63 protein-coding genes (2 of these 63 cut by a window edge) are annotated in these 54,339 nt (G+C 66.9%); 48 read left to right on the top strand and 15 right to left on the bottom strand.

The genetic code is table 11. The annotated features are described in order from the left end of the window. Positions 1-523: the final stretch of a glutamine--fructose-6-phosphate transaminase (isomerizing) gene (glmS, locus tag FPP74_RS00835; protein WP_095546804.1), read on the top strand. The gene continues 1,346 nt to the left of window position 1, outside the view; only the last 523 of its 1,869 coding nucleotides appear in the window; its start codon lies off the left edge, out of view; its stop codon occupies positions 521-523. A gap of 9 nt (positions 524-532) precedes the next feature. On the opposite strand, the gene FPP74_RS12505 is transcribed toward glmS, so the two are convergent. Then, a complete protein-coding gene (locus tag FPP74_RS12505) occupies positions 533-802 on the bottom strand; it encodes a hypothetical protein (RefSeq protein WP_369825014.1) in 270 nt (89 codons plus the stop codon). Between the two features lie 24 nt (positions 803-826). Here FPP74_RS12505 and FPP74_RS00825 point away from each other — a divergent pair, with 24 nt between their 5' ends. Continuing rightward, entirely contained in the window at positions 827-2,134 is a 1,308-nt protein-coding gene (locus FPP74_RS00825) for a glycoside hydrolase family 32 protein (RefSeq protein WP_144716817.1), read from the top strand. Between the two features lie 19 nt (positions 2,135-2,153). Continuing rightward, positions 2,154-2,951, top strand: coding sequence for a sulfite exporter TauE/SafE family protein (locus FPP74_RS00820; protein ID WP_144716815.1), 798 nt, complete (start codon positions 2,154-2,156; stop codon positions 2,949-2,951). A gap of 42 nt (positions 2,952-2,993) precedes the next feature. Here FPP74_RS00820 and FPP74_RS00815 read toward each other — a convergent pair whose 3' ends face one another. Further along, entirely contained in the window at positions 2,994-3,809 is an 816-nt protein-coding gene (locus tag FPP74_RS00815) for a formate/nitrite transporter family protein (RefSeq protein ID WP_158221603.1), read from the bottom strand. A 361-nt stretch (positions 3,810-4,170) separates the two neighbouring features. Here FPP74_RS00815 and rplN point away from each other — a divergent pair, with 361 nt between their 5' ends. From rplN to rplE, 3 genes are read left to right on the top strand one after another with little or no spacing between them, the layout of a single operon-like run. Further along, positions 4,171-4,539 carry a 50S ribosomal protein L14 gene (gene rplN, locus FPP74_RS00810; RefSeq protein ID WP_095277925.1) on the top strand — a complete coding sequence of 123 codons (369 nt, stop codon included), beginning with the start codon at positions 4,171-4,173 and terminating at the stop codon, positions 4,537-4,539. A 3-nt stretch (positions 4,540-4,542) separates the two neighbouring features. Beyond that, on the top strand, positions 4,543-4,857 hold the full coding sequence (gene rplX, locus FPP74_RS00805; protein ID WP_095277923.1) for a 50S ribosomal protein L24: 315 nt from the start codon (positions 4,543-4,545) through the stop codon (positions 4,855-4,857). 1 nt (position 4,858) lies between these two features. Continuing rightward, the gene (gene rplE / locus FPP74_RS00800; RefSeq protein ID WP_095277921.1) at positions 4,859-5,437 is read left to right on the top strand and encodes a 50S ribosomal protein L5; all 579 of its coding nucleotides are present in this window, start codon (positions 4,859-4,861) and stop codon (positions 5,435-5,437) included. Between the two features lie 255 nt (positions 5,438-5,692). Here the strand turns inward: rplE and FPP74_RS00795 are convergent, their stop codons facing one another. Genes FPP74_RS00795 through FPP74_RS00775 form a run of 5 tightly spaced genes read right to left on the bottom strand, consistent with a single transcriptional unit; the run spans position 5,693 to position 10,896 of the window. Beyond that, positions 5,693-7,318 (bottom strand): GTPase, encoded by a 1,626-nt coding sequence (locus tag FPP74_RS00795; protein WP_144716813.1) that lies wholly within the window; start codon positions 7,316-7,318, stop codon positions 5,693-5,695. Next, the gene (locus tag FPP74_RS00790) at positions 7,305-9,194 is read right to left on the bottom strand and encodes a GTPase domain-containing protein (RefSeq protein ID WP_254048760.1); all 1,890 of its coding nucleotides are present in this window, start codon (positions 9,192-9,194) and stop codon (positions 7,305-7,307) included. The genes FPP74_RS00795 and FPP74_RS00790 overlap by 14 nt, the downstream gene beginning before the upstream one ends. Positions 9,195-9,252: 58 nt before the next feature. Further along, entirely contained in the window at positions 9,253-9,717 is a 465-nt protein-coding gene (locus FPP74_RS00785) for a carboxymuconolactone decarboxylase family protein (protein WP_186439354.1), read from the bottom strand. A gap of 8 nt (positions 9,718-9,725) precedes the next feature. Continuing rightward, positions 9,726-10,568, bottom strand: a complete 843-nt coding sequence (fdhD, locus tag FPP74_RS00780; protein ID WP_095277915.1) for a formate dehydrogenase accessory sulfurtransferase FdhD — start codon at positions 10,566-10,568, stop codon at positions 9,726-9,728. After that, a complete protein-coding gene (locus FPP74_RS00775) occupies positions 10,555-10,896 on the bottom strand; it encodes a DUF6457 domain-containing protein (RefSeq protein ID WP_186439353.1) in 342 nt (113 codons plus the stop codon). The genes fdhD and FPP74_RS00775 overlap by 14 nt, the downstream gene beginning before the upstream one ends. Before the next feature lie 145 nt (positions 10,897-11,041). Here FPP74_RS00775 and FPP74_RS00770 point away from each other — a divergent pair, with 145 nt between their 5' ends. The 7 genes from FPP74_RS00770 (at position 11,042) to rplO (ending at position 14,751) form a co-directional block, all read left to right on the top strand. Further along, positions 11,042-11,764, top strand: coding sequence for a DUF2786 domain-containing protein (locus FPP74_RS00770; RefSeq protein WP_255456022.1), 723 nt, complete (start codon positions 11,042-11,044; stop codon positions 11,762-11,764). A gap of 302 nt (positions 11,765-12,066) precedes the next feature. Further along, positions 12,067-12,465 (top strand): 30S ribosomal protein S8, encoded by a 399-nt coding sequence (rpsH, locus tag FPP74_RS00765; protein ID WP_095277910.1) that lies wholly within the window; start codon positions 12,067-12,069, stop codon positions 12,463-12,465. A gap of 18 nt (positions 12,466-12,483) precedes the next feature. Next, positions 12,484-13,020, top strand: coding sequence for a 50S ribosomal protein L6 (gene rplF, locus FPP74_RS00760; protein ID WP_095535298.1), 537 nt, complete (start codon positions 12,484-12,486; stop codon positions 13,018-13,020). A gap of 2 nt (positions 13,021-13,022) precedes the next feature. Further along, a complete protein-coding gene (gene rplR, locus FPP74_RS00755) occupies positions 13,023-13,427 on the top strand; it encodes a 50S ribosomal protein L18 (protein ID WP_095277905.1) in 405 nt (134 codons plus the stop codon). Between the two features lie 40 nt (positions 13,428-13,467). After that, positions 13,468-14,103, top strand: coding sequence for a 30S ribosomal protein S5 (gene rpsE / locus FPP74_RS00750; protein ID WP_095547634.1), 636 nt, complete (start codon positions 13,468-13,470; stop codon positions 14,101-14,103). 5 nt (positions 14,104-14,108) lie between these two features. Next, entirely contained in the window at positions 14,109-14,294 is a 186-nt protein-coding gene (gene rpmD / locus FPP74_RS00745) for a 50S ribosomal protein L30 (protein WP_095277900.1), read from the top strand. A 7-nt stretch (positions 14,295-14,301) separates the two neighbouring features. After that, positions 14,302-14,751, top strand: a complete 450-nt coding sequence (gene rplO / locus FPP74_RS00740; protein ID WP_095277898.1) for a 50S ribosomal protein L15 — start codon at positions 14,302-14,304, stop codon at positions 14,749-14,751. 76 nt (positions 14,752-14,827) lie between these two features. Here rplO and FPP74_RS00735 read toward each other — a convergent pair whose 3' ends face one another. The 4 genes from FPP74_RS00735 to FPP74_RS00720 all read right to left on the bottom strand — a co-directional run bounded on the left by FPP74_RS00735 (position 14,828) and on the right by FPP74_RS00720 (position 18,324). Continuing rightward, positions 14,828-15,403: a hypothetical protein gene (locus FPP74_RS00735; RefSeq protein WP_133064715.1), complete on the bottom strand. Its 576-nt coding sequence runs from the start codon at positions 15,401-15,403 to the stop codon at positions 14,828-14,830. Between the two features lie 352 nt (positions 15,404-15,755). Then, the gene (locus FPP74_RS00730) at positions 15,756-16,442 is read right to left on the bottom strand and encodes a methionine ABC transporter permease (protein ID WP_095547633.1); all 687 of its coding nucleotides are present in this window, start codon (positions 16,440-16,442) and stop codon (positions 15,756-15,758) included. Between the two features lie 2 nt (positions 16,443-16,444). After that, entirely contained in the window at positions 16,445-17,491 is a 1,047-nt protein-coding gene (locus FPP74_RS00725; protein ID WP_144716809.1) for a methionine ABC transporter ATP-binding protein, read from the bottom strand. Further along, positions 17,488-18,324, bottom strand: coding sequence for a MetQ/NlpA family ABC transporter substrate-binding protein (locus tag FPP74_RS00720; RefSeq protein ID WP_144716807.1), 837 nt, complete (start codon positions 18,322-18,324; stop codon positions 17,488-17,490). Before FPP74_RS00720 ends, FPP74_RS00725 begins: the two co-directional genes overlap by 4 nt. 372 nt (positions 18,325-18,696) lie before the next feature. Here FPP74_RS00720 and secY point away from each other — a divergent pair, with 372 nt between their 5' ends. The 13 genes from secY to eccB all read left to right on the top strand — a co-directional run bounded on the left by secY (position 18,697) and on the right by eccB (position 30,724). Next, a complete protein-coding gene (gene secY / locus FPP74_RS00715; RefSeq protein ID WP_095277887.1) occupies positions 18,697-20,025 on the top strand; it encodes a preprotein translocase subunit SecY in 1,329 nt (442 codons plus the stop codon). Beyond that, positions 20,025-20,576, top strand: a complete 552-nt coding sequence (locus tag FPP74_RS00710) for an adenylate kinase (RefSeq protein ID WP_095277884.1) — start codon at positions 20,025-20,027, stop codon at positions 20,574-20,576. The genes secY and FPP74_RS00710 overlap by 1 nt, the downstream gene beginning before the upstream one ends. Before the next feature lie 95 nt (positions 20,577-20,671). Continuing rightward, positions 20,672-21,463 carry a type I methionyl aminopeptidase gene (gene map, locus FPP74_RS00705; protein WP_122084698.1) on the top strand — a complete coding sequence of 264 codons (792 nt, stop codon included), beginning with the start codon at positions 20,672-20,674 and terminating at the stop codon, positions 21,461-21,463. Between the two features lie 59 nt (positions 21,464-21,522). Beyond that, a complete protein-coding gene (locus tag FPP74_RS00700; protein ID WP_186439352.1) occupies positions 21,523-22,389 on the top strand; it encodes a L,D-transpeptidase in 867 nt (288 codons plus the stop codon). 183 nt (positions 22,390-22,572) lie between these two features. Further along, entirely contained in the window at positions 22,573-22,791 is a 219-nt protein-coding gene (gene infA, locus FPP74_RS00695; protein ID WP_095277878.1) for a translation initiation factor IF-1, read from the top strand. A gap of 179 nt (positions 22,792-22,970) precedes the next feature. Further along, the gene (gene rpsM, locus FPP74_RS00690; protein WP_038588440.1) at positions 22,971-23,339 is read left to right on the top strand and encodes a 30S ribosomal protein S13; all 369 of its coding nucleotides are present in this window, start codon (positions 22,971-22,973) and stop codon (positions 23,337-23,339) included. 3 nt (positions 23,340-23,342) lie between these two features. Beyond that, complete coding sequence (gene rpsK / locus FPP74_RS00685) at positions 23,343-23,744, top strand: 30S ribosomal protein S11 (RefSeq protein ID WP_095277876.1); 402 nt, start codon at positions 23,343-23,345, stop codon at positions 23,742-23,744. A gap of 27 nt (positions 23,745-23,771) precedes the next feature. Beyond that, complete coding sequence (gene rpsD, locus FPP74_RS00680; protein ID WP_095277872.1) at positions 23,772-24,377, top strand: 30S ribosomal protein S4; 606 nt, start codon at positions 23,772-23,774, stop codon at positions 24,375-24,377. Between the two features lie 114 nt (positions 24,378-24,491). Further along, a complete protein-coding gene (locus FPP74_RS00675; protein WP_095277869.1) occupies positions 24,492-25,505 on the top strand; it encodes a DNA-directed RNA polymerase subunit alpha in 1,014 nt (337 codons plus the stop codon). A 66-nt stretch (positions 25,506-25,571) separates the two neighbouring features. Next, positions 25,572-26,048, top strand: a complete 477-nt coding sequence (gene rplQ / locus FPP74_RS00670) for a 50S ribosomal protein L17 (protein WP_095277866.1) — start codon at positions 25,572-25,574, stop codon at positions 26,046-26,048. A 258-nt stretch (positions 26,049-26,306) separates the two neighbouring features. Further along, on the top strand, positions 26,307-27,158 hold the full coding sequence (truA, locus tag FPP74_RS00665; RefSeq protein WP_255456021.1) for a tRNA pseudouridine(38-40) synthase TruA: 852 nt from the start codon (positions 26,307-26,309) through the stop codon (positions 27,156-27,158). Between the two features lie 50 nt (positions 27,159-27,208). Further along, positions 27,209-29,380, top strand: coding sequence for a DUF6541 family protein (locus FPP74_RS00660; RefSeq protein ID WP_144716805.1), 2,172 nt, complete (start codon positions 27,209-27,211; stop codon positions 29,378-29,380). 57 nt (positions 29,381-29,437) lie between these two features. Then, a complete protein-coding gene (gene eccB / locus FPP74_RS00655) occupies positions 29,438-30,724 on the top strand; it encodes a type VII secretion protein EccB (protein ID WP_144716803.1) in 1,287 nt (428 codons plus the stop codon). 77 nt (positions 30,725-30,801) lie between these two features. Here eccB and mycP read toward each other — a convergent pair whose 3' ends face one another. Beyond that, positions 30,802-31,995, bottom strand: a complete 1,194-nt coding sequence (gene mycP, locus FPP74_RS00650; RefSeq protein ID WP_144716801.1) for a type VII secretion-associated serine protease mycosin — start codon at positions 31,993-31,995, stop codon at positions 30,802-30,804. A 3-nt stretch (positions 31,996-31,998) separates the two neighbouring features. Continuing rightward, positions 31,999-33,318, bottom strand: a complete 1,320-nt coding sequence (eccD, locus tag FPP74_RS00645) for a type VII secretion integral membrane protein EccD (RefSeq protein ID WP_186439351.1) — start codon at positions 33,316-33,318, stop codon at positions 31,999-32,001. A 151-nt stretch (positions 33,319-33,469) separates the two neighbouring features. On the opposite strand from eccD, the gene eccCa reads away from it, so the two are divergent. From eccCa to FPP74_RS00595, 10 genes are all read left to right on the top strand, one after another. Continuing rightward, positions 33,470-37,129, top strand: coding sequence for a type VII secretion protein EccCa (eccCa, locus tag FPP74_RS00640; protein WP_144716797.1), 3,660 nt, complete (start codon positions 33,470-33,472; stop codon positions 37,127-37,129). Beyond that, positions 37,126-38,160 (top strand): type VII secretion-associated protein, encoded by a 1,035-nt coding sequence (locus tag FPP74_RS00635; protein ID WP_144716795.1) that lies wholly within the window; start codon positions 37,126-37,128, stop codon positions 38,158-38,160. Before eccCa ends, FPP74_RS00635 begins: the two co-directional genes overlap by 4 nt. A 113-nt stretch (positions 38,161-38,273) precedes the next feature. Further along, on the top strand, positions 38,274-38,591 hold the full coding sequence (locus FPP74_RS00630) for a WXG100 family type VII secretion target (RefSeq protein ID WP_095277829.1): 318 nt from the start codon (positions 38,274-38,276) through the stop codon (positions 38,589-38,591). Between the two features lie 36 nt (positions 38,592-38,627). Further along, positions 38,628-38,912, top strand: coding sequence for a WXG100 family type VII secretion target (locus tag FPP74_RS00625; RefSeq protein WP_095277827.1), 285 nt, complete (start codon positions 38,628-38,630; stop codon positions 38,910-38,912). Positions 38,913-39,164: 252 nt separating this feature from the next. Continuing rightward, a complete protein-coding gene (rplM, locus tag FPP74_RS00620; protein WP_038588493.1) occupies positions 39,165-39,608 on the top strand; it encodes a 50S ribosomal protein L13 in 444 nt (147 codons plus the stop codon). Next, positions 39,608-40,156 (top strand): 30S ribosomal protein S9, encoded by a 549-nt coding sequence (gene rpsI / locus FPP74_RS00615; RefSeq protein WP_144716793.1) that lies wholly within the window; start codon positions 39,608-39,610, stop codon positions 40,154-40,156. The genes rplM and rpsI overlap by 1 nt, the downstream gene beginning before the upstream one ends. Positions 40,157-40,286: 130 nt before the next feature. Further along, entirely contained in the window at positions 40,287-41,630 is a 1,344-nt protein-coding gene (gene glmM, locus FPP74_RS00610; protein WP_095535312.1) for a phosphoglucosamine mutase, read from the top strand. 166 nt (positions 41,631-41,796) lie between these two features. Beyond that, positions 41,797-42,129, top strand: coding sequence for a hypothetical protein (locus FPP74_RS00605; RefSeq protein WP_144716791.1), 333 nt, complete (start codon positions 41,797-41,799; stop codon positions 42,127-42,129). Beyond that, positions 42,126-43,727, top strand: coding sequence for a hypothetical protein (locus tag FPP74_RS12130; RefSeq protein WP_186439350.1), 1,602 nt, complete (start codon positions 42,126-42,128; stop codon positions 43,725-43,727). Before FPP74_RS00605 ends, FPP74_RS12130 begins: the two co-directional genes overlap by 4 nt. Beyond that, the gene (locus FPP74_RS00595; protein WP_133064017.1) at positions 43,727-44,008 is read left to right on the top strand and encodes a hypothetical protein; all 282 of its coding nucleotides are present in this window, start codon (positions 43,727-43,729) and stop codon (positions 44,006-44,008) included. The genes FPP74_RS12130 and FPP74_RS00595 overlap by 1 nt, the downstream gene beginning before the upstream one ends. Positions 44,009-44,061: 53 nt before the next feature. On the opposite strand, the gene FPP74_RS00590 is transcribed toward FPP74_RS00595, so the two are convergent. Then, complete coding sequence (locus tag FPP74_RS00590) at positions 44,062-44,916, bottom strand: dienelactone hydrolase family protein (RefSeq protein ID WP_095535314.1); 855 nt, start codon at positions 44,914-44,916, stop codon at positions 44,062-44,064. Between the two features lie 105 nt (positions 44,917-45,021). On the opposite strand from FPP74_RS00590, the gene FPP74_RS00585 reads away from it, so the two are divergent. From FPP74_RS00585 to groL, 10 genes are all read left to right on the top strand, one after another. Next, positions 45,022-45,681: a hypothetical protein gene (locus tag FPP74_RS00585; RefSeq protein WP_095277813.1), complete on the top strand. Its 660-nt coding sequence runs from the start codon at positions 45,022-45,024 to the stop codon at positions 45,679-45,681. A gap of 30 nt (positions 45,682-45,711) precedes the next feature. After that, a complete protein-coding gene (gene alr, locus FPP74_RS00580; protein WP_144716790.1) occupies positions 45,712-46,848 on the top strand; it encodes an alanine racemase in 1,137 nt (378 codons plus the stop codon). A gap of 20 nt (positions 46,849-46,868) precedes the next feature. Then, positions 46,869-47,378 carry a tRNA (adenosine(37)-N6)-threonylcarbamoyltransferase complex ATPase subunit type 1 TsaE gene (gene tsaE, locus FPP74_RS00575; RefSeq protein ID WP_244288081.1) on the top strand — a complete coding sequence of 170 codons (510 nt, stop codon included), beginning with the start codon at positions 46,869-46,871 and terminating at the stop codon, positions 47,376-47,378. 10 nt (positions 47,379-47,388) lie between these two features. Continuing rightward, entirely contained in the window at positions 47,389-47,922 is a 534-nt protein-coding gene (locus FPP74_RS00570) for a hypothetical protein (RefSeq protein ID WP_095546778.1), read from the top strand. Beyond that, complete coding sequence (tsaB, locus tag FPP74_RS00565; protein ID WP_144716789.1) at positions 47,922-48,638, top strand: tRNA (adenosine(37)-N6)-threonylcarbamoyltransferase complex dimerization subunit type 1 TsaB; 717 nt, start codon at positions 47,922-47,924, stop codon at positions 48,636-48,638. The genes FPP74_RS00570 and tsaB overlap by 1 nt, the downstream gene beginning before the upstream one ends. 9 nt (positions 48,639-48,647) lie before the next feature. Beyond that, positions 48,648-49,160 (top strand): ribosomal protein S18-alanine N-acetyltransferase, encoded by a 513-nt coding sequence (rimI, locus tag FPP74_RS00560; protein ID WP_144716788.1) that lies wholly within the window; start codon positions 48,648-48,650, stop codon positions 49,158-49,160. Further along, complete coding sequence (gene tsaD, locus FPP74_RS00555; protein ID WP_144716787.1) at positions 49,157-50,209, top strand: tRNA (adenosine(37)-N6)-threonylcarbamoyltransferase complex transferase subunit TsaD; 1,053 nt, start codon at positions 49,157-49,159, stop codon at positions 50,207-50,209. Before rimI ends, tsaD begins: the two co-directional genes overlap by 4 nt. 114 nt (positions 50,210-50,323) lie before the next feature. Then, positions 50,324-50,818: a DUF4380 domain-containing protein gene (locus FPP74_RS00550; RefSeq protein WP_255456020.1), complete on the top strand. Its 495-nt coding sequence runs from the start codon at positions 50,324-50,326 to the stop codon at positions 50,816-50,818. 177 nt (positions 50,819-50,995) lie between these two features. Beyond that, on the top strand, positions 50,996-51,295 hold the full coding sequence (gene groES, locus FPP74_RS00545) for a co-chaperone GroES (RefSeq protein ID WP_038588532.1): 300 nt from the start codon (positions 50,996-50,998) through the stop codon (positions 51,293-51,295). A 21-nt stretch (positions 51,296-51,316) separates the two neighbouring features. After that, entirely contained in the window at positions 51,317-52,942 is a 1,626-nt protein-coding gene (gene groL / locus FPP74_RS00540) for a chaperonin GroEL (protein WP_144716786.1), read from the top strand. Positions 52,943-53,018: 76 nt separating this feature from the next. Here groL and FPP74_RS00535 read toward each other — a convergent pair whose 3' ends face one another. Next, positions 53,019-53,336 (bottom strand): WhiB family transcriptional regulator, encoded by a 318-nt coding sequence (locus FPP74_RS00535; RefSeq protein WP_095546773.1) that lies wholly within the window; start codon positions 53,334-53,336, stop codon positions 53,019-53,021. 386 nt (positions 53,337-53,722) lie between these two features. On the opposite strand from FPP74_RS00535, the gene FPP74_RS00530 reads away from it, so the two are divergent. Together FPP74_RS00530 and FPP74_RS00525 are read left to right on the top strand one after the other, a co-directional pair. Beyond that, positions 53,723-54,310, top strand: coding sequence for a sigma-70 family RNA polymerase sigma factor (locus FPP74_RS00530; protein WP_095555556.1), 588 nt, complete (start codon positions 53,723-53,725; stop codon positions 54,308-54,310). Then, positions 54,294-54,339, top strand: partial view of a hypothetical protein gene (locus FPP74_RS00525; protein WP_144716785.1) — the beginning only. It continues 950 nt past the right edge of the window; 46 of the gene's 996 nt are visible here — the first part of the coding sequence; its start codon is at positions 54,294-54,296; its stop codon lies beyond the right edge, outside the window. The genes FPP74_RS00530 and FPP74_RS00525 overlap by 17 nt, the downstream gene beginning before the upstream one ends.

Below are 54,339 nucleotides of genomic sequence, written 5' to 3'. Positions count from 1 at the left end.
CATGCCGGACAAGCTGCAGAAGGTCCTGGACAACGAGGACCAGGTCAAGCAGCTGGGCAAGGACCTGGCAAACGCCAAGTCGGTGCTGTTCCTGGGGCGCCACGTGGGCTTCCCGGTCGCGCTCGAGGGTGCGCTGAAGCTCAAGGAGGTCGCGTACCTGCACTCGGAGGGCTTCGCCGCCGGCGAGCTCAAGCACGGCCCGATCGCGCTCGTGGAGGAGGGGCAGCCGGTGTTCATCATCGTGCCCTCCAAGCACTCGCGCAATAACCTCCACGCCAAGGTTGTCTCCAACATCCAGGAGGTCCGCGCCCGCGGCGCCGTGACCATCGTGATCGCGGAGGAGGGCGACGAGGACGTCAACCAGTACGCCAACGAGGTCATCCGCATTCCGGAGTCCGCCGGCCTCATGCAGCCGATCCTGTCCACGGTGCCGCTGCAGATCTTCGCCTGCGCCGTTGCGGAGGCCCGCGGCCTGAACGTGGATCAGCCGCGCAACCTGGCCAAGTCTGTGACTGTGGAGTAGCAGCCGAAGCTAGCGCAGCGCACGCCCGCCCTGGAAGGCAAGAACGTCTTCCAGGGCGGGCGTTTCTGCTCCCGTGCGCGAGACGGTGAGCGCACCCGCGTGGGCGGCGAAGGACAAGATGTCCGCCCACTCGTCCTCCCGAAGCGCGAGGAGGCCCTCGCGGCCGAGCGCGCGGGCGACGTTGAACGGGCCGCCACCAAGCGCAGGCTGGAGCGGCCCGAGCGCGTCGGTGGTGGTGGGCACGAGGTCAACGCGGGCTTCGCCACACACGGTAATCATGCCCCTCACCCTAAACTATGCACCATGACGTACCGCCCGAAGTTTCACCTCACCCCGCCCCAGGGCCGCCTCAACGACCCGAACGGGCTCACGCTGATCGGCGACGAGCTCCACGTGTTTTACCAGCACGACCCGGCCTTCCCGCACGGGCAGCGCCGCACCGGCTGGGGCCACGCGGTGACCAGGCTTGGCAGCGGCGAGTTCTACCACCTGCCCGACGCGCTCTACCCGGACTTTCCGTACGACGCGGACGGCTGCTTTTCGGGGTCTTCGGTGGTGCACGACGGGCGCATGCGCCTGTTCTATACCGGAAACCTGGACGCTGACGCCGACGCCGAGCACGAGCACCGCACGAGCCAGAACGTCGTGGATGTGCAGGACGTCCAGGGGCCGCTGGGCGGGACCTACCGGCGGCGCGCCGACAATCCGATCATCAACGGCTTCCCGGAGGGATTCACCTCGGACTTCCGTGACCCCCACGTGACCCAGGCCCCGGACGGCTCGTGGCGGATGCTCATCGGCGCGCGCAGCGAGTCCAACACGGGCGCGGTCGTGGTGTACACCTCCGACGATTTGGAGTCGTGGGAGTACGCCGGCCCCATCGAGTTCGTCGGCTTGGACTACAACACCGCGTCCGCCCACATGTGGGAGTGCCCGAACCTGGTGCGCATGACGGATCAGTCCACCGGCGAGGAGCTCGATGTGCTCGTCTTCTGCCCGCAGTTCGCGGACTCTGACGAGTGCGGCTACGTCGTGGGCCGTCTCGAAGGCCTGCGCTTCGAGGTCATCACGGGCTTTACCCCGCTGGACTACGGCCACCAGTTTTACGCCCCGCAGCTCATCAACTTCGGCCCCGGCGCACTCATGCTGGGCTGGATGGGCCTGCCCGCCCGCGACGACACGCCCACGCTCGCCGCGGAGGGGTGGGTGCACCAGCTCACGCTTCCCCGGGAGCTTTCGCTTATCGACGCCACCGTCCACACCACCCTCCGCCTCCCCCACAACGAAGATGAGATGGTCGTGTGGCGCAGCGAACTCGGTGCCGAGCCGCGCGCGGCCGAGCTCGTCGACGTGGACGGCAACGTCGGCGCGACCATCGCCTGGGCGCCGCACCCGGCCCCGCCCACTGGTGCGGTCCGCGGCACGCTGTCCGTCACCGTCGACGGTTTCATGCGCTGGGCGGACTGCGCCGCAGGTGAGCTGGTGTGCACCGCGGACGGGGCGGCGCTTGAAGTCACCGGCGGTGGCGGGGAGGTAGCGTTCTCCTCGGCTGTGTTCGCACCTGACGCGAACGAGTGGGCCGGCTTCCGGGCCGGAGAATCAGCGATGTAGATCAACAGAGGAGGACGAAATGGAGCCGCTGAGCGCGCTGCTGTTGTTTGTGATGGCGATGATGGCGGGGGCGATCAATTCCGCGGTGGGCTCCGGCTCGCTGCTCACGCTTCCGGTGCTCATGGCGCTGGGGTTGCCGCCCGGGGTGGCGGTGCGCACGAATACGACGGGCATGGTGTTCGCGTCGTTCGGCTCGGTGATGGGCTATCGCAAGGAGATCAAAAAGGAGCTCCCATATCTCGCGCCCATGGTGGTCGTGACCATCCTCGCCTCGGCGACCGGCTCGCTCCTGTTGTTGTCGTCGCCGTCGAGCACGCTGGATTTTCTCGTGCCGGTGCTCATCGTGGTGGCGCTGCTCATGGTGATTTTCCAGCCGAGGCTCACCGCGTGGCTCGGGCAGCGAGCTGCGGCGGGTGCACCGGGGGAGCCGGGCGGTGCTGGTGGCCAGGCGTGGAAGCGTCCCCAGCTGATCGCGCCGATGGGGGCCGCCGCGGTCTACGGGGGCTACTTCACCGCCGCGCAGGGGATTTTGTACATGGCCATTATGTCCGTGGCGACGGGGCGTTCGCTCAAGGACGTCAACCCGGTGAAGAACTTCTTGTCCCTGTTTGTCAACATCACCGCGGCGCTGGTGTACCTCGTTGCGTGGGCGTTCTTCGGGGCGGAGATTGTGTGGCTCGGGGTGCTCATCGTCGCCGCGGGCGGCCTGATTGGCGGCGTGGGCGGATCGCAAATAGCAAAGCGCCTTCCAAACTCCGTACTGCGCGGCATCATCGTCGTGGTGGCGTTGGTGGCGCTTGTGCGGCAGTTTGTGTAGGCGCTTGGGAAAGGGGCGCATCCGCGCCCCGGGGGAGAGTACTTAGACCGTCTTGTGGCCGATTGGGAAGCTGCGCAGCGGGGAGACGCCGCGGTTGAGCCAGGCGTAGACGCCGCCCATGATGAGGCCGCCGCCGACGTAGTTGCCCAGCCAGACGAACAGCCAGTTGGACAGGCCGTTGGCCAGGGTGAAGCCCTCGAAATGCTCCGGGCCGATGCCGTAGCCGGAGAGGGAGAAGATGACGAAGGACGCGATGGAGTGCTCGTACCCCATCGCCGCGAAGGACGGGATGACCAGCACGATGGCGATGAGCTTCGCGCTAAAGTCCTTTCCGGCCTGGACTGCCATGAGGATGCCGATGTTCACCACGGCGTTCGCGAAGATGCCCTCCAGGAAGAGGTGCGCCGGGTCCTTGGCCAGCTTGCCCGCGGTGGCGCCGTAGAGGAAGTTCTCTGCGGTGACGGTGTCGAACGCGGTCGTCTTGGTGATGAAGTACGCGGTGATCAGGACGCCGAGCAGGTTGAACAGCGTGCACACGACGACGGCGAAGAACGCTTTGAACCCGGGGACGCGACCGGTGATGGTGCCGTAGGTGGCGTACATCATATTGCCGGTGGCCAGCTCGGCACCGAGGACGATGATGATGTAGAGGGCGGTTGCGAAGATCGGGGCGAAGACATACTTACCGAAGCCGGGGAGCTGGGCCTCGACCGAGGTCGCTGCGACAGCGGCGAACGCGGTGATGATAGTGAGGAACATGCCAGCGAGCATGGAACGTACGGCGAACTTGGGGAGTTCGTGGGTGAAAAGGTACGCCTTAAAGCCGATTGATTCGGCCAACGTGCTGTCGAAGTTCATAGGTAACACCATACGTGGTTTAAGCTGCGCAATGCTAATTCTGCGCAGGTGATCCTCGCCACCATGCCCCCGTTATTGCCCCCGTTGTGGGCATTGCCACAAACCGGGACGATCGGCGCCGCGACAATGATACCGGATTTGGATTTCGGGCGCATATCGTGCTTTAATACTGCAGTTGTCTCTCGCTGGTCGGGTTGCAAGCGCGTTTCCGAGCTGAAAATCCGAGACCCTTCGACACCAGCTTGCGGCTTAAGGGCCGGGGCGGTGTTCGTCGATAAGCGAAGGCATGCAAGTAAGCACATGACCACGTGCGTACAGGACGGAAATCTGACGCACATCGATCCAGGTCAGGAGACCAACTGTGATTCAGCAAGAATCGCGTCTGAAGGTCGCCGACAACACTGGTGCACGCGAGCTGCTGTGCATCCGCGTTCTTGGCGGTTCTGTTCGACGCTTCGCCGGTATCGGCGACACGATCGTCGCCTCTGTGAAGGAAGCTACCCCGGGTGGCAACGTCAAGGAGGGTGAGGTTGTCAAGGCCGTCATCGTCCGCGCCACCAAGGAGACCCGTCGTCCGGACGGCTCCTACATCTCCTTCGACGAGAACGCTGCCGTTCTGATCAAGAACGACACCGAGCCGCGCGGTACCCGTATCTTCGGCCCCGTTGCTCGCGAGCTGCGCGACAAGAAGTTCATGAAGATTGTTTCTCTCGCACCGGAGGTGATCTAACTTATGAAGATCAAGAAGGGCGATATGGTCCAGGTCATCTCTGGCAAGGACAAGGGCGCGCAGGGCAAGGTCATCGAGGCCTACCCGAAGCGTGACAAGGTCCTCGTCGAGGGCGTGAACCGTGTGAAGAAGCACGTTGCAAACTCGTACAACGAGCGCGGCGCCGAGTCCGGCGGCATCGTCACCCAGGAAGCACCGATCCACGTGTCCAACGTGATGGTTCTGGATTCCGACGGCAACCCGACTCGCGTCGGCTACCGTTTTGACGAGGACGGCAACAAGGTCCGCGTAGCCAAGTCGAACGGGAAGGACATCTAGCATGAGCGAGAACTACACCCCGCGTCTGAAGACCCGTTACCAGGACGAGATCCGCACCCAGCTGAACGAGAAGTTCAGCTACGACAATGTCATGCAGATCCCGGGCCTGACCAAGATTGTTGTCAACATGGGTGTTGGCGACGCCGCGCGTGACTCCAAGGTCATCAACGGCGCACTCGAGGACCTCACTGCGATCACCGGCCAGAAGCCGCAGATTCGTCGCGCGAAGAAGTCCATCGCTAACTTCAAGCTCCGTGAAGGCATGCCGATCGGCGCGAAGGTCACCCTCCGCGGCGACCGCATGTGGGAGTTCCTGGACCGTCTCCTGACGGTCGCGCTTCCGCGTATCCGCGACTTCCGCGGCCTGAACGACAAGCAGTTCGACGGTGCGGGTAACTACACCTTCGGCCTGACCGAGCAGACCATGTTCTACGAGATCGACATTGACAAGATCGATCGCGTCCGCGGCATGGACATCACCGTCGTCACCACCGCGACGAACGACGACGAGGGTCGCGCGCTGCTGACGCACCTCGGCTTCCCGTTCGCCGACAAGGACGGCAAGATGAAGCGCGCATAAGCGCTTGCTTGATCGCTTGACGACGATGCCCCCGGCTTGGAGCCGGGGGCATTTTCGCGTTGGTGGGGTGGCAGCGCATTGGGAGGGCGCCTACTGGGTGTGAGAGATTTCTGACGTTTCCCGGAGGGGCGCTGCGTTTCACCAGGTGGCGCGGTCTAGGCCGTTGGCTGCGCGGGAAATTTTACGCATTCTCGTCATTCGGGGGTGCCCCAAGAGACGCGACAAAGCGCCCGCCGTAGGGAGAGAGCGCGCCGCCTACCCGCGGGCGAGCGACACCCGGTCGGCGAAGCGGGCGTAGTCCTCGCGGATCTGGCCGAGCGGTGCCACCACGGTGTCCTCGCTGGCCACGGCGATCTCTCGCCGCAGCGCCGCCTTCGTGCGCCTGCGCACCCCGGAACCGAGCACCCCGCCGAACACGGCACTGACCAGGCCGATCACCAGCCCGGTGAGCAGCCCCGCCATGATGAGGAGGGTGGGGATGGGCCAGCCCTCGACGTCCGGGACCAGGTCGCCGCCGAGCAGCGGCGTAAGGACGCCGGGGACGAGGGCGACAAGCAAGTACCAGAGGACGCCGACGAGCGCGGCGACGAGCGCGAGCCACTGGATCAAGGTGAGGAGCGACCACGCCTTCGACGGTTGCGCCGGGACGCGCGTGCGGGCGACGGCGCGGTCGAGCTCCGCGGGGAGTTGCTCGGCGACCCCACCGGCCCGATCCGACACGGCGGCGGCCCACTGGGGCGGCAACCCCTGCGACACCGCCTCCGCGTACTCGCGCACGCCCCGGTTGGACACCGCCTTCGAGGCGGCGTCCAGTTCCGGGAGGGAGGAGCGGTGAACGCCGAGCTCGTCGGCGTCGTCACGCACGCCCATCCGTCTGAGCGGGTCCGGCCGGAAGCGGGTGATCCAGGAGGTTAGCAGCCAGCCGGTGCGCTCGTGCAGGCGCTTGCGGTACGCCGCGGCGGCCTTGTCGGCGATGCGGTCGGCGCTCGTCGCCTCGGCGAGCGTGGCGTCCATGTCGCGCTTCGCGTGCTTGTCCGGCCGCGATTGCTTCTCCTGCTTGGCCAGCTGCTTGCCGGAGGCGGCCGGGATGAGGTCCGCGGTGGCGGAGTGGATGTCGGCCTCGATGCGGGCGGACTGCGCCGTGTGGGCGCGGGCGACGCGGGTGATAGCGTCGCGTAAGTTGTCCAGGCAAGCGCCGGTGCGGGTTGAGGTGGGAATGACGGTGGCGTTGGACAGGCCGTCGTCAAGCAAGAGGCCCTTGAAGGAGGCGCTGACGGTGGGGATGTCGCCCTCGGCTAGCAGGTCCGACTTGTTCAGCACCGCGAGCGTGACCGCAGCGTGGTTGGCGTGCGGGCGGATGAACTGCTCGTGAATGACGCTATCGGCGTATTTCTCGGGGTCGGACACCCACACAAGCACGTCAACCTGGCCAGCGAGACGCTCCGCGATCGCGCGGTTGGAGGCCTCGACAGAGTCGAAGTCGGGCAGGTCGAGCAGGATGAGCGGGCCCGCGCCGGAGGCGAACTCGCCGCTGCGGGCGCGGCGGTCTTCCACGCCGAGCCAGTCGAGCAGCTCCTCGGAGCCGGCGGGCTCCCACACCGCGGCGAGCGGGGAGGAGGTCGTCGGGCGGCGCGCGGCGGCCTTGCCAAGGTCCTCGCCGACGATGGCGTTGAACAGCGAGGTCTTGCCCGACCCGGTGGCGCCGAAAAAGCCAACGACGGTGTGCTCGGCGGACAGGGCACGTCGTTCGGCGCCGGCGCGGGCGACCTTTTCGAGGCGCTCGCGCTGCGCGGGGGAGAGGTAGGGGCGGCCGATCTCCGCGGCCTGCCCGAGCGCGTCGAGCCGCTCGCCGAGCGGTGGCTTCGAGCTAAACAGCGCCATCGGTGCCCCCGTCCTGCGCGTCCGGGCGGGTGAATGTGCCGCGCAGCTGGTCAAGGAGGCCGCGCAGCTTCGAGTCGGACTCGCCGGAGCTTTGTTGCTTGTCGACGCCACCCTCACCGCCCGCAACCGCCGGGAGGTTCGCCGGGGCGGGCAGGGCCTCCGGGAAGCGGGCGCTGGCCTGCGCGCGGGCCTGGCCTGCCGCCTCGCGCAGCTGGTCCGCGGTGGCGCCGCGGTGCAGCGGGGCGGTGACGTCGCGGTAGCGGTTGCGCTCGGCCTCCATGAGCGCCTCGAGACGCTCGTTGAGGTCGGCCTTCGCCTCGGCTGCCATGCGGCGCACCGTGTCCTCGCCGAAGATGGTTTCCAGCATCTTCTGTCCCACCACTGCGGAACCGCCGGCGATAGCGACCTCGCCGCCGGTCAGCCCCGCGGTAGAGGCGAACACGACGAGCATCAGCGCGACGGTGAGCACGTTGAGGCCCAGCGACATCGCGCGTGCCCGCTGGCGCTTCTGGCCGGCGGTGTCCTGGATGCGTTCCAGCATGGCCTGCTGCCAGTCGCGGACGAGGCGGGCCGCGTCGTCGGAGACGGTGGCGCTGGCGCGGGCCAGCGAGGGGTCCGCCTGGGCGCGCAGCTCCGGGGCGACCGTGCCGACGTGGGACCAGGAGCGTGCGGCGGCGGTCTCGGCGGCGTCGATAAGCACTGCGTGCAGCCCGGTTTCAATCTCCGTTTCCACCTCGCGCAGCGGGGCGGGTTGGCCCGTGAAGAAGCTGCCCACCTTGTCTACTGCCTGGGAGAACCAGCGCTCGACGCCGCGGAAGACGTCCGAGGTGCCCACGACGTCCTGCCAGCGGTCCATGACCTCGGTGCGCAGGAGCTTGCCGTCGCTGGTCGCCTCGATGACGTGCTGGCTGGCGGCGCGGTACTGCTCTGAAATCGCCTGGTCCAGCTGGTTCGCAAACGCCTCCTGCTGCCCGCGGGCAGCAGTGAGCTTGTCGACGCGCCCGAGCGCCCCCGCCAGCGCACCCGCGACCGTCTTGCCGGCCACGTCGCGGCGGGCTGCGGTGTCGTTGGCCAGGGTGGACAGGTAGTCGCGCAGCGGGGCTACCACCTCGTTGGGCAGGAACTCGTCCGTGCCGGTGACGAAGGGGACGGTGAACACCGTCGCGCTCGTCAGCCCGGCCTGGTCCATCATGCGGCGCAGGTCCGCGGGGACGGTCTCGGCGGAGGACTCGTCGAGGCGGTTGAGCACCACGACCACCTCGATGCCGCGGCCGGCGGCGTCGTTGAGGAAGTTCCACACCAGTTGGTCCGCGTAGCGCGCGGGCGTGGTGACGAAGATCCACAGGTCCGCGGCCGCCAAGAGCTGGGAGGCCAGGGCCCTGTTGTGGTCGTCGATAGAGTCGAAATCGGGGGCGTCGACGAGCGCGAGGCCCTCGGGGATCTGTTCGGTGCGCACGATGCGCAGCGTGGTGGACTGCTCGTCGCCGGCGCCGTGGGAGCGGGCGAGGCCGGGCAGGACCTCCGGGGAGTTGAACCAGTCCGCGTTGGCGGGGTTGGCCACCAGGATCGGCTGGCGTGTGGTCGGGCGGATCACGCCCGGGTTGGATACGTGCTCCTGCAGGACCCCGTTGACCAGCGTGGACTTGCCGGATCCGGTAGAGCCGCCGATGACGGCCAGCAGTGGCGCGTCGAGGTTGCTCAGGCGGGGCAGGATGTAATCGTCGAACTGGTTGACCACGGCGCGGGCGTCGGCGGCTGCGGCGCTGTCGGTGGGGACGTCGGTGTCGGCGACTGCATCGCGGAGGTCACGGACGGCGCCGAGCAGAGCGGCGGCATCCGTCCCGTCGGCGGGAGCGGGGGAGTGGGGTGTATTCACGCCCACCATCTTGGCACAACCTTGGCGTGACGCCGGGTGCGCTGCCGGTGCTTTTGGGCTACTGCAGGTCGAAGTCGGTGACGCGCGCGACGTCGCGGGGGTCCTGCTTGAAGGCGATGCCGAGGCGGTTGTAGCTGTTCACGCCCACAATTCCTACGATGAGCGCGCGGGTGACTTCCTCTCCAAGGGTGTCCAGCGCGCGGTTCCACAGGTCGTCCGGGAGGGAATCGGGGGCGTCATCGAGCTCGGTGATCGTATCGGCGAGCTCGAGGATGAGCGCCTCGGTCTCGCTGAACTCGCTGGCGTGGCGGGTCCACTGCTCGACCTTGAGGATGTAGTCCTCGCTCCAACCGTGCTCGCGGGCATTGCGACGGTGGATGGACGTGCAGACCGTGCAGCCGTTGATGGCGGTGGCGCGGACGGCGGCGAGGTGCCCGAAATCGGGGTCGAGTTTATCCCGCATGTACTGCATGGGCGGGTAGAACATGTCGATGATCTCTTGGGGGACTTCGCGCGCGGTCATGCTGGGGATCATACCGAAGCGAGGGTGCCGGCGTACAGGTTAAAGTGACGGTCCCTGACAAAGCCTGCGAGCGCCATGTTGGTCTCGCGCGCCAGCTCCACTGCCAGCGACGACGCGGCGGAAACCGCCACCAGCGCGGGGAATCCCGCCATGGCCGCCTTTTGGACGAGCTCGAACGAGGCGCGCGAGCTCATCACCAGCACCATGTCGTCCGCGGGGAGGCGGCCCTCCAGCAGCAGGTGGCCGATGACCTTGTCCGCGGCGTTGTGGCGGCCGATGTCCTCGCGCACGACGATCGGGTTGCCCGCAAGGTCGAACGCGCCCGCGGCGTGGATCCCGCCTGTCTTTCTGAACTGCTTCTGCTCCGCGCGCAGCGCGTCGGGCAGCGTCACCACGAGCTCCGGGTCCAGCTCGATCGGGGTGATGGGCATGTGGACTTTGTGCAGCAGCTCGCTAATAGACTGCGTGCCGCAGACACCGCACGCGCTGGTGGTGGGGGTCAGACGGATGAACTCCGGCGTGACCGGCTTTGCCGTCTCGGCGAGCTCCAAGTCGAGCAGGTTATAGGTGTTCTCGCCGCCGGATCCGACGGCGCCTGCACAGTAGCGGGCCGTGCGCACATCCTGCGGCGCGGTAATCAGGCCTTCCGCGTAGCACCAGCCGTGCGCGAGCTCCACGTCGTGGCCCGGGGTGCGCATTGTGGTGGTGAGCGTCTCCCCGCCGGCGCGGATCTCCAACGGCTCCTCGGTGGTGACGGTATCCGCGCGGGTGTCTGTGAACACCCGCCCTGCCTGCTCGCCGTCGCCGAGGGTGACCTTGGTGACGGCGAAGCGCTGGTTAATCCTGCTCATCGCCCGCGTGGCTCCCGTCGCTGTTGTCGCTGTTGTCGGTGGTGCCGTAGCGCTCGAGCAGCTGCGTGGTCGCCTCAATGAGTTTGCGGGTCGCCGACTCCGTCGCGTCCGGCGTGGCGTCCGGGCCCAGCTGTTGCCCCGCCGCGAGCCCGACAAGAAACGCCGTGGTGGGCGCCGCCGGGCGCGACGGCCCGTTGTGGGCCACAGCGGCGGTGAGGTCCAGCACGTCGCCCACTAGCGAGCGCACCGCCTCGGGCGCGACGCCGAGTTCTTTCGCCACGGCGGCGAGCCATTCGTGGGTGGTGTGCAGTGCATCGTCCTTCGCCATGAGTTCTCCTTTCGGTGTTGGGCCAGGATAGCGCGTTGCGTCAAATGCGGAGCGCGGTCTGGCCATTCGCGGATCCCCAATCGGGTAGCGGAATCAAACGAAGTGTAGTAAAAATAACCGTACTAAACAAAATACACGAAAGGCAATGGCAATGCAAGATAACACCAAGGTAAAAGAGCGTGTGCAAAAGCTGCTCAACCAGGCTAAAGATCGCGAGGGGACACCCGAAGGGGACTCGTTTTACGCGAAGGCCTTTGACCTGATGGCTGCGTACGGATTCTCCGAGCGCGACCTGTCGCAGCCGGAAGCGGAAAAGGCCGCGACTTACCGAATGTTTAAGATCGCCGGAACATACACCGATATGCAGGCAAAGCTCCTGCTCTGTATCGCGCAGGCGCTGCACTGCGCCGGCTTTTACCAGCGCGTGTACAATTCCACGCGCGTCAACCAGGTCACGGTGTTTGGGCTGGAGAGTCATCTCGAGCGCGTGAGTCTGCTGTACTCCATGCTCCGCGTGGTCATGCTGGACGGCGCCGGCCAGCTCAGGGCCACGAGTCTTGCGGAATCCATCGTGGTCACCCGTCGCTCGTACATGACGGGCTACGCCATCCGCATCGGCCAACGCCTCGCCGAGGCAGAGCATCGCGTCACCGAGTCATCGAGCGAGTATGCGCTCGTGCTTATCGACGATGCCGAGCAGGCCCGCAACGCGCAGGCGGAATTCGCCGCCGCACACGGCCTGTACATCCACGCCGACTCATCGAACCGTTCCTTCGACCCCGCTGCGTACGTCCAGGGGCAGCAAGCGGGCGATGCCTCCGACATTGGGCAGACGCGCGTCGCTCCGCGGCCCGCGTTGCCGTTCTGAAGAGAAGGTTGGGTGGCGGGCGAGTGGGCGTCGAAAAGCGATTTGCCCTGGAAGGAGCGCAAGGTATAGGGTTATCGGTCGGACTTGTGTGACGAGCACAAGCCGAAAGACCAACTGTACATCCAACTTTGTTGCAGGCCCCCCGCCAGAATGCGGACCGCGTGCAAGGGAGGCGGCGAGCGCCCCACGTTACTGAGCGTGGGGAGCGTGAAGTAGCCCCCGACAGACCACACGGCAAACGCGACCTTTCAGGGTCAGGTGGGCTTAGGGAACCGCAACGAGAAAGGAACCGGTCACTCACTATGACCATGACTGATCCGATTGCGGACATGCTGTCCCGCGTGCGCAACGCAAACAATGCGCAGCACGACAGCGTGTCCATGCCGTCCTCGAAGCTCAAGGCGAACATCGCCGAGATTCTGAAGCAGGAAGGCTACATCGCTGACTACAAGGTTGAGGACACCAAGGTGGGCAAGGAACTCACCCTGGACCTCAAGTACGGCCCGACCCGCGAGGCTTCCATCGCTGGTCTGCGCCGCGTTTCCAAGCCGGGTCTGCGCGTGTACGCAAAGTCCACCGACCTGCCGCAGGTCCTCGGAGGCCTGGGCGTGGCCATCATCTCCACGTCCCACGGTCTCCTGACCGACCGTCAGGCCCAAGAGAAGGGCGTAGGCGGGGAAGTCCTCGCTTACGTCTGGTAAAGGGAGGTTGAAAAGACTATGTCGCGTGTAGGTAACGCACCCATCGCAATCCCGAACAACGTTGAAACCAAGATCGACGGCCAGACCGTCGAGGTCAAGGGCCCGAAGGGCACCATGACCGTCGAGGTTCCGGCCCCGATCACCGTTGCGGTTGAGGAGAACCAGATTGTGGTGTCCCGCCCGGACGACCACCGCAAGAACCGCTCGCTGCACGGCCTGTCGCGTTCGCTGATCAACAACCTTGTGATCGGCGTGACCGAGGGCTACAAGATCAACATGGAGATCTTCGGCGTCGGCTACCGCGTGCAGCAAAAGGGCAAGGACCTCGAGTTCTCCCTCGGCTACTCGCACCCGATCCTGATTGAGGCGCCCGAAGGCATCACCTTTGCTGTCGACGGCAACACCAAGCTCTCGATCGAAGGTACCGACAAGCAGCAGGTTGGCCAGATTGCGGCGAACATCCGCCGTCTGCGTAAGGATGACCCGTACAAGGGTAAGGGCATCCGCTACGCGGGCGAGCAGGTACGTCGCAAGGTCGGAAAGACGGGTAAGTAATCATGAGCAATACTGCAGAGAACACCAAGCGCACCCCGATTGGCAAGGACATCTCGTCCCGCCGTCGCGAGGCTCGCGCACGTCGCCACAACCGCATCCGCAAGACCCTGCGTGGCACCCCGGAGACCCCGCGTCTCGTCGTGCACCGCTCGTCCCGCCACATCCACGTGCAGGTCATCGACGATCTGGCTGGCCACACTCTCGTGGCCGCTTCCTCCATGGAGCCGGACGTCCGCAACCTGGACGGGGACAAGAAGGACAAGGCAGCCAAGGTCGGCGCACTCGTCGCAGAGCGCGCCAAGGCAGCTGGCATCGAAGAGATCGTCTTCGACCGCGGCGGCTACAAGTACCACGGCCGCGTTGCGGCTCTTGCTGAAGCAGCTCGTGAAGGTGGTCTGAAGTTCTAATGATCACCGCAACCATCACCATCAACGGAAGGATCGCGTAATGGCCGAACGTGAACGGCGTGACGGCGGACGCTCCGCCGACAACCAGAACAACAAAGGCAACAAGAACGAGCGCGGTGGCCGCGGCCGCCGCGACGACCGCCGCAACCAGAACGACGAGCGCGACAAGTACATCGAGCGCGTCATCACCATTAACCGCGTCGCAAAGACCGTTAAGGGTGGCCGCAACATGTCCTTCACCGCACTCGTTGTGGTCGGCGACGGCCAGGGCATGGTCGGCGTCGGCTACGGCAAGGCGAAGGAAGTTCCCGCCGCAATCCAGAAGGGTGCCGAGGAAGCTCGCAAGAACTTCTTCCGCGTCCCGATGATCGGCGGCACCATCCCGCACCCGGTCCAGGGTGAGGAAGCTGCGGGCGTCGTTATGCTTCGCCCGGCTGCTCCCGGTACCGGTGTCATCGCCGGCGGCGCTGTCCGCCCGGTGCTCGAGTGCGCAGGCGTCCAGGACATCCTGGCCAAGTCCCTCGGTTCCGACAACGCCCTGAACGTCGTTCAGGCAACCGTTGCCGGCCTGAAGGAACTGGTGCGCCCCGAAGAGGTCGCCGCGAAGCGTGGCAAGGACGTCGAGGACGTTGCCCCGGCCCGTATGCTGCGCGCACGCGCAGGACAGGAGGCGTAAGCACAATGGCACTGAAGATCACACTGCACCACGGTAAGGTCGGCGAGAAGCCGCAGACCATCCAGAACCTCGAGGCTCTGGGCCTGCGCAAGATCGGCCAGTCCGTGATCAAGAAGGACAACGCCGCTACCCGCGGCCAGGTGCTCAAGGTCCGTCACCTTGTCACCGTTGAAGAAGTTGCAGGGGAGTAGAGAGAACATGGCTGACATCATCAAGCTTCATGATCTGCGCCCGGCAAAGGGTGCAAACAAGGCGAAGCGCCGCGTTGGCCGCGGTGAAGCTGGCAAGGGCGGCAAGACCGCCGGCCGCGGTACCAAGGGCACCAAGGCTCGCTACCAGGTTTCCGCAGCGTTTGAGGGTGGCCAGATGCCGCTGCACATGCGTCTGCCGAAGCTGAAGGGCTTCAAGAACCCGAACCGCGTTGAGTTCCAGGTAGTGAACGTCAACGATCTGGCCAAGGCCTTCCCGAACGGCGGCGCCGTGTCCATCGAGGACATCGTCGCAGCCGGCCTGGTTCGCAAGAACCAGCCCGTGAAGGTTCTGGGCAACGGTGACATCGACGTCAAGCTCGACGTCACCGCCAACAAGTTCTCCAAGTCCGCAGCGGAGAAGATCCAGGCTGCCGGCGGCTCCGTCACTGAGGCGTAAGCGCCTTTTCCGAGCCGAGAACGCTCGAGCCCGCCACCCCTTGTTTTAAGGGGTGGCGGGCTTTTTGCGTTGAAGGTTAGAGGTTTAGCGGCAGCTCAAACACAAGGTCCTCGCACATGATGCGTGCGTTTGCGTTGCCGTCCCACACTGGGCTGAGGCCAACCTCTTTGAGCGCTTCGACTACTAGGGCGGCAACTTCGGCATCCGTTTCCAGGCTTGGGTTTTCATAATCCCCGAAGCCGAAGTAGAGGAGCCCGATGTGGATGACGCTGTCCACATCCTGCTGGGTGCAGTAGGCATAGCCCCGGTGGCCGGCCTTTTCGGCGTGCGTGCCGCCGTCCTCGACCGCTTCGTCCTTGGTGTAGCCTTCGTCGAAGGAGAACGAGATGTTGCGCTTTGCTAGCGCCTCGTGCAGAGCTTGGATGCGCTTGGCGTCCTCGGAGGCCTCCGGCACGAGGCGGGCGTATTCTGCGCTGACTTCCTCTACCAGGGGTGTTGGGTCGGAGTCCATGTTGTCCTCCAACCACGCGGTGATTTCATCGCGGTGCCATCCGTGGCAGAGCAGGAGAGAAATCTGGCTGGTGGTTTCGTCTGCCTCGTAGACGCCGTCGGCGGGTGGGAATTTGCTTTTGGTCATGGCGTGGGGGCTCATGCCCCTGCAGTGTAGCGAAAAGAGGGTACGGTGGCCACGGGTTGGGCGCGTTCAAGTCAGAGCAGGTCGCTGGGCACGGCTAAACAGCGCAAGCAGGAGCTCGATTATCGGTCCCCGATCGGGGTTTCACGAAGTGCTGGTTGCGCTGTTTAGGCCCCGGGTGGGTGAGAACGAGCTCCAGGTTGCGCTGTTTAGGCTCCGGGACAGGCGGGGACGAGTTCCTGTTGGCGCTGTCTGCGCTCGAGGCGGCGTTGCCAGCTAGACGACGAGAACACGATGACAAACACGCAGACATTCCCAGTCTTCTCGTCATGTAGCGCGGAAGGCACAGGCCGCATCACCGGAGAGCCAGCTACGCCCGCGCGCGGTGTGCGAGCCTGTTGCCGATGGACTGGATCGCCTGCACCACGACGATCAGGATGATCACGGTGGTAAGCATCGCCACGGAATCGAACTGCTGGTAGCCGTACGAGATGGCGAGGTCGCCAACGCCACCGCCGCCGATGGTGCCGGCCATGGCGGTCGCGGAGATGAGACCGACGGTCGCCGTCGTTACCGCGAGGATGATCGAGGACTTTGCCTCCGGCAGCAGGAAGTGCCGGATGGTTTGGCCCATCGTGGCGCCCATGGAGTCGGCCGCCTCGGTGATGCCGGGGTTGACCTCCAGGAGCGACTGCTCGATGAGTCGCGCGATGAATGGCGCGATGTACAGGGTCAACGGCACGAGCGCCGCCGTGGTGCCGATCGCGGTGCCGGCAATCACGCGGGTGAAGGGCGAGATCGCCACCAGCAGGATGATGAACGGCAGCGAGCGAACCACGTTGACCAGGACGTTGAGGACGCCGTAGGCAATCGGGTTCGGCTTCAGCCCGCCCGGGCGCGTGATCACCAGGGCGAGCGCCAGTGGGATGCCGATGAGGGCGCCGACGAAGAGCGAGATGCCGACCATGTAGACGGTCTCGCCAAACGAGTCGATGTACATGGATGGGGTCACGCGCGACCCTGTCGTGTCGCGCCACCAGGAGTTCAGCTGATCCATGGTTATGCGTCCTTTCCGCTACGAATGCGATTGACGGAAACTCCCTCGAGCCCTTCCAGCCACGCCACGGCGTCGGCTACGTCCTGCGTGGCACCGCCGCGAAGGCCGAGCACGGTCGCGCCGACGGTCGTGCCGGCGAGGTCGGCGTCCGAGGAGGACAGCAGCTGCGCGTCCAGGCCGAAGCGGTTGATCAGCTCGGTGAACACGCCGGAGGCGGCGCGCCCGGAGTGAATGAGCTGGACCACTTGGTCGAAGGCGCTGGCGTCGATAGTGGCCCGAACGCTCTCGGGGATTTCCCGGGGGATCACGGTCTCGACGAAGCGCTGCGTCAATGCCGCCTGCGGGTCGGCGAAGACCTCCGCGACGGGGCCGGACTCGACCAGCTTGCCGGAATCCAAGACCGCAACGGAGTCCGCGAGCCGGGCGACAACATCCATTTGGTGCGTGATGAGCAGGATGGTCACGCCGAGTTCGGCGTTGATGGCGCGCAGGAGGTCGAGGATCTGGGTGGTGGTCAGCGGGTCGAGGGCGGACGTGGGTTCGTCGCAAAGCAAAATGCTCGGATTGGTCACCAGCGCACGGGCGATGCCGACGCGCTGGCGCTGCCCGCCCGAAAGCTGGCGCGGCTTGTGGTCGGCGCGGTCGGTCAGGCCGACGAGCTCGAGGACCTCGTTAACGCGGCGAGTGATCTCCGCCTTCGGCGTCTTGGACAGTAGCAGGGGAGTGGCGACGTTTTGCGCGACGGTCTTGGTTTCCAGCAGGTTGTAGTTCTGGAAGACCATCGAGACCTCGCGGCGCAGCTCGCGCAGCTCCTTCGGGCTCAGCTCGGACGGCTGGCGGCCGAGCACCGTAACGGTGCCGGAGGTGGGCGACTCAAGGCCGTTGACGGTGCGGATCAGCGTGGACTTGCCCGCACCAGACGTGCCGACGACACCGAAGATGCCGCCCGTGGGGACGGCGAACGTGATGTCGTCGAGCGCGGCGAACGTGCCTCCGGAGGTATCGAAGACCTTGGAGACGTGGTCGAAGGCGACGGCGGGGCCGGTCACTGCAGCGACTCCGGGAGGAACCAGTAGTTGTTCTCGTTGTGCTCGTTCAAGTAGTCCTTGAACTCATCGGAACGGTAGGCGTCAGCCACGGCCTTCGCCCACGGCTTGTCGGCCTTGTCCTCGGTGGTCACGGCCATGAGGATCAGCTCCGGGCGCAGGTTCTCCTGGAAGAGCTGCAGGTTCGGGTCCAGGCCCGCGGAGTAGGACATGGAGCCCGGGATCACAGCCCAGTCCAGGTCGGGCAGGGAGCGCGACAGGTTTGCGGAGTCCATCGGCTGGATGTCCAGGTTGTGCGGGTTCTCGGCGATGTCGGCCTCGGAGACGAGCGCCTCGTCGGCGTCGTCGCGGAGGGTGATCCAGCCGGCGTCGACAAGCACGTGCAGGGCGCGCGACTTGTTCGAGCCGTCCATCGGGACGCCCACGGACTGGCCATCGGCGACCTCGTCGATGCTCTGGTGCTGCTCCGAGTACACGCCAGCGGGCACGGTCGGGACCTCGGTGATGGAGGTGAGATCCGCGCCCTTCTCGTTGTTAAACACGTTCATCCAGCCGGTGTGCTGGTCCACGTTGAGGTCCGCGGAACCCTCGGCCAGCGCCGTGTCAGCCTGGGTGAGATCGGTGAACGACTGGTAGTCCACGTTGTAGCCCTCCTTCTCCAGGATCGGGCCCACGGCGTCCTCGAACAGCTCCGAGTACGGGCCGGGCGAGGTGGCCACGCGGATGGTCTCCAGGTCTCCGTCGGCGGTGGTGTTGTCGCTCGACTCGCCCGAGCAAGCGGTCAGCCCCAGCGTGAGTGCGGCGGCTGTGGTCAGTGCTGCAAACTTCTTCAGCATGACAGTCCTTTCGATCAGGATTAATCTCGACAAATCAGTACTTTAAACCTATCGGTCCAGAAATTCAAGACAGATTTGTCTATCGGCGGGGCTCGACGTTTATCGACGCCACCGCCCCCGGCCGCGCAGTCGAATGGGGCGAGCTGTGTCCGCGCTGGAAAGGTGTCAGGAAGGTGCGAATCTCCTTGTGGTGACATTGGAGCAGCCCGCTAAGCCTCATGCGAGTCGAGTGTTCGCAAGTTGGGCTGCTAGGGTAGTGGGGTCAAATATGTACGGGTGAGCTTTAGCATGCCTTTTGGCAGGTAGGGCGGCTCGTAGTTCATACTGTTCGCAATCTCCTGCTTATTTTTGCAGTGGGAGCCAGGAGGCTTTGTGTCCGCTATTCTTCAGGCGTTTAAGGATCAGGATCTACGCCGCAAGATCCTGATCACGCTCGCCCTTATGATCCTGTACCGCGTCGGTGCCCAGATCCCCACGCCAGGCGTGGATTACGGCCTGATCCACTCTCGCCTAGAGGAGATCTCCCAGGGCGACCAGGCGACGATGTTCTCCATCATCGGGCTCTTCTCCGGCGGCGCGCTCCTGCAGCTGTCCATTTTTGCCATCGGCATCATGCCGTACATTACGGCGTCCATCATCGTGCAGCTGCTCACCGTGGTGATCCCGAAGTTTGAGGAGCTGAAGAAGGAGGGGCAGTCCGGTCAGGCAAAGATGACGCAGTACACGCGCTACCTCACCGTGGCGTTGGCGCTCCTCCAGTCCGCCGGCATCGTCGCGCTGGCTGACCGCGAGCAGCTGCTTGGACAGGGTATGCCCGTGCTGGTTGAGGACCGCAACGTGTGGACCCTCATCATGATGATCATTGTCATGACGTCGGGCGCCATCATCATCATGTGGCTCGGCGAGATCATCACGGAGAAGGGTGTGGGCAACGGTATGTCCCTGCTCATCTTCGCCGGCATTGCCACCAAGCTCCCGTCCGAGGGTGCGATCATCTTCCAGAACTCCGGCGGAGTCGCGCTCGCGGTGGTTATCGCGGCCATCATCGTGCTCGTCGTGGGCATCATCTTCATCGAGCAGGGCCAGCGCCGCATCCCGGTGCAGTACGCCAAGCGCGTCGTTGGCCGCCGCCAGTACGGCCGCACCGCGACCTACCTGCCACTGAAGGTGAACCAGGCCGGCGTGATCCCGGTCATCTTCGCATCCTCGCTGATGTACGTGCCGGTGCTGATCACCCAGATCGTGAACATGAACAAGCCGACCCCGCCGGACAACTGGTGGATGAACCACGTCATGGCGTGGCTGCAGAACCCGGGCTCCTGGCAGTACATCGTGGCTTACTTCATCATGATCATCTTCTTCGCGTACTTCTACGTCTCCGTGCAGTACGACCCGGTTGACCAGGCTGAGAACATGAAGAAGTACGGTGGATTCATTCCGGATATTCGTCCGGGCCGCCCGACCGCGGAGTACCTCGGTTACGTGATGAACCGTCTGCTGGTGGTCGGCTCGCTGTACCTCGCTGTGATTGCGATCCTGCCGAACCTGGCGCTCGACGCCGGTCTGGCTGGCTCCGGCCGCATGGGTATGAGCGCGTTCGGCGGCACGGCTATCCTGATTATGGTGTCCGTGGCCCTGACCACGGTCAAGCAAATTGAATCCCAACTCCTGCAATCCAACTACGAAGGACTTCTGCGATAATGCGTCTCGTACTTCTTGGCCCTCCCGGTGCCGGCAAGGGCACCCAGGCGGCGATCCTCTCCGAAAAGCTGGGGATCCCGCACATTTCCACCGGTGACCTGTTCCGCGCCAACATCGGCGAGGGCACCCCGCTCGGCGTTGAGGCGAAGAGCTACATCGACGCCGGCAAGCTCGTGCCTACCGACGTCACCGCGCGCATGGTCGAGTCCCGCCTCCAGGAGGACGACGCCAAGAATGGCTTTCTCTTGGACGGCTTCCCGCGCACCGTCGAGCAGGCGGAGATCCTCACCGAGCTGCTGGAGAAGGCCGACACGAAGTTGGACGGCGTGCTCAACTTCGTCGTCGACGAGGATGTTGTCGTCGAGCGCATGCTCGCCCGCGGCCGCGCCGACGATAACGAGGAGACGATCCGCACCCGTCTCTCCGTCTACCGTGACGAGACTGCGCCGCTGATCGACCACTACGGCGACCAGATCATTTCTATCGACGCCGTCGGCGACGTTGATGAGATCAACGCCCGCGCGATGGAGCAGCTGCAAAACCTGAAGTAGGGGGGACGACGAAGAGGGCCGGTGTGCGTGGCGCACCGGCCCTCTTTCTGTGCACAGCACCTACTGCCCCAAGAACTCGAAGAAAGGCCCGACCGATGGGTTTCAGAAGACGCAAGATTCCCGCCAAGACACCAGCGGAACTCGACGCCATGGAGGCCGCCGGCCGGATCGTCGGCGAAGCGCTGACGGAGGTCCGCGCCGCCGCCCGGCCAGGAATGAGCACCCTCGACCTGGACCGGATCGCGGAGTCCGTGATCCGCGACCACGGCGCGACACCCACGTTCCTGGGCTACCAGGGTTTCCCGGGCTCCATCTGCGCCTCGGTGAACGCCGTGGTGGTGCACGGCATCCCGAGCGAGAACGTCGTGCTTGCAGAGGGCGACCTCGTCTCCATCGACTGCGGTGCCACGCTCAACGGATGGGTCGGCGACTCTGCGCTGAGCTTTGGCATTGGTGAGTTGGCACCGGAGGTAGACGCGCTGAACAAGGCCACCGAGTGGGTCCTGGAGCAGGGCATGAAGGCGATGCGTCCGGGCAATCGCCTCACCGACGTATCGTCCGCGCTCGAGCAGGCGACCTGCACCGCCGAGGACCGCTTCGGAGTAGTGGTGGGCATCCTCGACGGCTACGGAGGCCACGGCATCGGCCGCACCATGCACGAGGAACCCTTCCTGGCCAATGAGGGGCGCCCCCACCACGGGCCGGTCATCCAGGAGGGATCCGTCCTGGCGATCGAACCGATGCTCATTCTCGGCGGAGAGTATGACTCCTATGTGCTTGGCGACGGCTGGACGGTCGTCAGCGCCGACGGGTCACCTGCGGCGCACTGGGAGCACACCGTCGCCGCGACCTCCAACGGGCCGCGGGTGCTTACCCCGCGCAAATAACACACCGCTTATGCGTGCCTGACTATCAAAACTTGGCGGAAGTAGTTAAACTGCTGTCTATGTCTTACCAACCCCGCCACGCAAAGCCGTCGGCAACCAAGCGCCGTGCGGCTGCCGTTGCCGCCGCTGCAGGCGTCATTGCTTCCCTGGCCGCCAACCCGATCGCAGCCAACGCGGCCCCGGCCGCACCGGCTCCGCAGCCCGCGCCGAATGCGGGTTCCTCCGTCGCCTCGCTGTCTTCCGAGGCCGGCCTGGACGGCTTCCTGAAGAGCGCGAACATCCAGCTGCAGAACCTGGGCACAAGCGCCGACCAGGCCGTGCGGGACGCAGCTTGGAACCTTCGCACCACCCTGCGCACCCAGGCAGACAGCCTGGCCGCGCTGAACCCGGACCTGCCCGCGCAGGCAAAGGAGTCCATCGACCAGATGGTTGAGGCGCTGTTCCCGGGCCTGATCGAGGAGCGCACCCCGAAGCCGAAGCCGGCTCCGGCACCTGCCCCCGCTCCGGCCCCGGCCCCGGCTCCGGCACCCGCCCCGGCTGAGCAGCCCGCACCGGCACCGGCCCCGGCCTTTGACTACGGCTCCTGCCCGAAGGACGCGAAGGCGTGCGTGGACGTTGACGGCCGCCGCTCCTGGCTGCAGAACAACGGCGAGATGTACTACACGGCCGACCTGGTCGGACCCGGCCGCCCGGGTCAGGAGACCCCGCGCGGTACCTTCTACGTCAACCGCAAGGTGAAGGACGAGATCTCGTACGAGTTCAACAACGCGCCGATGCCGTACGCCACCTACTTCACCAACAACGGCATCGCCTTCCATCAGGGCGATCCGTCGATCCTGTCCGCTGGCTGCGTCCGCATGTACCGCGCTGACGCGCAGCGATACTTCAACGATCTGCAGATCGGCGACAAGGTTTACGTCTACTAGGACAACGTAGCGTCGATAAGCGCTGCACCCCGCTCTCCACTTGATGGAGGCGGGGTTTGTGTTTGTGCAGGTAGTTGGCTAACATAGTCGTTTGGTGTGCAGGCATTCCGTCTGCGCGCTCTGTAGCACACGTGACATACGACTAGTACCTGCGGAAACGCGGGGCTGTAGGAAGTGGATTGAATGGCAAAAGAAGGCGCAATTGAGGTTGAGGGCCGCGTAATCGAGCCCTTGAAGAACGCAACGTTCCGTGTCGAGCTCGACAACGGGCACCAAGTCCTTGCCCACATCAGTGGCAAGATGCGCCAGCACTACATCCGCATCCTTCCTGAGGACCGCGTCGTCGTGGAGCTTTCCCCGTACGACCTGGACAAGGGTCGTATCACCTACCGCTACAAGTAACTACGTAAGCCTCCTTACCCAGACGCGCGGGTTTGCCCGCGGCGTCGACTACCTCCGGCCACGGTGGCTGGAGCCGCGCGAGTCTCAACCCATCCTCCGGCTCGGTCCGGACAAAGCGTTGTTTGGCGTGGGCGGGTAGGGAGAAAACCACCGTAACAACCCGAAAGGAACGTAGCCACATGGCACGTCTCGCTGGTGTTGATCTCCCGCGCAACAAGCGCATGGAGATCGCGCTCACCTACATTTACGGCATCGGGGCTACCCGTGCCAAGGAACTGCTCGAGAAGACCGGCATTTCTCCTGACCTGCGCACGGACAACCTGAGCGACGATCAGCTCGCAGCCCTGCGCGACGCAATCGAGTCCTCCTACACCGTCGAGGGCGACCTGCGTCGTGAGGTGCAGGCTGACATCCGCCGCAAGATTGAAATCGGCTCCTACCAGGGTCTGCGCCACCGTCGTGGCCTGCCCGTCCGCGGCCAGCGCACCAAGACCAACGCGCGTACCCGCAAGGGCCCGAAGAAGACTATCGCAGGAAAGAAGAAGTAACATATGCCTCCGAAGACTCGTTCCGGCGCGCGCCGCGGTCGTCGCGTCGTAAAGAAGAATGTGGCCGCTGGCCACGCGTACATCAAGTCCACCTTCAACAACACCATCGTGTCCATCACGGACCCGAACGGTGCTGTCATCTCCTGGGCCTCCTCCGGCCACGTCGGGTTCAAGGGCTCCCGTAAGTCCACCCCGTTCGCCGCGCAGATGGCTGCTGAGAACGCCGCCCGCAAGGCGATGGATCACGGTATGAAGAAGGTTGACGTCTTTGTCAAGGGTCCCGGCTCCGGCCGCGAGACCGCTATCCGTTCGCTCCAGGCCGCCGGCCTGGAGGTGTCCTCGATCTCGGACGTGACGCCGCAGCCGTTCAACGGCTGCCGTCCGCCGAAGCGTCGTCGCGTTTAAGGCAGAAAGGAAAAGAGGTAAAACACCATGGCTCGTTATACCGGCCCTGCTACCCGTAAGTCCCGTCGCCTCCGCGTCGACCTCGTCGGCGGTGACATGTCCTTCGAGCGTCGCCCGTACCCCCCGGGGCAGGCTGGCCGCGCTCGCATCAAGGAATCTGAGTACCTGCTCCAGCTGCAGGAGAAGCAGAAGGCTCGCTTCACCTACGGCGTGATGGAGAAGCAGTTCCGTCGCTACTACGAGGAGGCCAACCGCCTCCCGGGTAAGACCGGCGATAACCTGCTGATCCTCCTGGAGTCCCGTCTGGACAACGTCGTCTACCGCGCAGGTCTGGCTCGCACCCGCCGCCAGGCCCGTCAGCTGGTTTCCCACGGTCACTTCACCGTGAACGGCAAGCGCGTCGACGTCCCGTCCTACAAGGTCACCCAGTACGACATCATCGATGTCCGCGACAAGTCCCGCAACATGCTCTGGTTCGAGGACGCGCAGGATAACCTGCTCGACTCCGTCGTTCCGGCTTGGCTGCAGGTCGTTCCGGACACCCTGCGCATCCTCGTGCACCAGCTGCCCGAGCGCGCTCAGATTGAGGTGCCCCTGCAGGAGCAGCTCATCGTCGAGCTTTACTCGAAGTAACCCAGGTTGCTTCGCCCCGCGCTCGTTGCTTATCGACGCTTCCGTGCGCGGAATCTTCCAAACACATCCGTTCCTACCGGCTTCAAATAGCGGGAGCCGATAAAGGAGAAGTTCATGCTCATCTCTCACCGTCCGCAGTTGACCGAGGAGTACATCGACACCAACCGCTCGAAGTTCGTCATCGAGCCGCTCGAGCCTGGTTTCGGCTACACCCTCGGTAACTCCCTGCGCCGCACGCTGCTGTCGTCCATTCCGGGCGCGGCCGTGACCTCCATCAAGATCGATGGTGTGCTCCACGAGTTCACCACCATCGCTGGTGTGAAGGAGAACGTTTCCGAGATCATCCTCAACATCAAGGACCTGGTGCTGTCCTCCGACTCCGACGAGCCGGTTGTTATGTACCTGTCCGTCGAGGGCCCGGGCAACGTCACCGCGGGCGACATCGAGCCGCCGGCTGGCGTGGAGATCCACAACCCGGATCTGCACATCGCATCGCTGAGCGAGCAGGCTCGTCTGGAGATGGAGCTTGTTGTCGAGCGCGGCCGCGGCTACGTCCCGGCCATGCCCAACGCGGGCGGGGAGCCCGGCCGTATCCCGGTCGACCAGATCTACTCCCCGGTCACCCGCGTCGCCTACAAGGTTGAGGCGACCCGTGTTGAGCAGCGCACCGACTTTGACAAGCTGATCATCGACGTGGAGACCAAGAACTCCATGGCAGCGCGCGACGCCCTGGCTTCCGCAGGCTCCACCCTGGTGGAACTGTTCGGCCTGGCCCGCGAGCTGAACACGGCGTCCGAGGGCATTGAGATCGGCCCCTCCCCGCAGGAGACCGAGTTCATCGCCGCGTACAACACGCCGATCGAGGACCTGAACTTCACCGTGCGTTCCTACAACTGCCTGAAGCGCCAGGAGATCCACACCGTCGGTCAGCTCGCAGAGTGCACCGAGTCCGAGCTGCTGGACATCCGGAACTTCGGCCAGAAGTCCATCAACGAGGTCAAGATCAAGCTCGCTTCGCAGGGCCTGACCTTGAAGGATGCTCCGGAAGATTTCGACCCGACGCAGATCGAGGGCTACGACGCCGAGACCGGCGACTTCGTCGATCCCAGCGGGGATGAGACCGAGTAACACTCGCGTAAAGCCGAGTAACACGTAAGAGCACGCGCTCAACTAACGCACACGAGGAGTACGAAAATGCCTACCCCTAAGAAGGGTGCCCGTCTCGGAGGGTCCGCCAGCCACCAGAAGCACATTCTGTCCAACCTGGCTATCTCCCTCTTCCAGCACGGCGCAATCAAGACCACCGACGCGAAGGCACGCATGCTGCGTCCCTACGCCGAGAAGCTGATCACCAAGGCAAAGAAGGGCACCGTGGCAGACCGCCGCGCAGTCGCCGCTGAACTGCCGAACAAGGAGATCGTTGCTTACCTGTTCAACCAGCTCGCGCCCCTGTTTGAGGGCCGCGAGGGCGGCTACACCCGCTCCATCAAGCTGGAGAACCGCGCGGGCGACAACGCCCCGATGACACAGATCTCGCTCGTCCTCGAGCAGACCGCGTCCACGGAGGCCGAGCGCACCGCACGCGCTGCCGCTTCCAAGCAGGCAGACGCCGAGGCAGCCGAGTCCGCTGAGGCTCCGGCAGCCGAGGAGGCTGAGTCCGAGGAGAAGTAGGACTAGCCACGGCTAGCTCCCGCGTCTCCGGGCTCGCTGCGGCCCCTCCCGATTCGTTCGGGAGGGGCCGTTTTGCGCGTTCCGGGGCCATCGCGCGCGGTGTGTTCGCGGTGTGTTTCGGTAGATACCGATAGTAAGATCCCGAAAATGCCCGTTTTGGAGCGTCCTATCGGGATCTTAGTATCGGTATCTCCGGCGGTGGGCCGGCGGTGGGCCGCCAGCACGGCCACGCCAGCGCCGTTTGCTAGCCTTATGCGAATGAACGACGCAGCGCAGCACGACCCAGACTTGATGCGGGTGCGGCTGGACATCGCGTACGACGGCACAGAGTTTCACGGTTGGGCTCGGCAAACGTCGGGCGTGCGCACCGTGCAGGCCACCATTGAGGACGCGTTGTCGCTGGTCCTGCGCACGCCGATCACGCTCACCGTCGCTGGCCGCACCGACGCCGGCGTCCACGCCACCGGCCAGGTCGCGCACGTCGACATCCCACGTGCCTCGCTCGAGCAGCGCTCGCTCGGCGGCGACCCGACGCGCCTGGTACGGCGCCTGGCCAAGCTCCTTCCGGAGGATGTGCGCGTCTTCGGGGTCCGCGAGGTCAGCCCGCTTTTCGACGCCCGCTTCGCCGCCCTTTCACGCTCCTACACCTACAAGGTGACCACCAACCCGGCGGGTGCGGTGCCGACCCGGCGCACCGACACCGCCGTGTGGCCGAAGCCCGTGGACCTGGGGCGCGTGCAGGAGGCGGCGTCGCAGCTGGTGGGGCTGCACGACTACGCGGCGTTTTGCAAGCCGAAGGAGCACGCGACGACGATTCGGCAGGTGCAGGAGTTTGGGTGGGCGGAGGCGGCGGCAAGCGTGCTCGAGGCGCGCATCACCGCGGACGCCTTTTGCTGGAACATGGTGCGCGCGCTGGTGGCAGCGTGCCTGACGGTGGGGGAGGGGCGTCGTGAAGCGGAATGGGTCACGGGGCTGCTCAGGGAGCGCGCGCGGAACCCGGAGGTGCCGCTGGCGCCGGCGCGCGGGCTGACGCTGACGCGGGTGGACTATCCGCACGAGAGCGCGTTTGCGGAAAGAATTGCGACGACGCGCGACCGGCGCACACTGTAGCGAACCCAAAGGCCTAGAATGCTAGCGAAGTATCAGAGCAAGGAGGAACGATGACACCAGTTGCAGCCGCGTGGTTCGCCGTCCCGTTCTTCCTGCTGCCCGGGTTCCTGTTCAACCTCATCGCGGGCGCGAAGGGGCCGCGCGCGCTGGCCGCGGCGCTGCCGGTGAGCTTTGGCATCTTCGGCATGAGCGCCTGGGTGTGGGGGCTGACCTCGGCGCCGCTGGACCTGTGGACGCTCGGCGTGAGCCTGGTTGTCGCGTTCGCGGCGGCGGCGGTGTGGCGGTACGCGTTTGCTCGCAAGGCGCGGCGCGGCGGTGCCGTGACGTGGCGGCGCGCGCTTTTCCCGGGGGACTGGCGCAAGGGCACCTTGCTGGACCTGTACTGGCTGCTGCCCACCGCGGGCGTGGTGGTTGGCGCGTGGCTGCTCATCAGCGAGCGCATCGGCTGGCTCGTGCGCTCGCCGCACGGCGTGTACAACATCGTCCAGGGGTGGGACGTGCAGTGGCACGCCAACCTGGTGCGCTTCATCATGGATGAGGGGATTGCCTCGCCAACCAGGCTGGGCGAGCTGCAGAACGTGGAGACGCACGCGCAGCTGCTCTACCCGTCGGCGTTCCACACCGGCATCGCGATGTTTGGCAAGGTGGCCGGGCTCGACCCGATCCCCACGCTGAATATCGGCATGATTGTGCTCACAGGGCTGGCGCTGCCGGCGACGGCGGCGTGCATGGCCTTTGCATTCCTGCGCTCGCGCGGGCTGACCGCGCAGATTGCGGGCGGGCTCGCGGCGATCCTCGTGACCGTCGCCCCGCAGCTCATCTGGGTCGGCGACTACGTGGGCATGTGGCCGTACCTGTTCGCCATGTCGCTGACCGGCATGGTCATCTGGCAGTTCGTGCGGGTCCCAGCCGAGCGCATCACGGCGCTGCCCGCGCTGGTGGGGCTGCTCGGCGTGCTCACCGCCCACCCGGCGGCGGTGACCGTGGTGGTCATCGGCGTGGGCCTGTACTGGCTGACGTCCACGCTGGTCGCGCCCGAGCGCGGCCGAATCAGCGATACGTTGTGGCTGGCGGCCCCGGGCATCATCGGCGCGGTGCTGTACCTGCCGCAGGTGTTCGCCGGCTCGGCGCAGGCCGAGGAGGTGTCGGGCTGGAAGCCCGTGGAGAGCGAGGACCTGGACAGCGGGTGGGCGGCCGCGTTCACGATGGGCACCCGCCACGTGCACCAGCTGTTCCCGGGCTTCGACCCGACCGTGCTGCTGTGGCTGGCGGGGCTGGGCGCGGTGGCGCTGGTGGTGTGGCGCCGCCAGGTGTGGGCCCCGCTGTTCTACGCCATCTGGCTTGCCATCGCGGCGAACGCGCTCGCACCGGTGGGCGGCCCGCTTTCCGGGCTGCTCACGCTGGTGGGCAACCTGCACTACAACACGGCGCACCGCCTGATCTTCCCGGTGGCGCTGTCGGTGGCGGTCGGCGCGGCGATCGGGGTCGCGGTGATGATCCGCCTGTTCACGCTCGCGCCGGTGGCCGCGCGGCTGGGCTCCCGGGGGTGGGAGAAGGGGAGCGGGGTGGCGTCGATAAGCATTGCCCTGGTGCTCGCCCTGATTGGCACGCCGATGGTGCAGGCCGGTGCCGTGGACGGCGAGCGGCGCGCGTTTGACGGCGGGCGCAATGATGACCGCATGGTTGATGACGATGACCTCGCCGCCTGGGATTGGCTGGCCACCCAGCCCGCGGCGTGGGATGGCACGATCATGGGCGATCCGGCCGATGGCCACTCGTGGGCCTACGCGTACAACGGGCTGCCCACGCTGTCGCGCCACTACCTGTGGCCGACCGGCGGGCTGGGCTCCAACATGGACATCACCTACTGGGCTGCCCGCGAGATCGGCGAGGGCCTGCGCGGCGACCCGACCGCGAAGAACATTGTGGACGAGGGCGCGGAGGCGCTGAACATCAAGTTTTACATGCTCAGCCCGGGCGCGTTTTGGCCGATCCAGCTGGAGCGCCTGCAGATGCAGCGCGGCTTCTGGACCTCGCGCGGCCTCACGCCCGTCTACCGCAAGGGCGATGTGGTGATCTTTGCTGTCAACGAGCAGTTCTCCCGCGCTGAGCTCGAGGGCATGATTAACGACGCCCACGAGCACGGCTCCGACACGCTCTACCAGCTCGAGCCCGCGAATGGCGGGGCGGGTTATGCTGCGGGGACAGCGCCTTTGCAGTAGCCTGAAGCGGTCCGGTTCGGGGGAGCCGGGTTCAGACTGCTTGAGGGGGATGCACACATGGCGCGTTTGCTGCCAACGACAAAGACGCAGGTGTCCGGCCACCGGTTCCTGCGGCGCAGGGTGGAGCACGGCCTGATTCTTGGCGACATCCGCATGATCCACGACCCGCTGTCCTCGCGCCGCCGCGCGATGATCTTCGGCCTGGTGGCGGTGCTGATGATCTCGGGCGTGATGGGGCTGTTTGCGTGGATGCGTCCGAACCCGGACCCAGGCGAGGCGGCGGTGATCCGTGCTGCGGACGGCAGCCTGTTTGCGCGCGTGGACGACACCGTGCACCCGGTGACCAACCTAACCTCGGCCCGCCTGATCGTGGGAGCGCCGGAGGAGCCGGTGCGTGCAGGCGACGAGCACCTGGCCGCGCTTGCCCGGGGCGTGCCGGTGGGGATCGGGGTCGCGCCGTCCGTGTTCGCCCCAGAGGACGCCGAGGACACGCACTGGGCGGCGTGCACCGCGCCCGGCGACGCCGTCGTGGTGCTCGCCGTGCCCGCGCAGGCGCCCCTGCTTGCCGAGGACACCGCGCTCCTCGCCGAAGCCGATGGCCGCGAATGGCTGGTCACCCGCGACGGCCGCACGCAGTTGCCGCCGCCGGCCACGCCGGAAGGCCGCGTGATCCGCCGCGGGCTCGGCATCGACGCCACCACCCCGCGCTGGCGCCCGCCAGCCCCGGTCCTCGGCGCGCTCCGCGAGCACCCGCCGTTCGCCCTACCCAACCCACTGCCGCGCGTGATCCGCACCGGCACCAGCGACTGGGCGGACACCTCCCGCGGCGTGCAGGAAATCACCAGCGCCCAGGCGCAAATGCTTATCGACGCCGGCGCCATCCCCTCCGAACTCACACCCCAAGCAGTCGCCGACCGGCCCGACGCCGAGCCCGCGGTGGACATCCGCCTGCCCGGGCGCCTGGTGCGATTCCTCGACCCGGCGGGCGCGGTTGCCGGGGTAGATAGCTCTGATGCCGCTGATGGAGCGCTTGCGACCTGCGCCACCGAAAGCGGTGGGGCCGCTCACCTGCTTGCGAGCGAAGCGCTCGAGGGGAGTGTGTTGCTGTCCGGTGAGGGCCCTGCCACCCGCTTCGCGGGTCTCCCGAGTGGTGCGGTGGCCGTGGACACCGGGCACGGCTACCACGTTGTGGACCAAACCGGGCTGCGCTACGAGGCGCCCGACGCGGGCACGCTGGAGACCGTGGGCGTTGCGCGGACCGAGCAGGTGCCGTGGTCGATCGTGCAGCTGCTGCCGGCGGGCGAGCGGCTTACTCGCGAGGCCGCGCTGACAGCGACCTACTAGCAAGCAGCTTCTTACTCTGCGGTGGCAGAGTGGATTCGGCCTAAAACCAGCACCCCGACCCGCCTCAGCCCGACCAGCTAGTTACGCTGCCGCCGCATCCCACGAAGCCCACGCAGCCGCGCCACCCCAACCAGCGCGATGAGCAGTAGGGAAGCGGCGAGGAGGACTTGGCCCAGCCGGCCGACGGACGGTGAGGTGTGTTCGGTGGTGGGGGTGAGGGTGAGTGGTGGGGCGTCGAGAAGCGATTGAGGCTCGAGCTGGGTCACGGCGGCGTACGGGTCGAGTGCGCCGCCACTGGGCTGGGATGCGGCGTAGAGGTGTGCGCGCAGCTCGGCGGGGCCCAGGTGCGGGTGGCGCTGCTTTAGTAGGGCCGCGGCACCGGTGACGGCGGGGGCGGCGAAGCTGGTGCCTGCGTAGGGGGCGGGGCCGTTGCTTCCCAGGGTGCCGGTGGCAAAGCCGGTGCCATCGGAGGACAGCGCCAGCGGGACCGTGCCCGCCGCGGAGAGCGCGGGGCCCGGGATGCGGATGGAGTATCCCGCCAGGTCGTGGGCGGTGTCGCGCGCGCTGACGGCGAGCACGGTGGGCGAGTGCGCGGGGTAGACGGCGAAGCCCTGCTTGCACTCGCCGGATTCGTTGCCGGCGGCGGCGACAACGAGCACACCTTCGGCTTCGGCGCGGGCGAGTGCGGCGTCGAGCGGGCCGGTGTCGATGCGCGCCGCGAGCTCCGGCGGTTGGCAAGATACGACAGAGGCGTTGATGATGTGGGCGCCTTCGTCGATGGCGTTGTGGATGGCGCTGGCTAGCGTAGCGAGCGATCCCGCGGTGGGGTCCTCGCCCTCCTGCGCGTGGTCGCGGTAGTGCGCGGAGGTCTGCCGGATGGAGATGAGCTCGGCGTCGGGCGCCACACCCAGCTCCGTTCCGGCGATGATGCCGGCGACGACGGTGCCGTGCGAGTCGCAGTCGCGAAGCGGGTCGGGGGCGTCGCGGTCTACAAAGTCGCGGCCCGGCCGCAGCTGGTCCAGCTGCGGGTGTGGGTGCACGCCGGTGTCGATGACGGCCACGCGCACCCCGCGCCCGGTGGCAAATGCGTGTGCTTTGGCCAGCGGATCGGTCGCATCGAGCCGCGCGCGTTCGTCCGCGGTGCGCGCGGGAGGCGGGGGTGCGTGGACGGGAACCGTGCAGTCATAGTCCTGGGCGTGTGCAGGCGGGACAAACGTCACCGGGGTGGCGACACAGAGCGCGACCCCCGCGGCCCAACTGATGCGGCGCATCGGTCACAGCCCCCGAATCATGGAAAACGCGCCGGTCAGATGCACGGCCAGCGGGATCGCCGCAATGATGGCCGCGGTTTCGGCACGCTCGAACCACACGACGGTGGTCGGCTCGAGCTCGGGCACGCGCGGGATCCACAGGCTCGCCGTCGCTGCCACCAGTGACAACAACACGGCGAGCGCGATGCACACCGGATGCGGGTGGGCACTGCGTGCGACGGCGACCGCGCAGGCCAGCACCGCCCCGAGCGCCGCGGCGGTGAGCGCGGCCCGCGGCACCGGGTAGTGATTGCGCCCCGCGTAGATGGCCAGCGCGCCCGCGGTGCACACCGCGAAGGCGAACGGCCAGGCCCCGCCGTCCCACACGGTCGCGAGTATCGACGGCACCAGGCAGGCCGCCACCGCGCAGGAGACCGCGGCAACGATGGTCACAGCACGGGCACTTCGCTTATCGACGTCCACCTGGTACCCGTCCGCGGTGGTGAACGTTTCGCCGGCGGTGGGCACGCGCGGCACCTTCAGCCCGGCGGCGCGGGTGGCGATGGCGGGCGTGGAAAGCACTGCGATGAGGCAGGCGAGGACGGCGAGCGCCGCGGGCGCGTGGCGCGCGGGCAACCACGCGCCGCACGCCCCCGCGCTGAGCAGCACGGCCAGCGCGGCGGTGAGCGTCGCCGGGAAGGTGGCGGCCAGCCCGGTGACGGCGCCGCCGACGAGCAGCACGCACGCGGTGGCGGCACCGGCAAGCACCCCCAGCGCCGGGTCGGCAGCACCGCCCCACTGCGCGGGCTCGCCCGCCACCCAGAGGGCGACGGCGGCACCGGCGAGCACGGGAAGCGGTGCGAACAGGGACCGCGAACCGGAGCCCATGGAGAGGGCGAACAGGGCGAGCACGCCCAGCCCGAGCGCGACTGGGGTGGATACGAACATGCCAGCCACCACGGCGAGCCCGGCGCAGCCGGCGAAGGAGGCGAACACGCTCAGCCCGCGCGTATCCCGGGCACCGGCGGCGGCCACGTCGAGGGACTCCGCGGCGTCGCGCACCATGGGCGGTTCGGTGACCTCTTGGGGTCGGAGGACGGCGACGCTGCCGTCGCGAAGCTTCAGCTTGTGCAGCGGCGTCACCATGTCCAGGGGCTCGCCGCCGACGGTGGTCGCCTCCCACGGGCGATGGATGCGCGGCAGCTCCACAAACGTGGCGAGTTCCGGGAGGATCTCCGCGAAGGTGGACGAGGTGGGAAGCGTCAGGTCGATGTCGCGGTGGAACGAGACGGCGCTGACGCGGACGGTCATGCGCACGATGTGGTGCGCGGACGTGGCTACCAAGGTATAAACCCCCGTGAATCTGGCGCGGACCCCCATTTGCCGCGCGGTGGTGCCAAGTATGGCGTAAACTGCCGGGCACGTCCACAGCTCGGGGGCTGGTTCGGGGGAACCAGCGGCTGTGGCCAGCAACGATAGGGGGGGGATTCGTCCCGTGCTCGGAGTCGACCAGAACCCGGTGCTCGCGCCAGCGCCGACGCAGCTGGGGGAGGCGCCTGCGCTGCCGGCTGGCGCGCTGCACGCCGAGGCCGTGCCGCAGGCGCAGAAGCAGCAGCCGATGCCCATGCTGCGCATTCTTATGCCCGTGATCATGATGGTGGCGGTCGGCGCGGTGATGGCGCTGATGATGCTATCGGGGCGCGCCGTGGGGCCGATGATGCTCATCTTCCCGCTCATGATGGCGTTCGGGTTGCTCGCCATGTTCCAACCGCAGGAGCAGCAGGGCGATATGGACGAAACGCGGCGCGTTTATCTGCGCCACCTTGACGCGCTGACGCGTCGGGCGCGCACCAATGCGGTCCAGCAGCGCGAGCACTTCACCTACGTGCACCCGGAGCCCGCGCTACTGCTCACGGGCGTGCCCACCTACCGGGTGTGGGAGCGCACCGCCGCGAGCCCGGAGGCGCTGCAGGTGCGGCTGGGCACCGGCAACATGGCGCTGTGCACGCCGGTTGAGGTGGAAGACCCGGGCTCGCCCGAGGACTTGGATCCGGTGTGCGCGGTGAGCCTGCGACGTGCCGTCGCGGCGGTGAACACTGTGGCGGGCATGCCGATCGTGGTGCAGCTCGCCGCGTTTCCTTCGGTGACGCTGGCGGGCCCGCGCGCCCGCGAGGTGGCTCGCGCGATCGTGTCCCAGCTGGCGTTCTTCCACGGCCCGGAGCTGGTAGGGCTGGACCTGGAACATTCCGGGATGCGGTGGGCGAAGTGGCTGCCGCACACCAGGGAGCCGGAGCAGGCGGAGTTTCGCGTCGCGGTCCTCGATGCGCAGGCGGAGCCGGAGGGAGCGGGGCAGCGGGGGCACGCGGCGTCGATAGCCCAGACTGCCCAGGCCGCGGACTGCGTGATCACGGTGCACCCAGACGCGGACGCGTTTGTGGACGAGCACGCCTTTCACGTTGTGTGCGAGGACACGCTGACGGCGATGACGGAATCTGGCTCCGAGCATCTCGGCACGCCCGACCGGTTCGCGGACGAGGAGGCGCAGATCATCGCCCGCCACCTGGCGTTTTACCGCCGGCCCGAGGACGGCACCGGGGCGCGCAAGACGGGCGGGGACCTGCTGGCCATGCTGGGCTATGACGACGTGCAGACGCTGGATATGCACACCATGTGGCCGGGCCGGGAAGGGACCCGGCAGCGGCTGACGGTGCCGATTGGGGCCACGCCGGACGGGCAGGCGGTGTACCTGGACCTCAAGGAGGCGGCGCACGGCGGCATGGGCCCGCACGGGCTGTGCATCGGCGCGACGGGCAGCGGTAAGTCGGAGATGCTGCGGAGCTTGGTCGCCGCCCTCGCCGCCACCCATTCGCCTGATGAGCTGAACCTGGTGCTCGTGGACTTCAAGGGTGGCGCGACCTTCCTGGGCTGTGACGCCTTGCCGCACACATCCGCGGTGATCACCAACCTGGAAGATGAAGCCGTGCTGGTGGAGCGCATGTACGACGCCATCTCAGGGGAGATGAATCGACGCCAGGAGCTGCTGCGTACCGCCGGGAACTTTGCCAACATCACCGACTACACTGCGGCCCGCCTGCGCGGAGAGGCGCTGGACCCGCTGCCGACGCTGGTGATCATCGTGGACGAGTTCTCCGAGCTGCTCACGCAGCACCCCCACTTTGCTGACCTGTTCGTGGCGGTGGGCAGGCTGGGCCGCTCGCTCGGCGTGCACCTGCTGCTGGCCTCCCAGCGGCTGGACGAGGGCAAGCTGCGCGGGTTGGATTCGCACCTGTCGTACCGCATCGGCCTGAAGACGTTTAGCGCGGGCGAGTCCCGCCAGGTCCTGGGCGTGCCGGATGCCTACGAGCTGCCGGGCGAGCCCGGGTCCGGATTCCTCAAGGCGGGCTCGCCCGATCTGGTCCGGTTCCGCGCCTCCTACGTGTCTGGCCCGCTGACCAGGCGAGTCGTGGAGGGGGCGTCGGCGGAGGCACCGGCGGTGCGCCTGTTCGAGGGCTGGGAGCCTCCCGCGCTGGAGGCGCAGACGAAGGTGGACACGGACGCCTCGACGACCACGCTGGACGCGGTGGTGCAGCGGGCCCGCGAACTCGCGGATGCGGCGGGGATGCGCGCGCACCAGGTGTGGCTGCCGCCGCTGCCGGACGCGCTGGAGCTCCACACCGTCAGCGGGGCCGGCGCGGAACGGCTCCGGGCACCCGCCGGGCTTATCGACGACCCCTACCGCCAACGCCAAGACCCGCTCATGGTGGACCTCTCCGTCTCCGGCGGGCACATCGCGATCGCTGGTGGGCCGCAGACCGGGAAGTCGTCGGCGCTGCGCACCATCGTGGCCGCCCTCTGCCTGCACCACACCACCGAGGAGCTGGCGGTCTACGGAATCGACGCGGGCAGCGGCGGCCTCGACGACCTGGAGCGCCTGCCGCACGTCGCGGGGGTGGCGCTGCGCAGCGACGAGGAGCGCGTGCGCCGCGTGGTGGATGAGGTGACGGGGGTGATCGAGGTGGCGTCGGCAAGCATGCGCCCCGCGCGCGAGACCATCCTGCTCATCGACGGCTGGCACACGCTCACCGCGCCGGACTCCAAGTTTGAGGACCTCAAGGAGCCGCTCGCGCGCATCGCCTCGGAGGGGCCGGCCGCGGGCGTGCACCTTATGGTCACGACGCAGCGCTGGAACGCGATCCGCCCAAACGTGCGCGACCTCATTGGCACCCGTTACGAGCTGCACTTGACCGAGCCGATGGACTCGCTCATTGACCGCAAACTCCAACAAAAGCTGCCCGCCAAGCCCGGACACGGACTCACGCCCGGCGGCAAGCACATGCTGCTCGCCCGCGCGAACACGCAGGACCTCGCGCACATTGCCGCCCAGGCCGCTGACCAAACGCCGGTCCCCAGGCTCAAGGTCCTGCCCGCCCACGTCACCACAGGGGCATTGCTTAACGACGCCACGCCCACTCCACCCACAATCCCCCTCGGCATCGGCGGACCGCACCTGGCACCGGTGCGCTGCGAGTCGGGCCACGTCCTGGCCATCGGCGCGGGCGGGTCGGGCAAGTCCACCGTGATTGCCAGCGCGATCACCGCGATCGAGGCGATGGACCGCGAGCAGGCGCGCATGGTCATCTGCGACCCGCGCCGGGCCCACCTGGGCCGCGCGTCGGACGAGATGACGGCGGCGTACGCGGCCTCGTCGACGGCGATCGCGGACGCGACCAAGGCGCTGGTGACCACGATGCGGTCCCGCCTGCCCGGCGCGGACGTCACACAGGTGCAGCTGGCGCAGCGCTCCTGGTGGTCCGGGCCGGACATCTACCTGGTCATCGACGACCTGGAGCTCGTCGGCGACGAGCACTTGCGCGACGTCGTAGCGCTGCTTCCGCACGCCCGGGACATCGGCCTGCACGTGGTGGCCGCCCGCAAGTTCGGCGGCGTTTCGCGAGCCCTGTTCGGCGGCTTCCTCGGCGCGATGAAGGACGTGCACCCGGATGTGCTGGTGATGGACGGCACCCGCGACGAGGGCGCCTTGTTCGGCGTGAAGCCGACGCCGCAGGCCCCGGGGCGGGCGACGCTGGTGCAGGCCGGGACCACGGTGGGCACGGTGCAGCTGTGTGCCCCGTATGAGGAAGGAGAACACCTATGACCAGTACCTTTACTTCTCAAGACACGCCGACGCTGCGCGTGGTCATCACGAAACAGGCCACCACCTTTTCCGGCGCGGCAAACCTGCACCGCCTGGATGCGCCGAGCCCCGCCGAGGTGGCGCGCAACGTGCGCAGCATCTTCGGGCCCGACCCGGGCGGGGCGCACGTGCACCTCGTGGCCCAGGAGTCTGTGATCCACGCGGTGGACCAAGCGCTCGCGGATTACGACGTCCACCTCACCGGCGAACTCGCCACGGACGAATGGGAGCGCAGCGACGCTCACGAGCCTGAGCAGGCTAGCGCAGCGCCAGAGCCGCGGCACCGGCTCCGGGAGGAGCCCGACGGCATCGGGCCCGCCGAGGCGTACCCGGCGCGGCCTTCGCCGGTGCGGCGACCACAGCCGGAGCAGGGGCTTGCGGGCGAGCTGGCACCGGACACGGATCGCCGCGGCACGTGGGTCCTCGCCGGCGTCGTCGGGGTGGTTGTGCTCGCGTGCGCCGTGGCGGTATGGCTCACCGTCCGGGGCTTGTTTGGGGAGACCGGGGTGGATGGTACAGGGGGAGGGGGCGTCGATAAGCATGAAGCCCCTGCGCCCGAAGTGATTGAGCAGGACGGTCTGAGCGTCGAGCTGCCCGCCGGGTTTACGTTGGAGCAGGACGGCGACATGTGGCGCGCGGTCGGGCCCGACCCGAACTTCCGGTTGCAGCTGAGCGTGGACGATCGGTTCAACCTGCCCCCGGAGACGCTTGCGGAGCAGCTGCGCAAAGATATTGCGCTTGACGACGACGTCGAGCTGGTCACCACCGACGGGTACGCAGTGACTTACCTGGAGCGGGCGGCGGACGGCTCGCAGGCGCTGTGGAAGACCTGGCCCGAGGGCAACGTGCAGCTCTCGGTGGGGTGCCACACGCGCGAAGTACCGACGCAGATCCAGGAAGCGACGTGCGCGATGGCAATGAATTCTGCGCGCTTTGACGGGGGAAACGTGCAGGTAGATGCGGATAAAGGGGTGGTTGCCTTGGAAGGGTAGAAAACTTTTTTCTCAACCGAGGGAACCGACGGGCATCTTTTTACGTCCAATATATGAACAGCACAACACAGTGACTGTTTGCCAACCAGACACTCTTGATACGAGGGGGAACCATGAGCAACTTTCAGACTGAAGCCGATGTGATGCGCTCCACGGCAGACCACGCTGACTCCGTCAACGCGGACGTCAACCGCGAGATCGACCGGATCCAGGGGGTCGCCGAGTCCGTCCGCACGTTCTGGCAGGGCAGCGCGCAGCGCAGCTTCGACGGCTTGATGATGCGTTATGACGACGCCCAGCGCCGACTCACCGAGGCGCTGACGGACATCTCGCACAACATCCGCGACAACGCCAAGCACTACGAGAACACCGACGTGACCACCACCGAGAGCCTGGACCAGCTGTCCGGCTCCGCGGGACTGGCGCTGTAACCACAACTCACACCTCACCGAAAGGACACCACTGACATGCACATCAAGTACGACTTTGGCCAGATCGGCAGCACCGCCCAGGACATCCGCACCTCCGCCGCCACCATCAACGGCCAGCTCAACGAGCTCAAGGAGGTCATCCGTCCGATGACGGCGACCTGGGAAGGCGAGGCCGCGACCAGCTACATGGCGCACCAGGCCAAGTGGGATCAGGCGGCGGCGGATCTCAACGAGATCCTCAATCAGATCGCCAACACCGTCGAGGACGGCAACAACACCATGAGCGCCGTTAACAACGCCGCAGCAAACAGCTGGGGCTAACAGGGGGTCTCGGGGGAAGATTCGGGGGAATCAATACAGGGGGAAACGTGAGCGCCGCCGTGGGATTGGGGGATCCTGCGGCGGCGCTTCGCTGTTTTGGAGTAAGGGCGAGTATCGCGTATGGTTATACCCCTGTGTGTCCTGCCGGTTTGAACCGGCGACGCGCCCATCGGGTCTCCACCGGCCGCCGTTGGGGGCGCGGGCACCGAAGTATGGCCGGCAGCCATCTAGACAGACTTTAAGGAGTCATGCATGTCTACTTACCACCCGAAGAGCGGTGACATTACCCGTAAGTGGTACGTCATCGACGCAACCGACGTGGTGCTGGGCAAGCTCGCTTCCACCGCAGCGGACATCCTGCGTGGCAAGCACAAGCCGCAGTTCGCACCGAACGTTGACACCGGCGATCACGTCATCGTGATCAACGCCGACAAGATCCACATCTCCTCGAACAAGCGCGATCGTGAGATGCGCTACCGCCACTCCGGTTACCCGGGTGGTCTGAAGTCCATGACCCTGGGCCGCGCCCTGGACGAGCGTCCGGACCGCGTGATCGAGGAAGCTGTGAAGGGCATGATGCCGCACAACAAGCTTTCCCGTCAGTCCATCAAGAAGCTTCACGTCTTCGTCGGCGACGAGCACCCGTACGCTGCGCAGAAGCCGGAAACCTACGAGTTTAAGCAGGTGGCACAGTAATGACCGAGCCGAACACCAACGCAGAGAACAACGTTGCAGACGCTGGCGACATCGACGCCGCCACCGCCGCAACCGAGGAATTCAACTACACCATCGGCGACGCAGTTGCGCCCGAGGTTGACGAGTCCGAGGATACCGTCGCCGAGCCGGTGAACCTGCACGAGGGTCCGATCCAGACCGTCGGTCGCCGTAAGCGCGCAATCGCTCGCATCACCGTGACCGAGGGCGAGGGCAAGATCACCGTCAACGGCCGCGAGTTCGAGGAGTACTTCCCGAACAAGCTGCACCAGCAGGACATCCTCCTGCCGCTGACGCTGCTCGAGCGCGAAGGCCAGTTCAACATCAAAGCCAACCTCAACGGTGGTGGCCCGACCGGCCAGGCAGGCGCACTGCGTCTGGCCATCGCCCGCGCACTCAACGTGTACAACCCGGCTGAGCGCCCGACCCTGAAGAAGGCTGGCCTGCTCACCCGTGACGCACGTGCCGTCGAGCGCAAGAAGGCAGGTCTGCACAAGGCCCGTCGCGCACCGCAGTACTCCAAGCGTTAATCGCTTCCATTACTGCAAGGCTTTACGCCGTCGCCCCGTTCACCTGGGGTGGCGGCGTTTTGTCGTTGGTGGGGGGCTCGGGCAGGCCCCGCACCTGTGCGCCGCCGGGGTGTGCTGCATAATTGTCCGTATGACTCGAATGTTTGGAACTGACGGCGTCCGTGGACTTGCAAACGAGAAGCTCACGGCGTCCCTGGCAATGAAACTTGGCGCGGCGGCCGCGACCGTGCTGACGCGCGACCGGCGCTCCACCAAGCGCCGCCCGACCGCCCTGATTGGGCGTGACCCGCGCGTCTCCGGCGAAATGCTGGCGGCGGCCATGGCGGCGGGGATGGCGTCGAAAGGCGTGGACGTGCTCCGCGTCGGCGTGATTCCTACGCCGGGCCTGGCGTTCCTGACTGATGATTACGGCGCGGACATCGGCGTGATGATTTCCGCGTCCCACAACCCGATGCCGGACAACGGCATCAAGTTCTTCTCCGCGGGTGGCAAGAAGCTGCCGGACGACGTTGAGGACGAGATCGAGCGGACCATGGCCACGCTGGAGGAGACCGGCCCCACCGGCACAGGCATCGGCCGCGTGATCGAGGAGGCGCCGGACGCGCAGGAGCGCTACCTCGCGCACCTCGCCGAGGCGATGACCACCGACCTCAGCGGTATTAAGGTCGTGGTGGACTGTGCCAATGGCGCGGCGTCGGAAGTCGCCCCGAAGGCGTACGAGGCCGCGGGCGCCGAAGTGACCGCGATCCACAACGCTCCGAACGCCTTCAACATTAATGACGGCTCCGGCTCGACCCACATGGATCAGATCCAGAAGGCCGTGGTTGAGCACGGCGCAGACATCGGGCTGGCGCACGACGGCGACGCGGACCGCTGCCTGGCCGTGGATGCGGAGGGCAACATTGTCGACGGCGACCAGATCATGGCCATCCTGGCCACCGGCATGAAGGAGCGCAGCTCCCTGGCGGACAACACCCTCGTTGCCACCGTGATGAGCAACCTTGGCCTGAAGCTTGCGATGCAGCGCGAGGGCATCGCCGTCGAGGAGACCGCGGTGGGCGACCGCTACGTGCTCGAGGCGCTCAACCGCAGCGGCTTCTCGCTCGGCGGCGAGCAGTCGGGCCACATCGTCGTCCCGGCCCACGCCACCACCGGCGACGGCACCCTGTCCGGCCTGCTGCTCATGGCGCGCATGGCGGAGACCGGCAAGACACTCGCCGAGCTGGCGCAGGTGATGCAGGTGCTGCCGCAGCAGCTGATCAACGTGCCGGTGTCGGATAAGTCCGCCATTCTCAAGGACCCGGAGGTCATCGCCGCGAAGGAAGCCGCAGAGGCGGAGCTGGGAGACCAGGGCCGCGTCCTGCTGCGCGCCTCCGGCACCGAGGAGATCTTCCGCGTGATGGTGGAGGCTTCGGACGAGAAGCACGCACGCGAGGTGGCCGGTCGCCTCGCCGCCGTGGTCGCGGCCGTGTAGTCTGCGAGCAGGCGTCCCGCGCAGTCGGTTCCCGCCCCCGGAAACAGGGGGTTTGAAAAAGTTTCCGGGGAGAGGGAACCGGAGGGGGTGTAGCTGCGTCTAATAAGGGGACAACAAAAACAGCGGCCCGCGCACGCGGGTCGGGGGACATCATGGGGGTGGAACAATGAGCGCATCGCAGCACGGCGTCGACGTCGATGTTGAGGCGGTTCGCGAGCATTACACGCAAGCCATCGGCGCGTACGAGGCGGCGGGGGAGGCCATCGCGGCGCATCCCGCGCGGGTTGAGCCCGCGAGCTTTGGCCAGGGGTTTGCGAGTCAGGGGGCGCGGATAGCGGCGGCGCTCGAGCTTATCGACGCCACCACGTCCGCCTACTTACGCACCCGCACACACAACTGGGAACGCATCATGCAGCTCGCCTCCGACGTGGCGCGCACGGACGAGGGCAACGCGTCCGGCTTTGGGCCGGGGATTAGCGCCGGGGAGGTGCTCTCGTGACGGCGGTGGAGGCAGAAGTGCAGCGGATGATGTCGCTGATTTTGGCGGCGCCGGTGGCGTCGTCAAGCAAACGTGCGACCGCGCAGGGGATGGCGAACGAGCTCCTCTGCAGCATCGACAGGTTGCGAGGCCAGAACCTTAGCCAGTTCGCGCAGACGGGTGCGCAGCTGCGCGGCCGGTGCGGTGGCACGGGCAGTGTGAGCGCGGGCGGGAGCCTGGGGACTGACATCTTCGGACCTCCCGGCGGCGGCCGCGGTCCCACAGGCGAGCCGATCTGCGGGCCCTGGTTCGACGAAGTGGGCATCACCGCGCGTGAGTCCTCGGACGCCGAGCGGGAAGCCGAGCACTTCACGCAGGTCGATGAGGTCGGCGGGCAGATCGAGGAGTGCTGCAAGGCCATCGAGGACGTGTGCGCGACGGGCGACATTGCGATGCAGGAGATGCTCTCCCCGGTGTGCACCATGCTGGAGATGATTGTGAAGTTCGGGTTCCCGCAGCTCACCGACCAGGTCATTGACGTGGCGATTGGTGCGCTCACGCAGGCGAATGCGACCGCGTCGGACCGCAACTGCGTGATCGAGGACTGCCTGGACACGATTGCGAAGTGCGTGGAGCAGGTCGCTGAGCGGCAGCCGGCACCCGAGGTGGAGTACGGCGGCGGTGCCTGTGACGCGGGCGCGGCGGGAGGCGTGGGCGCGGGCGCGGCCGGGACGGTTGCTGCGCAGTGCGCGGAACCGGTTCAGGCTCCCTCCCCGAAGCCGGCGCCGCAGCCTGTGGCGCCGCCGGCTGTCGCACCGGACCCCGCGCCGGCACCGGTACCGGAGCCCCCGGCTCAGCGCGAGTGCCCCCGCTTCGAGTCGAGGTGCGTTGAGCGCCCCGCTCCGGTGGGCGGGGGCGCAATGAGCCTCTCCGCGTCACAGGCCGCGACGTCGGCGGCGTCCGCCGCGTTGGGCGCTGGCGCGGGGGTGTTCCCGCAGGCGCCGCAGCCTGTGGCGCCGCAGATGCCGCCGATGAATATTGAGGTGAACTTCAACTACGCGCTCGACGGCGCCGTCAACGCGGGGCTTGAGGCGGTGGACTGTGAGACGGTGTCGCAGTTCCAGCCCCCGGTGCAGCAGGTTTCCTCGGATTCCTCTGCGTGGGTCGGCACGTTGGTGCAGGTCGGCGCCGCGGCGGTACTCGAAGGGCTCGACTGTTTTGCGGCCTCGCTCGACGCGGTGGCGGAGTGCCCCGGGGCGGAGTGCTGTACGCACGAAGTCACGGAGCCAGAGCCAGAGCCGGTGCCCGAGCCAGAGCCTGAACCGACGTCGGAGCCCGAGCCCGAACCGGTGCCCGAGGACGGCGTGATCCCGCCGCCACCTGAGCTTGCGCAGGTGGAGGAGCCGGCCCCGCCGCCGGAGAAGGTCGCGCACCTGGAGGACGCGCCGACCGAAGCGGCCCAGGCTCCCGAGCCACCGTCTGCCACTGACCCGGGCGCCGAACCGCAACCGGAGCAGCACGAAGGACAAACTGAACACACAGCAGAGCCTGAACACACCGAGCAGCCAGCGCAGGTAGCGCATGAGCCGTGGACAATCAAGAAGACAGGGGAATGGTGATGGATTTCGCAGAGTTTGCCGAGCAGTACCGGCGACGCACCCAGAAGCGCATGCTGGATTTCGAGGCCATGCTCAGAGACAACCAGCGCAAAATGGCGCAGACCGCGAAGTACCACGCGATGGCGCAGGCGAACCCGAACAAGCCACCGCTGGTCGTGCCGCGCGGAGAGTACAGCTACCCGCTCAAGACATCCAAGCTGCTACAACCGCCGGAGGACGGGCAGAAGCCGATCCGGGCGGTGCTGCGCCGCGAGCCACCGAACGGGAGGCGCCCACGGTAGGGATGATCGCGAGGCTGCGCCTAAAACGTGCCTAAAACGGGCCTAGTACGCGCCTAGAACAGCGAAAACCCGCTGTCGTCGCGGCTCAGCCCGGCGGCCTCCGCGAGTTCGTCGCCCACCAGCGACTTCACGCTGCCACCCGCGGCCTCCGGGTCGGAGTAGGCGGAGTACTTGTTCTCCTCGCCGAGCTGGTGCAGGAGGAACCCGGTGACCAGACCGCGCGCGGTCTCCTGGATGCTGCGGTTGGACTTGCCCAACCCGAGGACGCGCTTGAGCAGGCCGTCCTCGGAAAACTCCTGCTGGTCGCCCTTCTTGATGGTGCGGTAGCACGCGTCACCGGCCCAGTTGTAGGCCAGCTTCGCGGGGTTGCCCGGATCAAACAGTGCGTCGCCCTCGGGGCCCGGGCCGATGATCATCGCGGGCACGAACGTGGAGCGCGCCGCCTCCGTGGAGGAGGGAGCCACGTTTGCGGGGTAGATCGACGCAACGGCGCGGACCTGCGGGTTGTCCACGGAGGCGAGCACCGCGGCGCCGCCGCCCATGCCGTGGCCGACCATGCCGAGCTTGCCGGAGGAGACCGTAATGTTGCCGTTGCCCAGGCGCACGCCCGCGCAGATCTGCAGCGCCGTTTCGAGGTCGGCGGCGAAGCCGCGGTGGTCGGGTGCCAGCCCCGTTTCCGTGTTCGGCGCGGCGACGACGATGCCCCAGCTGGCCAGGTGGCGCAGGAAGCGGTGGTAGTCGCCGACCTTCTTGGTCCAGTCGTGCCCGAAGGCGACGGCGGGCAGGTCCTTGCCTTCCACCGGCGCGTACACCTTGCCGGGCAGGCCGGTGTAGCCCAGGTCGCCCTCGAGGACGCGGTGCGGGCCGCGCTTGGACAGTTCGGAAAGATTCTTCAACTTCGCAGACACGCCGACAATGGTACTCGAGCAGCGCGTCGTACGTGCGCAGTCCACGGCTTCGGCCCCGCGCGTCGTTTCCGCTAGGGTGAGCCGGGAACGATAGGAGGTGGCAGGATGCTCGGCGCACTCTCGCTCGCATTCGTCGATTCGGTGAACCTACTGCTTATCGGCGTCATCGTGGCGGTAGGCATCATGGTGCCCCGCCACAGCCGCACCTACGCAGCCATCACGGCGCTGCTCATCGCGGGCGATTGGCTGGGAGTGGCTAGCCTCGCCCTGCTCATGCTCGCTATTTTCGACGGCCTCGGACCCCTCGTCCACGATTTCGTCGACGGCCCTATCTTCGGCGTGCTCCTCCTGGTCACAGGCTTGGCGACCGCGGTGCTCGCGCTGAAGGGCGGAGACAACAGCAAGCTTATCGACGCCATCTTGAAAACGCTCCGCAAACCAAACGCCCTGACGGTGGTCACCGGCTTCATCCTCGGTGTGGTGCAATCAGCCACCTCGATGCCATTTTATGGCGGGCTGGCCCTGCTCTCCACTGCGGGCATTCCGCCGGAGATCCGCTACACGTCGCTGGTCCTCTACGCCACCGTGGCCCTGTCGCTGCCAACCCTGTCCGCGCTGCTGGTCGGCTGGGTCCGCGCCCGCCCGGAGAGTCTGGCGGGCCGCGGGTTTGCGTGGGCGCGCTCGAACCCCCACACTGTGACCCTGGCCGCGACGTGGGCGGTGTCCGCCTTGCTCATCCTGCTCGGCGTCCTGCACTTGCTTTAAACCGGTCGCGAGTGGTGCACAATAGCGTGCATGAACCCAACACGTCCGCAACCGCTGGTCACCCGCATCGATCTTGATGCCATCGCGCACAACACCCGCGTCCTCGCAGCACAGGCGGGTCCCGCGCGCCTGATGTGCGTGGTGAAGGCGGACGCGTACAACCATGGCGTGCAGCGCTGCGTGCCGGTGATGGACCGCAACGGCGCGGATGCGTTCGGCGTCGCCACGTTCGCCGAGGCCCGCCAGGTCGCCCAGCTCACCGACAAGCCGGTCCTGGCCTGGCTGTGGACCCCAGGCGAGGAGATCCCCGCCGGGATCGAGGTCGGCGTCCCCTCACTTGCGCACCTGGGCATGCTTATCGACGCCCCCGCGACTCCCACCCCCACCCGCGTCCACCTCATCGTGGACACCGGCATGAACCGCTCTGGGCTGGACGAGGACGCGTGGCCAGAGGCATTCGCGCGGGCGGCGTGCGCCGAGGAGGAAGGAGCGATCCGCGTCGTCGGCGTGATGAGCCACCTGGCCTGCGCGGACGACCCGGGCAACCCGTTTACCGCGGAACAGCTCGCCGCGTTTGCCCGCGCCCAGGCGCAGGCGCGGGCGGCGGGCCTGGACCCGCGGGTCAACCACATTGCAAACTCGCCGGCCCTGTGGACCTGCCCGGAGGCGCACTGCGAGCAAGTACGCCCGGGGCTGAGCTTGTACGGCGATGAACCGGTGCCGGGCCAGACCCACGGGCTGCGGCCCGCGATGACGTGGGCGGCCCGCGTGGTGGCGGTCAAGCCGATCGCGCGCGGCGAGTCCGTGAGCTACGGCCTGACCTGGCAGGCGCCGGAGGACGGGTACACGGCGCTCGTCCCGGTGGGGTACGCGGACGGGGTGGGCCGCTCGTGGCAGGACCACTTCGGAGCCACCATCGGCGGGCAGTGGTACCCGCAGGTGGGCAGGGTGTGCATGGACCAGATCGTGCTGTGGCTCGGCGCGGATGGCGCCACCGGCGCCAGCACCGTGCGCCCGGGGGACGAGGCGGTGCTTTTCGGCGACGGCGGCGTGAGCGCGGACGAGCTGGCGGGCGCGGTGGGCACGATCAATTACGAGGTGCTGTGCGCGCCCAAGGGCAGGACGGTGCGGGAGTATGTTGGGGAGGGAAGAGAGGGGCGTCGATAAGCGAAAGGCGAGGGAGACACGTGCAACGAGTGTGCGAAACTGCGGCTGAGACGAAGGCGCTCGGCCGCGAGCTCGGCGCGACCCTGCGCGCGGGCGATGTGGTGATTCTGGACGGGCCGCTCGGCGCCGGGAAGACGACGCTGACGCAGGGCATTGCGGACGGGCTCGGCGTGAAGGGGCGGGTGACCAGCCCGACGTTTGTGATTGCGCGGGAGCATCGGTCGCTGTCCGGCGGCCCCTCGCTGATTCACGTCGACGCGTACCGGCTGCTCGGTGAGGGTTCGAGCGGCGACCCGCTCGGCGAGCTTGACGCGCTGGACCTGGATACGGAGCTGGACCGGGCCGTGGTGGTTGCGGAGTGGGGCGGCGGGCTGATCGAACAGCTCGGGTCGCGCTACCTGCTGGTCACGCTGGACCGTGAGACGATGGTGCGCGAGGACCCCGACTCGGAGGGGCGCATTATCGGCTGGGAGTGGCGCGGCGGCGAGCCGGGTGAGGGGCAAACTGGCGATCCTGGCCAGTCAATGTAGGCTTTAGCCCATGCTGAAGCTCTCCAACACCAACCGCGGATGGGTTGCGCTGGCCTGCGCTTTGTGGGTCGTGCTGCTCGTCGCGATGATTTTCATCCCCATGTCCCGCCCGAATGCGCAGGCAGCCTCCGCAACGCCGACGAACTCGCTGCAGGACTCCATCGAGGAGCTCAACCCGAGCGGCGACGCGCTCATGGGGCAGATGCTGGACCCGAGCCAGATTTACGACGCAGAGCAGTACATGGGCTTTACCACCCTGTGCCCGACCGAGCCGCCGGAGCTGCTGAACAGCAAGCTGGAGGCACTGCACCTCTCCCAGGACGACCTGGAGATGAGCGCCGACGAGAACGCCAGCGATGACGAGAAGAACACCGCGTACGTCGCGCTGCTGAAGCAGGATGAAAACGCCGAGCCGGGTCTGGACAAGGTGGATCTGCGCTACGTGGACATCTGCCAGGCCCCGGCCACCACTGCTTACCCGCTGCAGACCCCGATCATCGTGGGCAAGCAGGGCGGCAAGTGGTTCATGATGCCGGCGCAGTAATGCTTGTACTCGCACTCGACACGGCAACGACAGATCTGGTCGCGGGCCTGGCGGAGGTCTCCGACCCCGCTGACCCCGCCAGCCCTAATTCCTGCGAGGTAATCGCGGAGTCCGTGACCGCCACCCGCGCCCACAACGAGTTGCTCGTCCCCACGGTGACGCAGCTTCTTCAGGGCGCGGGTCGCGCGTTTGCGGACATCGACGCCATCGTGGTGGGCTGCGGCCCTGGCCCGTTCACCGGTCTGCGCGTGGGGATGGCAACGGCGTCCGCGTTCGGCCAGGCTCTGGGCGTCCCCGTCCACGGCGTGGTCACGCACGACGCGGTCGCCGCTTTGCTGGACGCCCCCTCGGCCCTCGTGGTCACCGACGCCCGCAGGCGCGAGGTGTACTGGGCGCGTTACGACGCCGGCGCGCGCGTAGACGGCCCCGACGTGGTGGCCCCGGCGGCGTTGGAGTGCCCGCCGGTGGCGGTCTGCTCGGTCCCCGAGCAGCTCGCCGAGCAGCTCCCCGAACAACTCACGGTGCAGGCGGAGCGGTTGACCTACCAGGCGCCCACCACCGCCGGTCTTCTTGCCGCGGCCGACCTCACCGCGACTCCCGGCCCGCTGGTGCCGCACTACCTGCGCCGCCCGGACGCCGTCCCGCCGAAGGCGACCCCGAGGTCGCCCGCCCTGCCGGAGGTGGACCTCTCCCAGTTCCGCGCGCCGGGGAAGTAAGGGGAGCACGTGCAGTTTCGGGAACTGGTCCCGGCGGACGCCGTACGCGTGGCCGAGCTGGAGCAGGCCCTGTTTGCGGGCGATCAGCCGTGGACCGAGAAGATGCTGCTGGCGGAGTTTGCCCAGCGCCACACCTTCTACGTCGGCGCCTTCGATGACGGCGACACTGACGGTGGCGTGCTCATCGGCTACGCCGGCCTGGCCATGCTGGGCCCGCGCGAGGACCCCGAGTTTGAGATCCACACCATCGGCGTCGACCCGGCGCACCAGCGCCGCGGCGTCGGCCGAGCACTGATGGACCAGCTCCTGCACACCGCCGACCTGCTCGACGGGCCCGTGTTCCTCGAGGTGCGCACAGACAACGCCCCCGCGATTGCCATGTACGAGCGCTACGGCTTTGCCACCACCGGCGTGCGCAAGAACTATTACCAGGCGTCGGGCGCGGACGCGTACGCTATGATGCGCCCCCGCAGGACCGCGCGGGGAAGTCATACATCACCAGAAGGGGAGCAGGAAGCATGATCGTGCTGGGGATTGAATCGTCGTGCGATGAGACCGGCGTGGGCATCGTGGACCTGCACCCGGACGGGACGATGGAGGTCCTCGCGGACGCCGTCGCGTCCTCGATGGAGCAGCACTCGCGCTTCGGCGGCGTGGTGCCGGAGATCGCCTCGCGCGCCCACCTCGAGGCCATGCCGCAGGTCATGGAGGCCGCGCTGCGCGAGGCCGGCATTGCCAAGCCCGATGCCGTCGCCGCGACCGTCGGCCCGGGCCTCGCCGGCGCGCTGCTGGTCGGCGCGTCCGCGGCGAAGGCGTACGCCGCCGCCTGGGGCGTGCCCTTTTACGGCGTGAACCACCTCGGCGGCCACGTCGCGGTGGCCAATCTGGAGGGCGAGTCCGAGCTGCCGCACTCCATCGCCCTGCTGGTTTCCGGCGGCCACACCCAGCTGCTCGAGGTCCAGGCCGTGGGCCGCCCGATGCGGGAGATGGGCTCGACGCTTGACGACGCCGTCGGCGAGGCCTACGACAAAGTCGCCCGCCTCCTCGGCCTCGGGTACCCGGGCGGACCCGTGGTGGACAAGCTGGCGGCGCAAGGCGCCCCGAACGCCATCGCGTTCCCGCGCGGCCTGTTCAAAGCGCAGGACCTGCGTGGGGAGCACCGCTTCGACTTTTCCTTCTCCGGGCTGAAGACCGCGGTCGCCCGCTACGTGGAGGCCGCTGAGCGAGAGGGGCGCGTCATCAGCATGGAAGACGTGTGTGCCTCCTTCCAGGAGGCGGTGTGTGACGTGCTCACCGCCAAGGCTGTCATGGCCTGCGAGGACACCGGTGCGCGGACGCTGCTGCTCGGCGGCGGCGTGGCGGCCAACTCGCGGCTGCGCGGGCTCGCGCGCGAGCGCTGCGAGGCCCACGGCATCGAGCTACGGGTTCCGCGCTTCACGTTATGCACTGATAACGGCGTGATGATCGCCGCGCTGGCCGGCCAGCTGATTCACGAGGGCGCGCAGCCGTCCCCGCTGTCCACGGCCACCGACACGTCGCTCGAGGTGGAAACGCCGCTCGTCGGCGCGTGACCCCTGGCCCGGAGGAGCTTTCGCTCCTGCACAAACGCTGGGGAGTGACTATGTTGGTGGGCGAGAGTAGAGCACTGCACCAGAGCAGCACTGCGCCAGGGAGGATTGCTGACCATGACTGATGCATCACACGCCACGGGCCACACGCCGGAGACCACGACGAATCCGGAGCAGGCGGACCGGGAGCGGTTCGGCTTCCTGGTGTCGCCGGACCTGAGCTACCGCCGCATCGTGTTTGATGAGGACACGGCGCGTGACTTCCTTGGCGGGATGCGCGACGACTTTGTTGACGTCGCATTTGAGCAGGAAGGCAACCGCTTCCACGCGCTGTTCAACCCGGAGGCTCGCGCTCAGGGCGCGCAGCCGAACCCGGTGGCCTCTTTGGCGCGCAACACCGCGGCGACGAACAACCCGGCGTTTCTCACGGACCCGACCCGCGCGATCTGCGGACCGGTCATCTTTACCAACCGCGAGGGCAAGAGCGTGGAGGAGCGCACCATCGAGTCTGTGGATCAGGCGATCCGCGCGGTGCAGAACTACCGCGAGGACAATCCGGAGGAATACGAGCTCTGGCGCAACGCGGTACTGAACGCGGATCACGCGCAGTAGCGATTTCGGGGGGCCGTGTTGTTGTGACTTAGCACTCGTGTGGGTAGAGTGCTAACCAGGTTGTGTAGAGCACAGTTGTTTACCCGCGACGACGGCTGCGCATCGAGACAATCGAGACAACTGCAAAACCTGCAAGATTGCAACGCAACATCACGAAAGGTCACCAAGGTACCGATTATGGCAAACGTCAATATCAAGCCGCTGGAAGACAAGGTTCTCGTCCAGATCGCAGAGGCTGAAACCACCACCGCCTCCGGCCTGGTTATCCCGGACTCTGCCGCTGAGAAGCCGCAGGAAGCCGTCGTCATCGCTGTTGGCCCGGGTCGTCTGGACGACAACGGCAACCGCGTCGCCCCGGACGTCAAGGAGGGCGACACCGTCGTGTTCTCCAAGTACGGCGGCACCGAGCTGAAGTACAACGGCGAGGAGTACCTGCTGCTGTCTGCTCGCGACCTGCTCGCTGTCGTCGAAAAGTAAGCGAAGGGGGCTTAGCCACCAATGGCAAAACTTATCGCTTTTGAACAGGAGGCCCGCGAGGGCATCCAGCGCGGCGTGGACATCCTCGCCGACGCAGTCAAGGTCACCCTCGGCCCGCGCGGCCGCAACGTGGTCCTCTCCAAGTCCTGGGGCGGCCCGACCGTGACCAATGACGGCGTGACCATCGCGCGTGACATCGACCTCGAGGATCCGTTTGAGAACCTCGGCGCGCAGCTGGTCAAGTCCGTCGCCGTCAAGACCAACGACATCGCTGGTGACGGCACCACCACCGCGACCCTGCTCGCGCAGGCGCTCGTGTCCGAGGGGCTGCGCAACGTTGCCGCCGGCGCGAACCCGATCGAGCTGAACAAGGGCATCGCCGCCGCGGCGGAGAAGACCGTGGAGGAGCTGCGCGAGCGTGCGACGCCGGTCTCGGCATCCGCCGAGATCGCGAACGTGGCTACCGTGTCCTCTCGCGACCCGGAGGTCGGCGAGATGGTCGCCGGCGCGATGGACAAGGTGGGCAAGGACGGTGTGCTCACCGTCGAGGAGTCCCAGTCCATCGACTCCTACGTGGACCTCACCGAGGGCATCTCCTTTGACAAGGGCTTCCTGTCGCCGTACTTCATGACGGATCCGGACGCCGGCCAGGCCGTGCTCGAGGACGCGCGCGTCCTGCTGGTCCGCAACAAGATCTCGTCGCTGCCGGACTTCCTGCCGCTGCTGGAGCAGATCGCGGAGTCTTCCGTGCCGCTGCTGATTATCGCGGAGGACGTCGAGGGCGAGCCGCTGCAGGCCCTCGTGGTCAACACGATGCGCAAGACCCTGAAGGTCGCCGCCGTCAAGGCGCCGTACTTCGGCGAGCGCCGCAAGGCGTTCATGGACGACCTGGCCGTGGTCACCCAGGCCACCGTCATTGATCCGGAGGTCGGCGTCAACCTCAAGGACGCCACCCTCGACCAGCTCGGCCGCGCACGCCGCGTCACCGTGACCAAAGACGACACAGTGCTTGTCGACGGCGCGGGGACGGCCGAGGCCATCGAGGAGCGTCGCAACCAGATCCGTCGCGAGATCGAGTCCACCGATTCCACCTGGGATCGGGAGAAGGCAGAGGAGCGCCTGGCCAAGCTGTCCGGCGGCGTCGCTGTCATCCGCGTCGGCGCCGCCACCGAGACCGAGGTCAACGAGCGCAAGCTGCGCGTCGAGGACGCCATCAACGCCGCGCGCGCCGCGGTGCAGGAGGGCGTGATCGCCGGCGGCGGTTCCGCGCTCGTGCAGATTGCAAAGGAGCTCGAGTCCTACGCCGAGCAGTTCGCGGGCGAGCAGAAGGTCGGCGTGCTGGCCGTGGCCCGCGCGCTGCGCAAGCCGGCGTACTGGATTGCTGACAACGCGGGCCTGGACGGCTCCGTCGTTGTCTCCAAGATCGCCGAGATGAACAACGACGAGGGCTTCAACGCCGCCACGCTCGAGTACGGCAACCTCGTCGAGCAGGGCATCATTGACCCGGTGAAGGTGACCCACTCTGCAGTGGTCAACGCCACCTCCATCGCCCGTATGGTGCTCACCACGGAGGCGTCCGTGGTGACCAAGCCGGCCGAGGAGGACGAGGCCGCAGGTGCCGCTGGTCACGCAGGCCACGCGCACTAGCGGTAGACTCACCGCGCGCCGGTTGGACCGGCAAAATGCCCCGGGACTTAAAGTCCCGGGGCATTTTGCGTGGGCGCTACTTTGCGGAGGCCGCAGCAGGCACCTTTACGCTGCTGCCGTGCCCGCCGCGCAGGATCACCTGGCGCTCGGACTCGCTCATGCCGCCCCAGATGCCGTACGGCTCAGCGACGCGGAGCGCGTGCTCGCGGCACTGCTCGAGGACGGGGCAGGTGTAGCAGATCGCCTTCGCGCGGTTCTCGCGCTGTGCGCGTGCGCGTCCGCGCTCTCCATCCGGGTGGTAGAACACCTCGGAAGCTTCGCCACGGCATGCGCTGTGGAGCTGCCAATCCCAGAAGTCTGCGTTCGGTCCGGGAAGCTGATGCGGCAGGGACATTATCGTAGAGGCTCCTTGTAGAGAATGTGCTGAAGAGAAAGCGTGTGAAGTTGTGCCGGCGGGCCGCGCGGGGCGTCACCGATTTCGAAGTGTCCACCGCCTTGGTAAACGATAGGTTTCCCATGGGTGTCCCACAGCTGTATTCGCGCAAGCAACGCCGAAAAAATGCACTGTGAGCAGGGTGGATGATAAAGGTAAAGCGCTGGTGAACTTTAAGGGAACCTTGGAAGAGGTGCGGAAAATGCCGGGGAGGTGGCGTCGATAAGCGCTTTGTGGGTGTGCGTGCCTCTTGGACCGCAGTGCAACACTATGGTCTGCTACCTATTACACTTCCTACGGTTACTTAAAACGGTGGACATTAAGCCGGCGAGCGAGCAAGGAGCGACATGACGACTCCCCACGACGAGGACGAGCTGCAGCGGCTTGTCCCCCTCGCCGCCGACGGGGACAAGCGGGCGCTGCAGCGCGTGCTAGCTATCGTGCACCCGATGGTGCTGCGCTACACCCGCGCACGCATTGGCGGGCACCGCATGCCCACGGCGGAGGACGTCGCGCAGGAGATCTGCCTCGCGGTGGCCACCTCGATCCACCGCTACGTGGACCAGGGCAAGCCGTTTATGGCGTTCGTGTACGGCATCGCGTTTAACAAGGTCGCTGACGCGCACCGCGCGCTCTCGCGCGACAAGCTCACCCCCACCGAAGAGGTGCCGGATGAGGAGTTTCACGGCCTGACTCCGGAGGAGTTTGCGCTGGTGGGGGACGGGAGTAACAGAGCGCGCGCGTTGCTCGATGTACTCAATGGCAAGGCGCGCGACATCGTCATCCTGAGGGTGTTCGTCGGCCTTTCCGCAGAGGAGACGGCGCAGGCTGTGGGCTCGACCGCGGGTGCGGTGCGAGTTGCCCAGTACCGTGCGCTGGCGACGCTGCGTAAAAAACTGGAGGAAGGGGAGTTGCACAATGACTCGGCGCGATGATGAGGCCACCGAGGAGTTCGCCGCGGTAG

The sequence above is a fragment of the Corynebacterium sp. NML180780 genome (assembly GCF_007786415.1).
GTDB classification, from domain to species: domain Bacteria; phylum Actinomycetota; class Actinomycetes; order Mycobacteriales; family Mycobacteriaceae; genus Corynebacterium; species Corynebacterium gottingense.
This window is presented reverse-complemented; position numbering and strand designations above follow the sequence as displayed.

What these genes read in the sequence shown, in the direction of transcription:
- FPP74_RS12505 (WP_369825014.1), bottom strand. Translation starts at nt 802, where the DNA reads ATGATTACCGTGTGTGGCGAAGCCCGCGTTGACCTCGTGCCCACCACC.
- FPP74_RS00825 (WP_144716817.1), top strand. Translation starts at nt 827, where the DNA reads ATGACGTACCGCCCGAAGTTTCACCTCACCCCGCCCCAGGGCCGCCTC.
- FPP74_RS00820 (WP_144716815.1), top strand. Translation starts at nt 2,154, where the DNA reads ATGGAGCCGCTGAGCGCGCTGCTGTTGTTTGTGATGGCGATGATGGCG.
- FPP74_RS00815 (WP_158221603.1), bottom strand. Translation starts at nt 3,809, where the DNA reads ATGAACTTCGACAGCACGTTGGCCGAATCAATCGGCTTTAAGGCGTAC.
- rplX (WP_095277923.1), top strand. Translation starts at nt 4,543, where the DNA reads ATGAAGATCAAGAAGGGCGATATGGTCCAGGTCATCTCTGGCAAGGAC.
- rplE (WP_095277921.1), top strand. Translation starts at nt 4,859, where the DNA reads ATGAGCGAGAACTACACCCCGCGTCTGAAGACCCGTTACCAGGACGAG.
- FPP74_RS00795 (WP_144716813.1), bottom strand. Translation starts at nt 7,318, where the DNA reads ATGGCGCTGTTTAGCTCGAAGCCACCGCTCGGCGAGCGGCTCGACGCG.
- FPP74_RS00785 (WP_186439354.1), bottom strand. Translation starts at nt 9,717, where the DNA reads ATGACCGCGCGCGAAGTCCCCCAAGAGATCATCGACATGTTCTACCCG.
- fdhD (WP_095277915.1), bottom strand. Translation starts at nt 10,568, where the DNA reads ATGAGCAGGATTAACCAGCGCTTCGCCGTCACCAAGGTCACCCTCGGC.
- FPP74_RS00775 (WP_186439353.1), bottom strand. Translation starts at nt 10,896, where the DNA reads ATGGCGAAGGACGATGCACTGCACACCACCCACGAATGGCTCGCCGCC.
- FPP74_RS00770 (WP_255456022.1), top strand. Translation starts at nt 11,042, where the DNA reads ATGGCAATGCAAGATAACACCAAGGTAAAAGAGCGTGTGCAAAAGCTG.
- rpsH (WP_095277910.1), top strand. Translation starts at nt 12,067, where the DNA reads ATGACCATGACTGATCCGATTGCGGACATGCTGTCCCGCGTGCGCAAC.
- rplF (WP_095535298.1), top strand. Translation starts at nt 12,484, where the DNA reads ATGTCGCGTGTAGGTAACGCACCCATCGCAATCCCGAACAACGTTGAA.
- rplR (WP_095277905.1), top strand. Translation starts at nt 13,023, where the DNA reads ATGAGCAATACTGCAGAGAACACCAAGCGCACCCCGATTGGCAAGGAC.
- rpsE (WP_095547634.1), top strand. Translation starts at nt 13,468, where the DNA reads ATGGCCGAACGTGAACGGCGTGACGGCGGACGCTCCGCCGACAACCAG.
- rpmD (WP_095277900.1), top strand. Translation starts at nt 14,109, where the DNA reads ATGGCACTGAAGATCACACTGCACCACGGTAAGGTCGGCGAGAAGCCG.
- rplO (WP_095277898.1), top strand. Translation starts at nt 14,302, where the DNA reads ATGGCTGACATCATCAAGCTTCATGATCTGCGCCCGGCAAAGGGTGCA.
- FPP74_RS00735 (WP_133064715.1), bottom strand. Translation starts at nt 15,403, where the DNA reads ATGAGCCCCCACGCCATGACCAAAAGCAAATTCCCACCCGCCGACGGC.
- FPP74_RS00730 (WP_095547633.1), bottom strand. Translation starts at nt 16,442, where the DNA reads ATGGATCAGCTGAACTCCTGGTGGCGCGACACGACAGGGTCGCGCGTG.
- FPP74_RS00720 (WP_144716807.1), bottom strand. Translation starts at nt 18,324, where the DNA reads ATGCTGAAGAAGTTTGCAGCACTGACCACAGCCGCCGCACTCACGCTG.
- FPP74_RS00710 (WP_095277884.1), top strand. Translation starts at nt 20,025, where the DNA reads ATGCGTCTCGTACTTCTTGGCCCTCCCGGTGCCGGCAAGGGCACCCAG.
- map (WP_122084698.1), top strand. Translation starts at nt 20,672, where the DNA reads ATGGGTTTCAGAAGACGCAAGATTCCCGCCAAGACACCAGCGGAACTC.
- FPP74_RS00700 (WP_186439352.1), top strand. Translation starts at nt 21,523, where the DNA reads ATGTCTTACCAACCCCGCCACGCAAAGCCGTCGGCAACCAAGCGCCGT.
- infA (WP_095277878.1), top strand. Translation starts at nt 22,573, where the DNA reads ATGGCAAAAGAAGGCGCAATTGAGGTTGAGGGCCGCGTAATCGAGCCC.
- rpsM (WP_038588440.1), top strand. Translation starts at nt 22,971, where the DNA reads ATGGCACGTCTCGCTGGTGTTGATCTCCCGCGCAACAAGCGCATGGAG.
- rpsK (WP_095277876.1), top strand. Translation starts at nt 23,343, where the DNA reads ATGCCTCCGAAGACTCGTTCCGGCGCGCGCCGCGGTCGTCGCGTCGTA.
- rpsD (WP_095277872.1), top strand. Translation starts at nt 23,772, where the DNA reads ATGGCTCGTTATACCGGCCCTGCTACCCGTAAGTCCCGTCGCCTCCGC.
- FPP74_RS00675 (WP_095277869.1), top strand. Translation starts at nt 24,492, where the DNA reads ATGCTCATCTCTCACCGTCCGCAGTTGACCGAGGAGTACATCGACACC.
- rplQ (WP_095277866.1), top strand. Translation starts at nt 25,572, where the DNA reads ATGCCTACCCCTAAGAAGGGTGCCCGTCTCGGAGGGTCCGCCAGCCAC.
- truA (WP_255456021.1), top strand. Translation starts at nt 26,307, where the DNA reads ATGAACGACGCAGCGCAGCACGACCCAGACTTGATGCGGGTGCGGCTG.
- FPP74_RS00660 (WP_144716805.1), top strand. Translation starts at nt 27,209, where the DNA reads ATGACACCAGTTGCAGCCGCGTGGTTCGCCGTCCCGTTCTTCCTGCTG.
- eccB (WP_144716803.1), top strand. Translation starts at nt 29,438, where the DNA reads ATGGCGCGTTTGCTGCCAACGACAAAGACGCAGGTGTCCGGCCACCGG.
- mycP (WP_144716801.1), bottom strand. Translation starts at nt 31,995, where the DNA reads ATGCGCCGCATCAGTTGGGCCGCGGGGGTCGCGCTCTGTGTCGCCACC.
- FPP74_RS00635 (WP_144716795.1), top strand. Translation starts at nt 37,126, where the DNA reads ATGACCAGTACCTTTACTTCTCAAGACACGCCGACGCTGCGCGTGGTC.
- FPP74_RS00630 (WP_095277829.1), top strand. Translation starts at nt 38,274, where the DNA reads ATGAGCAACTTTCAGACTGAAGCCGATGTGATGCGCTCCACGGCAGAC.
- FPP74_RS00625 (WP_095277827.1), top strand. Translation starts at nt 38,628, where the DNA reads ATGCACATCAAGTACGACTTTGGCCAGATCGGCAGCACCGCCCAGGAC.
- rplM (WP_038588493.1), top strand. Translation starts at nt 39,165, where the DNA reads ATGTCTACTTACCACCCGAAGAGCGGTGACATTACCCGTAAGTGGTAC.
- rpsI (WP_144716793.1), top strand. Translation starts at nt 39,608, where the DNA reads ATGACCGAGCCGAACACCAACGCAGAGAACAACGTTGCAGACGCTGGC.
- glmM (WP_095535312.1), top strand. Translation starts at nt 40,287, where the DNA reads ATGACTCGAATGTTTGGAACTGACGGCGTCCGTGGACTTGCAAACGAG.
- FPP74_RS00605 (WP_144716791.1), top strand. Translation starts at nt 41,797, where the DNA reads ATGAGCGCATCGCAGCACGGCGTCGACGTCGATGTTGAGGCGGTTCGC.
- FPP74_RS00595 (WP_133064017.1), top strand. Translation starts at nt 43,727, where the DNA reads ATGGATTTCGCAGAGTTTGCCGAGCAGTACCGGCGACGCACCCAGAAG.
- FPP74_RS00585 (WP_095277813.1), top strand. Translation starts at nt 45,022, where the DNA reads ATGCTCGGCGCACTCTCGCTCGCATTCGTCGATTCGGTGAACCTACTG.
- alr (WP_144716790.1), top strand. Translation starts at nt 45,712, where the DNA reads ATGAACCCAACACGTCCGCAACCGCTGGTCACCCGCATCGATCTTGAT.
- FPP74_RS00570 (WP_095546778.1), top strand. Translation starts at nt 47,389, where the DNA reads ATGCTGAAGCTCTCCAACACCAACCGCGGATGGGTTGCGCTGGCCTGC.
- tsaB (WP_144716789.1), top strand. Translation starts at nt 47,922, where the DNA reads ATGCTTGTACTCGCACTCGACACGGCAACGACAGATCTGGTCGCGGGC.
- tsaD (WP_144716787.1), top strand. Translation starts at nt 49,157, where the DNA reads ATGATCGTGCTGGGGATTGAATCGTCGTGCGATGAGACCGGCGTGGGC.
- FPP74_RS00550 (WP_255456020.1), top strand. Translation starts at nt 50,324, where the DNA reads ATGACTGATGCATCACACGCCACGGGCCACACGCCGGAGACCACGACG.
- groES (WP_038588532.1), top strand. Translation starts at nt 50,996, where the DNA reads ATGGCAAACGTCAATATCAAGCCGCTGGAAGACAAGGTTCTCGTCCAG.
- groL (WP_144716786.1), top strand. Translation starts at nt 51,317, where the DNA reads ATGGCAAAACTTATCGCTTTTGAACAGGAGGCCCGCGAGGGCATCCAG.
- FPP74_RS00535 (WP_095546773.1), bottom strand. Translation starts at nt 53,336, where the DNA reads ATGTCCCTGCCGCATCAGCTTCCCGGACCGAACGCAGACTTCTGGGAT.
- FPP74_RS00530 (WP_095555556.1), top strand. Translation starts at nt 53,723, where the DNA reads ATGACGACTCCCCACGACGAGGACGAGCTGCAGCGGCTTGTCCCCCTC.